This is a genomic window from Ruegeria sp. AF1, from assembly GCF_056542125.1.
Genome location: NZ_JBQFZG010000010.1, coordinates 56316 through 113986 on the forward strand (window position 1 = coordinate 56316; position 57671 = coordinate 113986).

Consider the following 57671-nt stretch of genomic DNA (forward strand, 5'->3'; position numbering starts at 1 on the left):
GAAGAGATGATCCGTGAGGGTGTGTGTCGCCGCTGGTGATTATTCAATTGACTATCCTTAGTGGAGCTGCGCGAACGTCCTTGCGCACAGCCCGCGCCAGACGAGCCGCCACGGATCCCGCCGCCCTTTGCACCGCGTCGTCCGCCAGATGCGCATAGCGGAGAGTCGTGGTCAGGTTCTTGTGTCCCATTATCTCCTTTAGGGTGAATGGGTCGATCCCGTCTTTCATGGCGACAGACGCATAAGTGTGCCGCAAGTCGTGTATACGGACATCTTCCAAGCCCGCAGTCTTACGTATACGCCGCCAAGGCTTTTGTAGGTTGTTGAGCGGCCCGATGTCTGACTCACCTAATATTACATAGGGATTTCCCGACTGCCGGGGTAGTTCCATTAGGATGTCATAAGCTTCCCTCGGCAGAGGAATGCGTCGCCGTCCGGTTTTACTGTCCGGCAATTCCAGATGGTGTGAAGTTACATAGTCCCAACGCAGCGTCAGAATCTCGCTGAGGCGGCATCCGGTGTAAATCAGCAGCAGAAGAGCCGAAACCACGTATACAGTCTCTGAGCCTTCTTCCAGTGCCTCTGCCAGCACTTCGCCAAGCCGTATCTGTTCCGCGTCCGACAAATAGCGTTTCTTTTCTTCCTCACGGAATTTCTTGATCCGGCGCGCGGGGTTCGATCCCGGTTGCCGCAATCCCCAATCCTCAGCCAGATTGAACAGTTTCGACAACATCGCTGCCGCCCGGTTGGCCTGATAGGGTGTTTCGCGCAGCCCGTGATGAAAGGCCACTACATCGGCACGGGTCACCTCGGCAATCGGGATAGGGCCTAGCTTGGGACGGATGAACCGACGGATCACGCTGTGATAGTCGCGGGCTGTGGTCGGCTTGCAGTGCTGATCGACATACTCCTCTAGGAACCGATCACAGAGCCCCGCCACAGTTGGTGCGCGCCGCTTGGCCTGTTTTTCGGCGGATGGGTCCGATCCTCGCGCAACGTCGCCCAGAAGCTGCTTGGCTTGTGTTCGTGCTTCCTCGGCTGTCAGAACGCCGTGCTGTCCGATGGTGATCCGCCGCGTCCGGCGTCCGGCCCGATACTGAACCAGATAGGTTTTCTTGCCGCTTGGATAAACCCGCAGTCCAAAGCCGCGCATGCCCCGGTCCCAGACAAGGTATTCCTTTGCCTCGACGGAAAGCCCCTCTACTGCACGCTTGGTCAACTTGAACATATCCAGAACACTCCTTGCTTCCGGCCTGCTTCCGGAAGCTATACGGAAGCAATTGGCGGCGAATTCTGGAGTAAGTCATGAATTCAGGGCGCAACGATGGTCAACTTAAAATACTGTTTTTGCTGCATTTTTGTCAGTGTGGCGAAATTTGGAGAAATACAGCGAAATGGCTCTGGCCGTTCTTTTAATCAGTGGGTCGCAGGTTCGAATCCTGCACGGCTCACCACTTTTTAACAAACAAATATATTGCGATGCGCATGCCATTGCTTTGCGGATAAGTACGTCCGGTTTTTCGAACTAATCACGGGCGACACCGATGCGACGGGCCAGTATCACTTTGCTTACCGCTTTCTCCGGTGTCGGTTGGGGCTGCGCAATCCTCCTTGGAATGCTCAGAGCGAACCAGATCCATCCAGTGTTGGGGGTGGGGGTACCTCGTTGGTAGGAGTTCCGTTTACGGATTCATCTCCTATGCCTTCAGACCGTGCGAAACCGTTTCTCAAAATTGCTGTCCTCGTGCTGAGTCACCCGCGCTTTGGTGATTTCACCGCGGGTTACAAACTTACGCGTAGTCTCGCCACCTTCAGCGGTTCCACACCTTGCGAATTCATCAACAAATCTGGGGCGCGCATGCGCCAAAGAAACGATGATCTGACAGGTCGGGCGCTTGTTACCCGTGATAGGCGGCCACTGTCTTGAGTTGTGAAAAGCCATAAAGCGCCTCAAAGCCTTTCTCGCGGCCGTGGCCGGATTTGCCCACGCCGCCAAAAGGCAGTTCAACGCCGCCACCTGCCCCATAGTTGTTGAGGAAGACTTGACCCGCGTGCAGCCCTTTCGCCAACCGCATCTGCCGCGCACCGTCGCGTGTCCAGACGCTGGCGACAAGGCCGTAGTCTGTGCTGTTGGCAATGATTAGAGCCTGTTCCTCGGTGTCAAAGGGGATCAGAACCTGGACCGGGCCGAAGATTTCATCGCGGGCGAGCGGGTGATCCGGTGGCACGTCCGCAAACAAGGTGGGCCGGACATAAGCCCCGGTTTCCGGCGCATCCATTATGATCGTCCCTTCTGCCGCAATGGTCAGATCGGCGCCTTTGTCCAGAAAACTGTTTACGATCTGCTTTTGCCGCTCGGAAATCAGCGGTCCAACGCGAAGATCCTGCATCGCGGGTCCAACGCTGAGCTGTTCATAGGCCTCGGCCATGCGGGATTTGACCTGATCATAGACACCGCGCTGTACCAGAATGCGGGAGGAGGCCGAGCAGGTCTGTCCTGCGTTCTGAACGCCCGCATTCACCAGAAACGGCAGGGCGGCATCCAGATCGGCATCGTCAAACACCAGCTGCGGGGATTTTCCGCCCAGTTCCAGTGTCACAGGCACAACGTTTCGCCCTGCGGCCTGCTGCACCAATGCACCCGTGGCCACTGAACCAGTAAACGAGATATGGTTGACCCCCGGATGCCCGGATAATGCGGCACCGGCCTCGGCCCCCAGACCGGGCACAACATTCAGCGCACCTGCTGGCAGACCCGCTTGCTGCGCGAGATGGGCAAAGGCCAGCGCGGTCAGACAGGCCTCTTCCGCAGGTTTCAGAACACAGGCGTTGCCCATGGCCAGCGCGGCCCCGACCGAACGCCCGATGATCTGCATCGGATAGTTCCACGGCACGATGTGGCCCGTCACCCCATGGGGTTCGCGCAGGGTATAGACGGTGTAGCCATCGAGATAGGGAATGGTCTCACCCATCACCTTATCCGCAGCACCGCCGTAGAATTCACAATAGCGCGCCAGCGCGATGGCATCGGCGCGGGCCTGCGTCAGGGGCTTGCCCACATCCATCGCCTCAAGCCGCGCCAGATCGTCCACCCGTTCCAGCACCAGCTGACCCAGCCGGGTCAGGATGCGGCCGCGCTCCAAGGCCGTCTTGCGCCCCCAGTCGCCCTTTAGCGCAGATCTGGCGGCGGCGACCGCCGCGTCAATATCCACACCCGAGCCGCGTGCAATCCTGCATATCTCGGTCCCGTCTGACGGGTTGGTCAAAGGCAATGAGTCGCCTGATGTCGCAGGTATCCAGTTTCCGCCAATCAGGCACAGGGTGGGATCAAACCAGAGTGGTTGGGTCATTTTGGCCTCCGTTCAGGCTCTAATAAGTGGTTTTTTGCCGATAGCTTCCCGATTTCAGGCAGTTGGGGCGCGGCGGCAATCAGGGTTTGCGTGTAGGAATGCTGCGGGTTCGAGAATACCTGTTCGGTCGTGCCTTGTTCGACAATTCGTCCAGACTGCATCACCAGAACATGATCGGTGATGGTGCGCACCACGCTCAGATCGTGGCTGATGAACAGGTAAGTCAGATCATAAGCCTCGCAGAGTTCGGCAAGCAGATCGAGGATTTGGGCGCGCACCGATACGTCGAGGGCTGAAACCGCCTCATCGAAGAGGATCAGTTCCGGCCGAATGATCAGGGCGCGGGCAATGGCGATCCGCTGGCGTTGCCCGCCCGAAAACTCGTGAATGTACTTGCCCGCATCATCAGGGCCGAGGCCCACTGCCGTCAGCATCTCTGTGATCCGGTCCTGGCGTTCGGAACCCTTTGGTGGCGTTTCCAACAGGTGAAAAGGTTCAGTGATCAGGCGCGCGACACGGTGGCGGGGATTGAAGCTGCCATAGGGGTCCTGAAACACGACCTGCATCTTGCGACGTACCGCAAGGTTGGGCCTGTGGCCGGTGAAAACCGGCTGACCATCCAGCATAATCTGACCGGATTGGATCTCTTCCAACCCTAATATAGCCCGTGTTAGGGTCGATTTTCCGCAACCTGACTCGCCCACCAGCCCTAAACGCTCCCCTCGGTTGAGGGTAAAGCTGACACCATCCACCGCGCGGTGGTGGCGCGGCGCATCCAGCAGACCTTTGCGGGGAAGGCGGTAATCCCGGACGACCTGCGAAACCTCCAGAAGCGGGCGTTGCTGTGTAGGTTCAGGCAGGGTGACCTGATGACCCGAAGCTTCGAACAACATACGGGTATAAGGGTGCTGCATATCTCGAAACAGGTTTCGCGTCGCGCCACTTTCGACGACCTCGCCGTGACGCATGACGACAATCTGATCGGCCATGTCCGAGACCACAGCCAGATCATGGGTGATCATCAGCAGGCCCATATCATATTCGCGAACCAGCCCTTTCAGCAGATCAAGGATCTGCGCCTGCGTGGTGACATCCAGCGCCGTGGTCGGCTCATCCGCGATCAAAAGCCTGGGACGCAATGCGATGGCCATTGCGATGACGACACGCTGACGCTGCCCGCCCGACAGCTCATGCGGATAGCGCGACAGAGGAAACCTGTCGGGCGGCAGTCCAACCCGCGTGAGCACCTCGGCAGCGCGGGTCCGGGCCTGAGCAGGAGGCATCGCCTTGTGGATCAGGATGGTCTCCATCACCTGGTCGCCGATGGTTTTCACCGGGTTGAGCGCCGTCATCGGTTCCTGAAACACCATTCCGATGGACGCGCCACGCAAGGCGCACATCTCGGCCTCGGATTCGGAAAGCAGGTCAGTGCCATCCAGTCGGATTACGCCGTCTGCCGTTGCCCCGTTTGGCAGAAGCTGCATCACAGCCAGTGCTGTCATGGATTTGCCCGAGCCGCTTTCACCTGTCACCGCCACGATCTGGCCCGGGTCGATGGACAAGTTGACCTGTTTCAGGATCGGCACCCCGTGGATCGACAGGGACAGGTTTTCGACTTGCAGCAACGTCATGCCCGCGCCACCCTGATCCTTGGGTCCAGCCAGTCGCGCAGACCATCACCCAGCAGGTTCAAACCCAATACCGTGACAATAATCGCCAAGCCCGGAATCAGAGCCAAATGCGGGGCAAAACTGACCATAGTCTGGGCGTCCGCCAGCATCCGGCCCCAACTGGGCGTCGGAGGTTGCGCGCCCAGACCGACATAGGACAGGCCCGCCTCGGCCAGTATGCCCAGCGAAAATTGGATGGTGCCCTGAACGATCAGCAAGTTGGCGACATTGGGCAGGATGTGTTCGGCTGATATCCGTGCGGCACCTTTGCCCGACACACGGGCGGCAAGGATGAACTCGCGCTCCCACAGCGACAATGCGGCCCCTCGGGTGATGCGGGCAAAGACGGGGATGTTGAAAATACCGATCGCAATGATCGCGTTGATGGCACCGGCACCGAACACAGCCGTGATCAGGATGGCGATGACCAGCGAGGGAAAGGCAAAGACCAGATCGTTGCCACGCATGATCACCTCATCCAACCACGACCCTTTGCGTGCGGCGGCTGTCAGGCCAAGGGGTACGCCCAGCGCCATGCCAATCCCCACGGCCACCAGAGCCACCGCAATCGAAGTGCGCGCTCCGACCATGATCATCGAGAACATGTCCCGACCGAAGTGATCCGTTCCGAACCAGTGCCGTGCATCGGGCGTCTGAAGCTTGTTGCGGATATCCAGCGCGGCATAGTCGTAGGGTGTCCAGACAAACGAGATCAGCGCCGCCAGCACCACCAGCGACGACAGCGCGGCGCCAAGGATCAGGTTGCGGCTCATGACCTGCTCCTCAACCGTGGGTCAACGGCTGCGTAGGCCAGATCCACCAGAAAATTCACGGTAATGACGGCAAAGACCAGCAGCATCACCACCGATTCAACCACGATCAGATCGCGGGCCGAAATGGCCTGAAACACCAACCGCCCGAGGCCGGGCAGGTAAAACACCTGTTCGATGATGATCGACCCGGCCAGCAGGAAGGAAAACTGCAAGCCGATGATCGTCAGCACCGGGATCAGCGCGTTCCGCACCCCGTGCCGCCACAGGGCCTGACGACGTGACAATCCCTTGGCCCGCGCGGTGCGCATGAAATCCTCACCCAGAATGTCCAGCAGCGCGGATCGCATGACGCGAGCCAGGATCGCGGCCTGAGGAAGGGCCAGCGCAACGGCGGGCAAGGTCAGCGAGCGCAGCCCTGCCCAAAGACCCTCACCCCAGCCAACAAACCCACCGGCATTGAACCAGCGCAGGTTAATGGCGAAGATCAGCACCAGCATCATCGCGAACCAGAAATTCGGCACCGCGATACCAAGCTGTGTCGCCCCCATCACCGCCAGATCCCCGGGCTTGCCCCGGCGCGCGGCGGCATAGATCCCGGCGGGAAAGGCGATCAGTGTGGACAGCGTGAGCGCATATAGCGCCAAAGGCAACGATACCCACAGCCGGTCCGCAATCATCTGCGACACCGGTGTGCGGTAGGTGTACGAGGTGCCGAAATCCCCGGCCACCATCCCCCCGACCCAGTTAAAATACCGCTGTACCCTTGATCCATCCAGACCCAGTTCAGCCCGCAGCGCGGCCAACGTATCCTCCTGCGCGTTGACACCCAGCATGAACGAGGCCGGGTCCCCCGGTGCGACCTCGATCACGGCGAAGATAACCACCGAGGCGACGGCAAGGCTGGCAAGCAATGAGATCAGTCGTTTAAGGGTATAGCGAAGCATTGAGGCCACGTTAGGGTCTCAGCCGTCACGGGTCCAGCATCTACGGCATCGCCAGACCTACAAATGGACCTGCGAAACCTTTGTCCCTTTCAGCCTGTCAATCCGAATGAGGCCCCTGACCCCGATTTTCGCCATGTTTGTTGCGTGTTTTTTCGATTTCGCACGTTCCGTGTTTTGCTACACTTGTTGGAACCGTTTCCGCAGGCCAGAGCGGCCAAGGAGCAATCCGGGCCGAACCAGGATTTACTGATAGTGTAGCGCTCATGCTGACAGAAAATAGAATTGAGATCGGGTTTCTGCTGTTCGATGGCTTTCCGATGGCTTGCCTGACCTCGGTCATCGAACCGCTGCGCGCCGCAAATGAGATCGCCGGGCAAGAGGCATTTCGCTGGTCTCTTATTGCGGAAAACGGGGGAAAGGTCAGCTCCAGCGCTCAAGTGCGTTTTGAGGCTGAACGCAACCTCTCAGACTGCCAGCCGATTGATATTCTGTTCCTGCTCAGCAGTCCGACCTCGGACTTCAGAAACCCGACCCAGGGGAATGGTGCGTTGCGGGCCTTGTCACGACACGGGACAATTCTGGGCGGTATCAGCGGCGGCGTTTTCCCGCTCGTGCGCTCGGGGGTCATGACCGGCCATCCGGTATCGGTGCACTGGTGTTACGAGGCTGCATTTCTGGCCGAGTTTCCCCAGATCGATGCGCGGCGCGAAGTGATCGTGTCGGATGCCACGCGGTATACTGCGGCCGGGGCGGCGGCCGCGTTTGATCTGGCCCTGCATCTGATTCAGGACCGGTTGGGCGGCGAAGTCGCACATGAGGTGGCCTGCTGGTTCCAACATCCGATGATGCGAGGGGAGGGTGTTCAGCAACAGGTGCCCAGTGCAAGCAAACCTGCCACGGGTGAAAAGCTGCCGCCGCTTGTGGCGCGATGTGTCGACCTGTTCGCAAGCCGTATCGGCAATCCGATCTCGATCGCGGACATAGCGGATCAAACGGGCGTCACCTCCCGCCAGGTCGAGCGCGCCTTCAAACAGGCCACGGGGCAAAGCCCCAGCCATTATTTCCGGTCCATGCGGATGAAGGCGGCCCGTCAGATGGTTGTCTATACCAAGGACCCTATTGCCGACATCGCTGCGGCCATCGGATACAGCTCGGTCACGCCTTTGGTGACACACTATCGGTCCGCCTTTGGTTTAAGCCCCAGCGAGGACCGGCGACGGATCAACCGGTTTCGGGTCGAAGACAACGCCCCGCTGCCCTCAAGCTGACCTTGCCTTCAAAGCGCCGATTTCATTGCGGCCACAATCGCATGATGCAGTGACCCGGCAGACGATCTTGGCCCGTAGACACTGAACGAACCAGAAGCACGGCACAGGACGAAACATCCCAGGTGATGGATTGACGTGCGGGATGCGGCACCGACCGCCATTTTTCGGCAATCCAGACTGCTTAGCAATTCCAGCACGGCCAACACGCCCTCTCCGTCCAGATCAAACCTGACCCATGCGTCTGTCTGTTCGGAAACCGATGCGTTATCCCCAGTGCTTTCTTTCACCAGATGCGCCAGATCTTCATGCGTCTCAAAGGGCGCTTCTATCATCCATTGATCAGGCCCGGTCCAGAAGGCTACGATCGGCCCGCCGGTAAACTTACCAACGCCAGGCGTTTCCACTCCGATCAATTGGGATACGACGTTTCGGGTCTTGTTTTCCCGACCCAGCCGAGCGGCGACCGAGGCCAGCGCCACATCCGGAGTTTCGGTACAGGTCACGCTTCCGACCCTGTCGATCTTGGGTTCGGTTTCACCCAGCGCGGTTATTGCTTCAAGATCATGCACGGAGCCGTTCTCCCTCGGGGTCGACGAAATGGGCCGAGACGATTTCAACCTCGACCGTCAGATCGGTCACTGGCGACACAAGGCGCATCTTTTCGCCCTGACGTGTGATGCCGTTTTTCAAAAAGCCAAGGCCGATATGGCTGTCCAGCGACGGCGAAAATGCTGCCGATGTGACATAGCCCTGATCATGGGCAGCATCCACGGGACCCGTGGCATTCATCAGATGCCCTCCGGCGGTTACCTTGTCGCCAGCGTTCACAGGCTTGATGCCAACCATCATCAAAGCATCTGGTTCGTTCAGCCCTTCACGCTCGGACAGGACTGAGCCGATGCTGTCTTTCTTCTTGGATACCATCCGACCCATTCCAAGGTTCAGGGCGGTGGTGGTTCCGTTCAACTCGTTGCCTGCGGCGTGACCCTTTTCGATCCGCATGACGCCCAGCGCTTCGGTGCCGTAGGGTACGACATCGAACTCTTCGCCTTCCTGCATCAAACGCCGCATCAGCGCGTCGCCGTATCGCGATGGCACCGCGATTTCAAAGGCCAATTCGCCCGAGAAGGAAATGCGGAACAACCGCGCGCGCAACCCGCCGCATACGGTGATGTTGCCGCAAGCCATGAACGGGAAGCCTTCATTCGAGATGTCGAACTCGGGATCCACGATCTTTTGTAGAAGTTTGCGCGAATTGGGTCCGGCTACCGCGTATTGTGCCCAGGCTTCGGTGGTCGAGATCAGCTGCACATCCATGTCCGGGAACAGGCATTGCCGGAGAAATTCCATATGCTGGTAGACCTTGACCGCATTGGCTGTTGTGGTGGTGACCACGAAATGATCCTCGGCCAGACGCGCGGCGGTGCCGTCATCCATCGCAATTCCGTCTTCGCGCAACATCAGCCCATAGCGGGTTTTGCCGACGGCCAGCTTGGCAAATCCGTTGCAATAGACCCTGTTCAGGAAATCCGCCGCATCCGCACCCTGAACATCAATCTTTCCCAGCGTCGTGCAGTCGCACACCCCGACCGAGGCGCGGGTCTGGCGCACTTCACGGTCCACGGACTCGCGCCAATGGATTTCACCGGGCAGCGGGAACCACTGTGCGCGCAGCCAATTGCCGACCTCGACAAACACCGCGCCGCGTTCCTTGGCCCAGTAATGTGACGGGGTCAGGCGGGTTGGATGAAACTCCTTGCCTTTCATCCGGCCAGCAAAGGTTGCAATCGGAACGGGCGTATAGGGCGGGCGGAAGATCGTGGTGCCGGTTTCCGGAATGGACTTACCCGCAAGCTCGGCCATGATCGCAAGCCCGCCCATGTTCGATGTCTTGCCCTGATCTGTAGCCATGCCCAACGTGGTATAGCGTTTCAAATGCTCGACCGAGCGGAACCCTTCCTGATGGCTGAGCTTCACGTCCTTGACGGTCACGTCATTCTGCTGATCCAGCCACGCGCGGCTGCAACCCTGAACATACCAGAACGGTGTCTGCGAGATCGGGGTATCCTCGGCCTTAGGCAGATCGGGCAGCGGCCCTTTCAGGCCCAGCGCCTGCGCCGCGCCTTCTGCCCCGGATTGCAGGGCGCCATGGGTGGACATCACACCATTTGCCGCCCCCGCGACGGACAGCCCAGGCGGCAAGTCCGCTCCGGGGACAAAGGCCGCCAGATCGTCGTTCCACGCGGGACGCCCCCGTTGGTGGCAGGTCAGATGCACGTTGGGGTTCCAGCCACCCGAAACGCCAAGCGCTCCGCAGTCCAGCGTGCGCGACGACCCGTCTGCCAGCTCAACCTCGACAAAGGTCAGCCCCAGTCGGCCTTTGGTGTCCCTGACCTGCGCGCCGCGCAGTACTTCATAGTCATGGCTGGTCGGGGCGTCGTCACGGACGTCGACGACGGCAGCAATCCTGATACCTTTTGCGTGCAGATCCGCAGCTGTGCGGTGGCCGTCATCGTTGTTCGTAAAGATGGCGACACGTTGCGCCGCCGTGGTTGCAAACCGATTGGCATAGGTGCGCAGAGCACTTGCCAGCATGATGCCGGGCCTGTCGTTGTTTTCAAACGCGATGGGCCGCTCGGTCGCGCCAGCGCATAACAAGGCGCGTTTGGCGTAGATGCGCCAGAGGATCTGCCGCGGTTTACCGGAAGGCAGAGAAGCAAGATGATCGCCCGTCCGCTCAACTGCGCCATAAATGCCGTGATCAAAGGCACCGATCACGGTCGTGCGCGACATCATGCGAACGTTTGGCATTGCAGAAAGTTCAGCGACACTCTGTTTAACCCAATCGGTCGCATCGCTGTCGTTCAGCGAAAAGGATTCGCTGTTGAGCCGCCCGCCAAGTGCGAAATCCTCATCCGCAAGAATGATCTCGGAACCGGCCCGGCCCGCCGTCAGTGCCGCCATCAGCCCGGCTGGACCCGCGCCGATAATCAGCAGATCGCAATGTCGAAACCCCTTGTCATACTCATCGGGGTCTTCCTGCATCGACAATGACCCAAGACCTGCGGCGCGACGGATCATCGGCTCGTACAGCTTTTCCCAGAACGCGGCAGGCCACATGAAGGTTTTGTAGTAGAACCCCGCCGTCAGAAAGGTCGAAAACCTGTCGTTGATTGCCAGAGCGTCAAATCTCAGGCTGGGCCATCGGTTTTGGGAATGGGCCTCAAGCCCCTCGAACATCTCAACGGTCGTGGCACGAGTGTTGGGTTCCTGACGGCTGCCCGTGCGCAGCTCGACAATGGAGTTGGGTTCTTCCGAACCGGCAGTCAGCACGCCACGCGGGCGGTGGTACTTGAACGACCGGCCCATCAGGCGCACGCCATTGGCCAGAAGGGCCGAGGCCAGCGTATCGCCCGGATGTGCATGGTAACTGCGATTATCGAATTTGAAATTCAGGGTTTTGGTGCGGTCGATCTGACCGCCACTCAGCCTATTGTCTTGAGTCATTTGGAACGCCCCTGTGCCCGGGCCACGTCACGGGCCAGTTCCACTTTGGAAATCTCATGTGTCGCGGTGTTGCGAGTAACAACCAGCCAAGATCGGTCGCCCCCCTCGTGGAACCACAACTCGCGGTGTTCGCCGGCTGGATTGTCGCGCAGATAGGCGTAGTCATAAAACGCTTCGGCCGCGTCTTCGGCCAGCCAATCGGGCCTGTTGATCAACGAAGCGTCTCCCAGATAGACGAATTCGGAACTGTCGCGCGGGCCCAGCAAGGGATGATGGATGATCATGGTGCTGCTCCCCTCAGTGCAGGTTGGGCTGGTTGCCCATACCTTTTTCGTCGATCATGCGGCCCGTGCGGAACCGGTCGAACCGATAGGCGGTGGCTGTCGGGTGCGGTTCATCCTTTGCCAGCAGATGCGCAAAGCAATACCCCGACGCCGGAGTTGCCTTGAACCCGCCGTAACACCAGCCGCCATTGAAATAGAGGCCATCGATGCCGGTCCGGTCGATGATGGGCGATCCATCCATGGACATATCCATGATCCCGCCCCACATCCGCAGAAGACGCGCGCGACCGATCATCGGCATCAGGGCCATGCCGCCCTCGCAGACATCTTCGACCACCGGCAGGTTGCCGCGTTGTGCGTACGAATTGTACCCGTCGATATCGCCGCCAAAGACCAGCCCGCCCTTATCGGACTGGCTGACATAGAAATGTCCCGCGCCAAAGGTGATCACGCCGGGCAGAACCGGCTTAAGACCTTCTGAAACGAAGGCTTGCAGGACATGGCTTTCGATTGGCAGCCGCATACCCGCCATGCCCATGACACGTCCCGAATTCCCGGCCACGGCACAGCCAACCTTGCCTGCGCCAATGAACCCTTTCGAAGTTTCAACGCCCAGACATTTTCCGTTTTCGATACGGAAACCGGTCACTTCGCAGTTTTGGATGATATCGACACCGTGGCTGTCTGCCGACCGGGCATATCCCCAGGCCACCGCGTCGTGCCGAACCGTGCCGCCGCGCCGCTGGGCAAGCCCGCCCTTGATCGGGAACCGGGCATCGTTGAAGTTCAGGAACGGGTATTCCTTGCGCACCTGTTCGGCATCCAGCAACTCGGCATCCGCGCCATTCAGGATCATGGCGTTGCCACGTCGCGTAAAGGCGTCGCGCTGGGCGTCTGTGTGGATCAGGTTGATGATCCCGCGCTGGCTGACCATCGCGTTGTAGTTTACGTCCTGCTCAAGACCTTCCCACAGTTTCAGCGAGAACTCGTAGAAAGGTTCGTTGCCGTCCAGCAGGTAATTGGAGCGGATGATGGTTGTATTGCGCCCGACATTGCCGCCACCAATCCAACCTTTTTCAATCACCGCCACATTGCGGAGGCCAAATACCTTGGACAGGTAATGCGCCGTAGATAGGCCATGACCGCCACCGCCGATGACGACGATGTCGTAATGTGGCTTGGGCTCTGGCTCGCGCCAGGCCGGTGTCCACCCTTTGTGCCCGGTAAGAGCCTCTTTGATGACCTTGAAACCAGAGTATCGCATGAATCGGACCTTTTTTTCAGAATCCGCGAAATAACCGAATTTGGATACTCTTGAATCCGACATCTGTTGCGTTGAATCAGACACCACGGCAATCAGCAGGGCATGGTTAATCTTGCGATTTTCGCTGTCGCTGGCAGCGCGGTGTCCGCCACCCTGCCCTGCAACGCCGACAAGGGTCAGAAAAGCCGGTAGCCAAGGATATATACGCGATTTCAGAACTACATAGAATGTAGGATTCAGCGCCTAAGACGTCATCAGAAAGGCAAAGACGGCATAGCCGATGATGGCTGCATACCCCAACGGGTAAATCCATTTGATCGCGTAATTGTCGAGCTTTTTGGCCGTCTCTTCCCGACCGGAGGTCTTCAATTTGCGCAGCATCACGCTGAAGACGATAATCGTTCCAGTCATCAGGAACATGCATTGCAGAATGAAATCCAGAAACGTCAGATAGCCAAGCTTGGGTAAGTCAGCGGAAATGGCCCAGTTGAAGGCCACAAAGACCAACAGGTTGCCGCCTGCGATCTCGATCCGTTTCCGGTATTCATCCAGAAAGAAAAGCGCCCATCCCACTGTGATCAGCACTAGCATCGGCAGGAATATGCGGATGGTGTAATAAGTCAGGTGCCGGGTGCCTTCGAAGACAAGTTCGACCCGGTCGCTTTCGTCGCCCGACAAACCGGTCGTCGTTGAAGTCAGAGCCCTGGCATTGCCGAGTATCCATTCCTCTTCGCCAAGCATGTCACCCAGACCGGAGTATTCATCAAGCGAGTGATAATGAACGAACTGCGAAGGAAACACCGATACGACTTCGAAGTGAAATTCCTGTGTATCGAAAGGGTATTTGCGAAAGTTGAAATGCGGAGCCTGCAAAGTCAGCGAGGATTTTTCGACAAAGGTCACATGACCGTCATGTCGCACGGCAACTGCAGATTCATGAATCCATCGGTTGGATTGTTGGTTGTGGATAACAAAAGCCGGGGTTACGACGTCCAGCTCAGCGGCGTATTTCACGAAAGCGGGCGGTTCAAAAACCCGAAAATCACGACCTAGGCTTGCCGCATCAAATGCCAGTTCCGGGTCTGTCCATTCGAACCGCAAAACAACCACGGCACCATAGTTTTCCGATTGTTGATCGACGCTGGTAATCTGGTCGATCTTGATACCAACCCCGACTTGCAGCGGGTTGTCGGGGGTTCCCACTAGGGTGTCCTGCTGTCCTTGGAACAAGCCCTGCGCAAAACCTGCGCCTGGAAGGACAGACGCGAAAAGAAAAAGAAGGATTCCGGCAACAAAGCTATTCATGATCGTTAAGAAACGCATTTCGCAATGGTGAGGCTGGGCCCGTCAAACAGGCCCAGCCAACTGGTGTCATTCCGACCAGGAAATGGAAGTCAGGTCGATTGCCGCAGTCGGTGCGTTCTCCCACAGGCCCTGAACACCGGCCTTGGCGACGCCTAGCTTGGCCAGCTGGAACAGGTACCCATTGACATAATCGTTCGAGATGAGGCGCTGTGCCTCACCCAGAAGACGGGTCCGTTCCTCGGGGTCGGTGGTGGTGTTCAGCGTCTCCATCAGCGTCTGAAAGTCGATGCTGTCATACTGGAAGTAATAGTCGGGCCGCGCATAGATGCCGATATCCATCGGTTCGGTATGGCTGACGATGGTCAGACCAAATTCCTTGCCCTTGAACACCGATTCCAGCCACTGGGCCCATTCGACGTTGATGATCTCGGCCGTGATGCTGACCTCGGCCAGCTGTGCGGCGATGATTTCACCGCCCCGGCGCGCATAAGATGGCGGTGGCAAGTGCAGAGTTGTCTCGAACCCGTTTTCAAATCCCGCCTCTGCCAGCAAAGCCCTGGCCTTTTCGGGATCATACGCGGACTGGCCCGTCAGATCGACATAAGCGGGGTTGTGTGGCGCGAAGTGTGTCCCGATCGGGGTGCCGTATCCGAACATGGCGCCGTCGATTATGGCCTGCCGGTCAATTGCATGGGCCAACGCCTGCCGGACACGAATATCATTGAATGGCGGCTGTTTGTTGTTGGTGGACAGGATCGTTTCACCCTCGGTCGATCCAACCAGAACCTGAAACCGCGGGTCAGCTTCAAACTGGGGCAGGTTTTCCGGTGCCGGGAAGTTGTCGAACACGTCCACATCTTCGGCCATCATGGCCGCAAAAGCGGCTGTCGGGTCTGAGATGAATTTGAACGTCGCAGTCTCTAAAGCGGGTTGATCGCCCCAATAATTGGGGTTGCGGTTCAGTGTTATGCTGTCGCCCTGAACCCAGTCGCCAAAGGTAAATGCACCTGTACCAACCGGGTTTGTCTTGATGTTCTCGATGCTTTCGGGCGCGACGATCACCGCGTCACCCCAGGCAAGGTTGAACAGGAAGTTGCCGTTCGGATCGGCCAGGGTGATCCTGACCGTCAGTGGATCCACGGCCTCGACGCTTTCGATCCCTGCAAACAGAGCTTTCTGCGCGTTGGCGCTGTCCTCGGCCGTGGCCCGGTCAAGGCTGAATTTGACATCCTCGGCATCCATAGTCGTGCCGTCATGGAAGGTCACGCCGTCGCGCAGTTTGAAGGTATAAGTTTTGCCGTCTTCGGAAATCTCCCAGCTTTCCGCAAGGCCGGGCACGACCGAGCCGTCGCCCATGAAACGGGTCAGACCTTCGAAGATGTTGGTGTAGACAACCGAATCGATGGCCTGAGCTGCGGCGCTGGTCGGATCCAGATGCGGGGGTTCCAACTGCATGGCGATGGTGATGTCGGATTTGGCCAAAACCTGCGTCGCCAACAGGCTGGCGCCAATCGCCACGGTCGACGCGAATGTTCGAAGCACGTGTTTTGTCATGTGAACTCTCCCAACTGAAAATCTGCGCCCATGTTTTCCGGGCCGTTTTATCGGCAGTGTTCCTTTAAACCTGAGGTCAATCAAGGGAATGTTCGCGCAACCGGGGTTTCTTTGGCCCCGGCCGATCTGCTATGCCGCACTGCAACATAAGCCCTGCAGGAGCCAACCATGAGCGCCACCGCCCGCAAAAAGGCCCCGAACGCCGAAGATATTCGCGCCCGAAAAGGCGGCGTGCCTCTGGTCTCGCTGACCGCATACACAACGCCTATGGCGCGCCTGATGGACACGCATTGTGACTTTGTTCTTGTGGGGGACAGCGTCGGGATGGTTTTGCACGGGCTGGAATCCACCCTTGGTGTCACGATGGAGATGATGATCCTGCACGGTCAGGCCGTCGCACGCGGGCTGAGCACGGCGATGATGGTTATCGACATGCCGTTTGGCAGCTATGAGGAAAGCCCGGCACAAGCGTTTCGCAACGCGGCGCGGCTGATGGCGGAAACAGGTGCGGGGGCAGTCAAGCTGGAAGGCGGTGTCGAGATGGCCGAAACCATCCGCTTTCTGGTCAGGCGCGGCATCCCGGTGATGGCCCATATCGGTCTGACGCCGCAATCGATCAACACACTGGGCGGCTACAAGGTGCAGGGGCGTGACGAGCAGGCCGAAACCGTCATGGCAGACGCCCGCGCCGTGACCGAGGCTGGCGCGTTTTCCGTGGTGCTTGAGAAAGTGCCGCAAGGTCTGGCCGACAGGATCACCGAACAGGTTGCCATCCCCACCATCGGAATCGGAGCCTCCGCCGGTTGTGACGGTCAGATTCTGGTCGTCGATGACATGGTCGGCTTTTTCACCGCCTTCAAACCCAAATTCGTCAAACGCTATGCCGAGCTTGGCCCGTTGGCCGAAGCCGCCATCGCAGATTATGCGGCCGAAGTGCGTGCGCGAACATTTCCGGCGGACGAACATGTCTTTGCTGATCAGGCTCCGGCGAAAGGACCAAAGACGTGACCGCGCCGACCCTGCGCTCGCTGGCGGAACTGCGAACCAAGACGACAGAATGGCACCGCGCAGGTGACGTTATCGGCGTTGTACCGACAATGGGCGCACTGCACGAAGGGCATTTGTCGCTGGCGCAGGCCGCAAAGGAAAACTGTGACCGGGTGATCGTGACGATCTTTGTGAACCCCAAGCAGTTCAACAACCCCGAAGATCTGGCGAACTATCCCCGCACGGAACATGAAGACGCGCAAAAGCTGGCCCCTTATGGCGTGGATGCGATCTATGTGCCGGACCCTCAGGAAATCTATCCCGACGGCTTTTCCACCACGGTATCCGTGGCCGGTTTGACCGACATGATGGAAGGCCCTTTCCGCCCCGGCCATTTCGAAGGCGTGGCAACTGTAGTGGCCAAGCTGTTCCTGCAAACGCAGGCGGATCGAGCCTATTTCGGGGAAAAAGACTACCAGCAGCTGCTGGTGGTGCGCCGCATGGCCCGCGATCTGGACATTCCCATCGAGGTTGTTGGCTGCCCAACCGTGCGCGAGCCTTCGGGGTTGGCGATGTCGTCGCGCAATCTGCTGTTGTCGCCCGAGGGCGTAAAGGTCGCGTCCCGCATGAACGAGGTCATGCGGCGGGTGGCGGATAAGCTTGCCGCTGGCAAGGAATTCACGGTGCTGGCGCAAGACGCAAAAGCCGCATTATTGGACGCTGGTTTTACCGAGGTGGAATATATCGATCTGCGCTGCGCCGAGACGCTGGAAAGCCTGCCCAATGCCTGCAAACCCGCGCGCTTGTTCGTCACGGCCTGGGCCGATGGCGTCCGCCTGATCGACAATATTCCCGTCGATCCGGTCTGATTTCTGCTCTGGCCCCGGCGCCGTTGTTTGCGCTAAAGTCGCGCAAAATGACACCGGGGAGAGCGGACATGACCTTTATTCTGGCAATTGATCAGGGCACCACGTCCTCGCGCGCGATCCTGTTCGACGGGCAGATGAACCGTGTTGGCACCGCTCAGCAGGAGTTCCCCCAGCATTTCCCGCAAGAAGGTTGGGTTGAACACGACCCCGAGGATATCTGGTCCAGCGTCATGCATGTGTGTCGCGAGGTGATGGAAAGCGCCGGTGTTTCGGCTGACCAGATCACGGGTATTGGTATCACCAACCAGCGTGAAACCACCGTGGTCTGGGACAAGCAGACCGGCAAGGCCATCCATAACGCGATTGTCTGGCAGGACCGCCGCACCGCCGAAATCTGCGCCCGATACAAGCAGGCCGGGTGTGAGGATGACGTCACCGCCCAGACCGGCCTGCTGCTGGACCCTTATTTCTCGGGAACCAAGGTCAAATGGCTGCTGGACACCGTTTCAGGCGCACGCGCGCGGGCTGAGGCCGGAGAGTTGCTGTTCGGCACCATCGACAGTTTCCTGATCTGGCGTCTGACCGAAGGTCGTGTCCATGCCACTGACGCCACCAACGCCGCCCGCACCCTGCTGTTCGACATTCACAAAGGCGCCTGGAGTGCTGAGATTTGCGAGTTGCTGGATGTACCCGTTCATATGTTGCCTAACGTGCAGGATTGCGCCTCGGATTTCGGCGCAACCACCTTGCTTGGCGGGAACATCCCCATTCTGGGTGTGGCAGGCGATCAGCAGGCGGCCACCATCGGTCAGGCCTGTTTCCAGCCCGGTATGATGAAATCAACCTATGGCACGGGCTGTTTCGCACTGCTGAACACGGGCGCGCAGCCGGTTGAATCGAAAAACCGTCTTCTGACGACAATCGCTTACCAATTGGACGGTCAGCGCACCTATGCGCTGGAAGGGTCGATCTTTATCGCCGGGGCCGCCGTGCAATGGCTGCGCGATGCGTTGCAGATCATCGATTCGGCCCCGCAAAGCGGCGATCTGGCAGCGCAGGCCGACCCGAACCAGCATGTGATCCTGGTGCCCGCATTCACGGGCCTTGGGGCTCCTTACTGGAAGCCGGATTGCCGCGGTGCGATGTTCGGTCTGACGCGCAATTCCGGCCGGGCCGAGATTGCCCGTGCCACGCTGGAAAGCATCGCCTTTCAGACCCGCGACCTGTGGCACGCCATGCAGGGCGACTGGGGGGCCGAGGCGGATGTCATCCTGCGCGTCGATGGCGGGATGAGTGCATCTGACTGGACAATGCAAGGTCTTTCAGATTGTCTGGGTGCCCCGGTGGATCGCCCGGTTATGCAGGAAACGACCGCCCTTGGCGCCGCATGGCTGGCAGGTATGAAAGCTGGGATATACCCGGATCAGGCCGGTTTTGCCCAAACATGGGCGCTGGACCGCCGGTTCGAGCCCACGCAAGAACAAGCCGAACGCGACGCGGCCTATGATCGCTGGCAACGGGCGGTTCAGGCGGCGATGGCGTTCTAGCTGTGATCTTTCAACAAGCGCTGCTTCTGCCTTGACCAGTCACGCTTGGCCTGAGTTTCGCGCTTGTCGTGGGTTTTCTTACCCTTGGCGATGCCGATTTTAACCTTGGCCAGTCCTCTGTGGTTGAAATACAGAACCAGCGGCACCAGAGTCATGCCCTTGCGCTGCGTCGCGTTCCACAGGTTCGACATCTGCTTGCGGGACACCAGCAGTTTGCGGCGGCGACGTTCTTCGTGCTTGAACATCTTGGCCTGCTCATACGGCGCGATATAGCTGTTGACCAGCCAGAGCTCTCCGTCATCGACCGTGGCATAGCTTTCGGCGATGTTCGAGCCGCCCGCGCGCAGGGATTTGACCTCGGACCCTTGCAGGATGATGCCACATTCAATGTCCTCTTCGATTGCGTAATCGAAGCGGGCGCGCCGGTTTTCGGCGATTACCTTGTAATTCGGGTCTGTCTTCTGCTTGGCCATGACGCGTTGATTTAGGCGGCTTGGGCCGCCCTTGCAAGGCAGGGATTTTCGGAGTGCGTCAGGATTTGGCAGAAATGATCAGGTCCGGGCCGAAAATCGTGTCCGCATGGTTGTGCAGGTAGATTTTGAGCCACGGTGTAAACCGGTCCGGGTGGCGGGCCACTTCGGCCAACAGGTCATGGTAGTCGATCCAGCGGATATCCATGACTTCGTCCGGATTAGGTGCGATTTTCAGCGGTCCGCGCACATGGGCCAGAAAAACGTCGACAACTTCGTTTTCCACCATGCCGTTCCCAACATCGGCGTGGTATTCCAAACGGTGACGGTATTCAGGGTAAAGACCTTTGATCCCCAGCTCTTCGTTCAAGCGGCGCACGGCGCAGGTTGAGGAGCTTTCGTCCCAGTCGGGATGCGTGCAGCAAGTGTTCGCCCACAGGCCGGGCGTGTGGTATTTGCCCAGCGCCCGGCGCTGCAACAAAATCTCGGTGCCCCTTACGACAAACACCGACACGGCCTTGTGCTTGAGGCCCTTTTCGTGAGCTTCAAGTTTGTCTACCGGGGTCAATTCACCATCAACCCAAGCCGGGATCATAATGCCCATCTGTCCTCTCCTGCTGCCAATCCGCCTGACGGGCGCTGATGTTGGGTTTAGCTATTGCCGGGTCGGCTTGGCGTTGCGGCACACTCTGCGGTTTGCCGTCAGATACCAAAGTGGCGCTGTTCTACACTGGTATCAATCGCACCAAAGGCCGCAGGGGCTGCGGCCTTTGGTCCTTGTGCGTGGGTGCACAATGCTAGCGTTTATTCGCCTGATACACTGACTATATAGGCAAAGACGTCTTCACTGCCACTTTTCAGCTTGAAGGTCATTTTCGACTTGGCAGCGGTGTCGTCCAAATAAGATTGCAGGAAGCCCTTAGGGTCCTGCGTGTATTCCACAAAGGACGTCTCATCCCAGACCAAACCCTTCTCACCGGCTGCGACGATGCTGTCGCCATATTTGAAGTCTTCGTAGGTTCCGGCAGTGCGGCCAGCGACGCCATAGAGGTTGGGGCCGGTTTTTCCGCCTTTGACGATGACTTCTCCGGCCGGATCAGCGATCATGTGGCAGGACTTGCATTTGTTGAAAGCTTTCTCACCGGCTTCGGCATCGCCTTCGGCATGAGCGGGCAGCGCCAGCAGGCCAGCGATTGCGATAGTGAGGATACGATTCATAGCTTGTGCTCCGATACAAATTGGCTGCACCGAATGGACCCCCGGCGCATAAAAGTGTCAACGCGCGGATTGCCGCGCGCATCTACAGTGCCACTGCGACACATGGTGTGTCCTTAACTTAAGTCATGTACAGTGGTCCAGCAGGGCAACAGGTCTCCTTCCGCCGGGGTCGCCAGATAGACCGCCCGCGCAATGGCCCGGGACAGGCACAGCGAAGCCGCGTGCCCGATCAGAGCGAGATCGGCTTCGGATGCGATGGGGCGGGCGCCGGTACTGACGCCAAAAACCAGATCACCGTCGCCGGGTGTGTGTGCGGGAAGGATCGCCCGGGCAATTCCGTCGTGGGCGGCAACGGCCAACCTTTGGCATTGTGGTTTGGTCAATGCGGCATCCGTGGCAACGATGGCGATGGTCGTGTTTGTCCGCTCGGATTGCGCTGGCCTCATGGCCATCGCTTTTCGGCTGGGGCGGATCCGGCTTTGATCCGGCGACATATCGGGGCCCAGCCCGCCAAATTCATCGCCAACTTCGAAGGGGGCTGCCCAGAAATGCCGGTCACCCGGTGTTGTAACACTGCCCAGCGGGTTCGCCGCAACGAGGGCCCCGACCGTGACTCCATCAGGCAGAATGGACGAGGCAGAGCCAAGCCCGCCCTTCTGCATTGCGGCCAACGCCCCGGTGCCCGCCCCGACGGACCCCAAATCAAAATCTTTTGAAGCGCCCAGATAAGCAGCCCGCCCCAGCGCACGATAGGGGTTTTCCGCCCAATCCTTTGCACCGCCATTGAGCAGGTCAAACAGGATCGCGCCGGGAATGATCGGAACCTTCGCTGAACTGACGGGAAACCCGCGCCCTTCAGCCCACATCGCATCTGAAACACCCGAGCAGGCGTCCAGTCCAAAGGCCGATCCGCCGGACAGAACCAGCGCGTCCACCCCTGTGACGGTTTTATCAGGCGCAAGCAGATCGGTTTCGCGCGTACCAGGTGCCCCGCCCATCACATGGACCGACGCAACGAACGGTTTATCTGCCGTGAGGACCGTGGTCCCGGACTTCAGCGCATCGTCCTGAGCGTTTCCAACTGCCAGGCCGGGGACATCGGTAATCAGGTTTCTTGGTCCAGGGATCATCTTGAACTCGGGATTGGTGCGGGGAAGCGCGCGGGCGCGCGCTGCCTCCGGCGGGGATATTTTTGGCCAGATGAAGATCGGATCAGATACATCGGCCGCCATCGACCTCGAGCGCGGTGCCGGTGATCATGCTGGCCTCGTCCGAACACAGGAAACAGGCGGCGTTGGCCATATCTTCGGGTGTTGAAAACCGTCCCAGTGGGATGGTCGCCAGGAACTTGGCGCGGATCTCGGGCGTGTCTTCGCCCATGAAAGATTTCAACAGCGGTGTTTCGCCCGCCACTGGGCAGATCGCGTTCACGCGTATGCCGGTTGGGGCCAGTTCGACCGCCATGGTCTTGGTTGCCGTGATCATCCACCCTTTGGACGCGTTGTACCAGTTCAGATTCGGGCGCGGAGACAGGCCCGCCGTCGAGGCTACGTTCAGAATTGCACCCGCGCCGCGCGCCTTCATATGGGGAACAAATGCCCGGGCGGTCAGATAGACGGACTTCATGTTCACCTTGAAGACCCGGTCGAAATCATCCTCGGTGACATTTTCCAGAGGGGTTGGCAAGTGGGTGACACCTGCGTTGTTTACCAGAATATCGAGCGCCCCAAAGGCGGCGAGTGCCGTGTCCGCCATCTTTTGAACTGAAGCCCTGTCGCCGACGTCGACCTGGTGCGCCAATACCCCGGCCCCAAGTTGCCCCGCCATATCAGCGGCTGCGTCACCATTGATGTCCGCGATCATGACGCGTGCGCCTTCGGCCAGGAATTTCTGCACGATCCCCGCGCCAAAACCCGATGCACCACCGGTGACGATTGCGGTTTTTCCCTCCAGCCTCATGACGTTGCCCTTTTGCAGCCTTTGCGGGCCAGACTATCAACGCCCCGGCAAGATGCCAGATCAATCTTCAGACACCTTGCCCCGCAGCGCCTTGACGTCGCCACGCGCCTTTTTCGCGGCAAGTCGACGCTTGACCGAACCATAGGTCGGTTTCGTTGCGATCCGCCGTTTGGGTTTGACCAGCGCGCGGGCGATCAGTTCTGCCAGCCTCGCGCGCGCGATTTCACGGTTGCGGGCCTGCGAGCGTGTTTCCTCACATTGAATGATGATCGCGCCGTCTTTGGTCCAGCGTCGCCCGGCCAGTCGCTTTAGCCGGACCTTGACCGGATCGGGCAAGGACGGTGAGCGTACCGCTTCGAAGCGCAGCTCGACTGCGGTCGACACCTTGTTGACATTCTGCCCTCCGGGACCGGACGACCGCACAAAGCTCTCGGTCATTTCCCAGTCTTGCAGAGCAATATCTTCGGTGATGCGCAGCATGTCAGTGTCAGCTTGGTGACTTGGGCGAATGAAAAGGAAGAGTCGCGATCCTGACCCGAGCCGTCGGAAACCCGCAACAAGCGGGCGGGCGTAAGCCATAGCGGCACAGCATTTCAGCAAGTCTCCTCATCCTCGGTGCCTAGCGCAGTGCATATGTGCGATCAAGCCTGCTTTGGCAGTTCGCACAATGCAGAATCCTGGCGGTGGCTGGGACGTCCGTTCGCATCAGTTGCGTTCGCCGTCAGGTATTCCAAGCCCAGCTCATTTAACGTCAGGTGCCGCCAACGCTGTGGCCATATTGCGTTACTTATGCAGAATCGAATGCGCGAAGGGCTGCAACGATCTTTCGTGAATGTTGGTTGTGAAAGGGATCGTCATGGATATGAGGCGCGTGCTCGAAGACTTTGATGAAGCGTACAATCAGGCATTTAACCGAGGCGATGCTGCTGGCTGCGCTGCGTTCTTTACCGAAGACGTCATGTTGTTGGCGCCCGGAGAACCCCTGCTGCGCGGGCGCGAGGCGTTCATCGCAGCCTATCGGGAAAGAATGAAAGAAAACACCGGTGGAACGCATACAAATGAGTTGATCGATTTCAGTGTGGATGGAGGTACCGCCTATCAGGTCGGGTCTTTTGCTATCGCTGATTCTGACCCGCCGGAGAAAGGGAAGTTTGTGAACGTCCTGAAACGCCAGACGGATGGCACCTGGACAGTCAGCATTTCCATCTTTAACAGTGACTTTCCATAGCGGCCTTGAATGTAGAGTGAGCAGACATGGAACCGGGGTGTCAGGCTATTGATTGGCCCTGAGCACCGCGGGCGATGTCACGCAACACATTCAGCTCCAACTCGTCTTCCTCATGCACCCGTGCCAGGATTTCTTTACTGCTGACGATGGCAATTGCTTTTCCATTCTGAGTTACGACAAGATTTCGGATTTTGTGTTTGGCCATCAGATTAAGACCACTGGACAACTTCGAGCCCAGCGCGCAGGTGACAGGTTTTTCCGTCATCCAGTCACCCACTGTCTGCTTGTAGAAAGCTGAGCCGGAATCCGCCAGGCACAGCAGCACGTCATGATCCGTGATTATCCCGACCAGCTTCCCTTCGCTGAGAACCGCCAGCGCGTTCACATCCAGCAACGCAATGGTGACGGCCGCATCGAACACCGTTGTGTCAGTGTCGCAAAATGGCGGCTTTTTAAGGTTCTGCGTTTTGACAATGCTTGAGATCGTCATGTCTTCCTCGTGGTTGAGCGCCCGACCCCTGTGTTGATCGGGGCGCATGAAAAACACTAATTCAGGAGCGGCATCATCGCTGTTGCAAGGCTCAGGACCAGGAAAAACCCTGCCATGTCTGTGATCGTTGTCAGCAAAGGGCCACTGGCGACCGCCGGGTCCTGACCGATGCGCTTTAACAGCAAAGGCAGAACGCCACCGATCGATACCGCGATGATCGTGTTCAAACCCAGCGCGCCGCCAATCACCAAACCCAGAAACGGGTTTCCTTTCCACATCCAGGCAACGAGTCCGATCAGCAGGCCAAGGACACAGCCGTTGATGATGCCGACCGAAACCTCTTTTAGCCAGACCCGCATAGCATCAATGGGCCGGACCAGACCAAGCGACAGCTCGCGCATGCTGACCGCAACGGCCTGATTGCCGGAACAACCGCTCATATCCGAGACCATCGGCAGGAACACAGCCAGAGCGATCACGGCAGAAAGGGTCTGTTCGTAGGCGGCAATCACGCTGGCCGCGATTACGTTGAGCACGATGTTGGCCGACAGCCATTGAAGCCGCCGCCGCGCCCTGAGCGGCAAAGGCATCGATCGCAGTTCGTCTCCAAAGACACCATGGCGTTTCAGGCTTGCCGATTCCGCGCGCTTCAGCAGGGCCTCATTCACGGCAGAGCGGGAAACGACACCCACAAGATTCCCGTCCGTTTCGACAACCGGCAACCCAAGAAAAGGGTGCTCATCGAAAAGGTCCTCCAGTTCTTCCAGCGGCATGCTGGCCGGAACCGTGATAGGGGGCACCATGATATCGGTGAGTTTGATGCTTCGCCGTGTGGACAGCAGGCTACGTAATGAAAGCACCCCGACAGGCACGCCATCGGAATTCAAAACGTAAGGGTGCTGGCCACGGTAACGTTCAAGGTCGTACTCTTCATGAGCGAAACGCCGCAGAACCTTTCCGACTGTATCACCATCGGAAAAGGTAAAGGCTTCGGCCACCATCAGACCACCGGCGACATCGTCGTCATACTCGACCAGTCGCCGGACATCCGCCGCATCTTCCGGATTCATCCGGGCAAGGATCGCTTCTGCATCGGCGTCTTCAAGTTCCCCGATGACATCCGCCTGAATGTCGGAATCCAGCTCAAGGATAATTTCGGCGGCCTGATCGGAAAACATGCGTTCAACAAGATCGACCGCCAGCGCGTTTGGCGCTTCTTCGACCAGTTCGGCCGCACGTTCCGGCGGCAGCAACGAGAGCGCGGCGCTTCGCTGGTCAACGGGCAGGTTGAGCAATTCCCGCAAGGCATCGCTAAGCGAAAGCGGATCAAGCAGGTCTGCCAGCGCCGCCCCGTCGCGATTTTCCAACGCCAGCTGAAGCTGCGTCCCTGTTTCCCTTGGTAAGGAGTCCGTATCGCTCATCCGCCGACCTGTGGGGGTAAAAGTTTCTTACTTTCACCCATATAACAGAAAATATTTGCCTATAGACAAAAAAAATTCTGATTTGTAAGAAAGTGCATGCAGGAAAATGACTGGATATCAGCCGCAGCCGAACGTCTGGCCGCCTTGTACGATCAGGAGTTTGGCGGCAAGGTCAGCGGACGGTATCGCATTCCGGACAAGCTGGTGCGTCGGATCGCCAGGCGCAGGCGTTTGTATGAAACAGATATCCGCGCCCTGTCGATCGCGCTTTTTGAACTTGGGTACGTGTTAATCGATATGGATAGTTTTTACGTTGTAATGAGCGCGAATTCGTTTGTGAATTACCGGCGCGCCAATGATGACAGCGTGGCTTAGTCGCCATGGTCAAACAAACAGGATACCCCGAAGTCATAGGATGGCGCGAGCGGATCAGCCTGCCTGATTTCGGGATCGAGCATATTCCGGCAAAGATAGACACAGGTGCCAGAACCGCAGCCCTGCATGCCGTGGACCAGACCGTGTTCGAGGTTGATGGCGAACGATGGGTCGAGTTCATGATCCCGGTCCATAACCGCCGGTCATCGGGCCGGGTGCGTACGCGGGTTGTAGACGAGCGGGAAATCAAGAACACTGGTGGCATTCCGGAACGCCGGTTGATCGTCAGAACACAGCTTCTGCTTGGACGGCATCGGTGGCTAATCGACGTTTCGCTGGCCAATCGCGCGAGGATGGAGTTTGATCTGATCCTTGGCCGTACCGCCATTCGCAGGCGTGGGATCCTTGTCGATCCCGGCCACTCATATCTTCTGGATGCACGAAAAGATCCGAAAAAGATGAAAAGCAAGACAAGATCCAAGGACGCAGAAGGACGACATCAATGAAGCTTGTCATGCTTGCCCGAAATCCAAACCTGTATTCCCACCAGCGTCTGAAAGAGGCTGCTGAACAACGCGGGCACCAGTTGGATATCGTGAACACGCTACGCTGTTACATGAATATCGCGTCGCGCCGACCCGAGGTTTATTACGACGGTAAGAAGCTTGGGCGCTATGACGCGGTGATCCCACGGATCGGCGCTTCGGTCACATTCTATGGGCTGGCCGTGTTGCGGCAGTTCGAAATCATGGGTGTCTTTCCGCTCAACGAGTCGGTTGCAATTGGCAGATCCCGTGACAAGTTGCGGTCCATGCAGCTGATGGCACGTGACGGGATCGGATTGCCGGTCACCACCTTCGCGCATGACCCGAAACAGACCGACGAAGTTCTCAAACTGGCAGGGGACGCTCCGCTGGTGGTCAAGCTGCTGGAGGGCACGCAGGGCATCGGCGTGGTGCTTGCGGATTCAAACCGGTCGGCAAAATCCGTGGTCGAGGCGTTTCGCGGTGCCAAGGTCAACATCATGGTACAGGAGTTCATCAAGGAAGCAGGCGGCACGGATATTCGTGCGCTTGTGGTCGGTGGAAAGGTGATCGCGGCGATGCAACGAAAAGGGGCCGAGGGCGAGTTCAGATCAAACCTGCATCGGGGTGGCAGCGCCAAGCCCATCAGAATCTCGCCCGAGGAACGCTCGACAGCCGTGCGTGCGGCCAAAGCGATGGGCCTGAATGTCTGTGGTGTCGATATGCTGCGGGCCAATCACGGTGCCGTGGTTATGGAAGTGAACTCCTCACCCGGGCTTGAAGGCGTTGAAAAGGCCACCGGCATCGATGTCGCGGGCAAAATCATCGAATTTCTCGAAAAGAATGCGGCCAAAGGCAACACGAAGACACGAGGCCGTGGGTAGAGGCGATGCGCGGTCCCTTTGAAATCGGGGGTTTTCGCGTACCGCCCGGTACACGAACCACTCTGGATTTGCCGGTCAGCGTGCTGTCGGATCATACCCCAGTGAGCATGTCAGTACACGTGGTTCACGGCCGCCGCCCCGGACCGGTCCTGTTTGTCAGTGCCGCCGTTCACGGCGATGAGGTGATCGGCGTGGAGATCGCACGGCGGCTGCTTCGGGCGCCACAGCTTGACAAGCTTGCGGGTACCTTGCTGGTTATCCCGATCGTGAATGCCTTTGGTTTCATGACACATTCCCGATACCTTCCTGACAGGCGCGACCTGAACCGATCCTTCCCCGGCAGCGAAGGAGGGTCGCTGGCCGGTCGGCTGGCGCATCTTTTCATGACCGAGATCGTCGAGCGGTCGGACCTGGGGATTGATCTTCATTCTGCCGCGATACACCGCACCAATCTGCCGCAGATCCGCGTCTCTCCGGCTTCGGATGTCACCCTCAAATACGCTGATGCGTTCGGTGCGCCTGTTGTGCTGATTTCAAAGCTGCGCGACGGGTCACTGCGCAAGGCCGCGCAAGAGCGTGGTGTGGATATCCTGCTGTTCGAAGGTGGTGAGGGTCTGCGTTTCGACGAACTGTCTGCGCGGGCGGGGGTTGCAGGCATCCTTCGGGTGATGAACGCAAAGGGAATGGTTGCCAAGCGTGGCATCGCCGCTGTGCGCGAAAAGCCTGTCCATGTCAGGTCAAGTTCGTGGATGCGCGCGCCCGCCGGTGGCCTGTTGCGGACTTTCAAAGCCGCCGGAGAATACGTCGCCGCTGGTGACCTGCTTGGACGCATTTCCGACCCGTTCGGAGAACTCAGGACCGATATCATCTGCGAAACCACGGGTATCATCGTTGGGCGTACAAATCTGCCTGTCGTTCATGAAGGCGACGCGTTGTTTCATATTGCTGAAACGACCGGCTCGGATGTCGAAATGCGGGTCGATACGATTGCCAGCCAGCTTGACGGCGATCCGATGTTCGATGAGGACGAGATCATTTAGATTTTGGAGCCAAAAGAAAACGCGGGGCAGTTGCCCGCCCCGCGCCAGCCTACAGGATTGCACGCAATCTGTTGCTCGCCAGCGCCTCCCAAGCGGCGAGCGCGATCAGCGCAGATCCCGTGAGCCAAGCATTTGCCACTGCCACACCATGACCGGTAAAATGCAGCACCTCCGGCGCGGCGATCAGTATTGCCCCAACCGCCAATACCGGAGCCACCCGTGCGAGAAGGTGGCCCCGGCCGCTAGCGCCTGACATGACCAACACACCAATACCGATCGTCATGAAGGCGAGCGACTCACGGTCAGACGAACCGTGAGCTAGGGTTTTCTGGCTGAACAGTACAAATGGGGACAGCACTAACCAGATACCCATCCCGGCAAGCATCCACCTGTAGGGTGGAGAGGGGTTTCTCATGTTCTTGGCAACCCCGGCTTATTCGTCACCTTTGGGATCAGGAAGCAACTCGGCCTCGACCGCGGCGACCATTTCTTCGTCATTGACGAAACCATCGGCATCCGTGTCAATTTCGGCAAAGCTCTCACTGGTAATATCGGGGTACTTTGTCTGTAGCTCGGTCAGCGAAGCCAGACCATCACCGTCCGTGTCCAGTCCTACCGGCAAGGCAGCGGCCGGAAGGGCAAGGAATGACGCGAGCAGAGCAACAACAGAAACTCGACTCATTTTGTTCTCCATCAGGGAATGGGCGGTTTACCCATTGAGGGGTTGGTGCAGCGCTAGGGTGTCGGAGGCTTATCTAAGGCAGACAGATTGCACCTGTTCCGCAGATCGGGTTGTCCACTTTGCGATGAAAACTGTTGATTGGCGGTCCGATCCGGTGGGGGCACTTTCGCGCTACAAGGCGTATATCGCACATTCGCATAGCGTTGAATAACGAATTTATATCGCCAATAATATCGAATATTCAAATAGGTGAACGATGGATATTGAACTCGCCCGAACCTTCCTTGCGGTCGTTGAAACCGGCACTTTTCTTGATGCAGCGGACAAGGTCCATGTTACGCAATCGACCGTCAGCATGCGAATCCGAACGCTCGAACAACAGCTTGGACAGCCCGTGTTTGAACGCAGCAAGTCTGGTGCGACCTTGACCATTGCCGGTCGACATTTCCTCAAACATGCACAGGTTCTGGTGCGAACGTGGACCCAGGCCAAGCTGGATGCCGGTCTGCCTGCCTCGATGGCAGCTGCTTTGGAAATCGGCGCAACACCAAGCCTTTGGGACGGCTATCTGATCAACGCCCTTCCCGAGTTGATGGCGGCACTACCTGACGTCGCTATCCGGGCGACAGCGGCCCCGTCGGAAACACTCACGCGCGAGATCGAGGAAGGCAACCTGGATCTTGCCATCATGTACCGGCCGCGAAACGCACCTGGCTTGACCGCGCTCCAGCTTTTCGAGGACGAGTTTGTTCTTGTCAGCAGCGGCCCGGAAGCCCTCCCCGCTGATCTGGGCAACGCTTATATCCTGATAGACTGGGGCCCGGAGTTTCGCGCCGATCATATGCTGAACTTTCCAGGGCTTGATGCGCCGCGCCTTCAGCTGGGTATAGGCACCCTCGGCCTGCAATATCTTCGGTCGGTTCCCTCGGCCGGATATTTCCCTAGGCGCGTTGTCGAACCGGAACTTTGCAACGGGTGGCTCAAGCTGGTCGAAACGGCACCCAGATTCGCTTATGCCGCCTATGTCGTGTTCGATGAAAGCGAGGAAGAAGGATATCCGGGTCAGGCCGCTCGGCAGCTTTGCCAGACATCAAGTGCACGCGGCCAGGCACCGAAGCTTTGACAACACGTATTCACGCCTTTGCCGCGATCGGGTTCTAACATTGGATCGAACTCAGCCAGCCCCAGCGCATAGTGAATTTTGACCGCCCCCAGAAGGTGACGGGAACAAAAAGGGCCGCCCCAGCACGACGGCCCTTCGAAAGTTCAGGAGGTCGGGTCGGTTAGATCAATCGACCAGCCGGAGCGAGCGCTCCGCCAAGGGCTGCCCTAACGGGCGATCCCCCCGGTTGTTCCGACACCTCTCTCCAATCTCTTTCTTGACACTGGATCACCTCCTTTTCTATCTGTTGCGGTTGAAAAGAAGCGTGCCACAAGTTGTGCCATTCTCAAAGCGTTTTTTTACACAGGCTGCGCAGTCAGCCGCGCAACGATCACCTTGAACGGGATCAGGGCGATCAGCGCCAGTGAAAGCTTCACCATCCAGTCCGCAAAAGCCAGCGTCACCCAAAGCGGTGCCATCGAGCCGGACAGCATGAAAGGAACAGGTTCCCACGCCCAGTTGATTGCAGCGTCGGCATTGGCGCCGAAGAAGGTGACCGAAGCCGAAAAGGCAAGCGTGAAGAAGATCGCGGTATCCAGTGCCGACCCTACCAGCGTCGACACCAGCGGCGCACGCCACCAGCGACCACCGCGTAGGGAATTGAACACGGTAACATCCGTCAGTTGCGCGATCAGGAAAGCGGTTCCCGATGCAACGGCGATGCGCAGCGGTACGGCAGCATAGGTGAACCCGTCACCCTGCAACATGATCTGGCTGCCGATCAGCGAACAGATGACACCGGTGACAAATCCGGCAAACACGACCTTGCGGGCCGGACCAACGCCATAGACGCGGTTCATGATGTCAGTGACCAGAAAGGCCAGCGGATAGGTGAAAGCACCCCAAGTCAGCAGCCCGTCAAGGATCAGGAACTGGACCAGAATGTTCGAGGCCACAACAATGGCGGCCATGGCAATAATGCCGGGAATAAAGTTACGTTGCATGTTTTGATGCCCGTTTTGACAAGGTAGCGGCGACTTGGCCAAGGGACCGTCCCAAGGCAAGCCGTGCCTTTAGACCTTTGCCTGCGCCCTGTCAATCGGGCAGCAGGTATTCCACAAGTTCGGTCCGCTGCACCGCCAGAAAGTTGTCATCAGAGATCATCGTGGCGCGCAACAGGCCCTGCCCGTCGCGCCAGACCGACAATCCTTCGAGGTTGTCATGCGCGCCCGTTCCGGTTTCGAACAGGGTTTCCTCGGCGCCTGGGTTCTCGTTTACCACGACCCATCGCCGCAGTCGTGATCGGAAACCGACCAAGGATACCTTGCGTTCCAAAACGTAAAACCGCCCATCGGGACCGAAATCCGCGGCAACGGGTTTAAAGCCGCCACGCTGTGGCAGAACAAACGGGGTCGACCATGTGTCGCCATTCCAACGGTAAACCGGAATGTCCCCCTTAGCGGTGCGGTTCTTTTCCGGCAAAGTGTAAAGCCAGCCGCGTCCATCAATGGCCAGAGCTTCGAAAGAACCATTTTCGGCAAGGTTCCGGAACGCATTCGGGCGTGGCAATACGCGCGCGCTGGAGCCCTGCGCAGGGTAATAGGCGACACGGTGCACCCCTTCGAACGAGATGAATATCCCGCTATCCGGCGTCACTGCGATCCCTTCGGAGTCACCTACGCCGCCTTTCATGATGTGTCCTTGGCTGGACAGCACCGGCCATTGACCAAGAACGTGAATATCCGCGATCTGGCCTTCGCTCCGCTCAATCAGCGCAGTCACGATCCGCGCCCGGTCGCTAAGCGCAATCATATGGCGTCCGTCGTCCGAGATGTGAAGCGCTGAAAACCCGCCAAACCAGCTTGCTGGATGCCGCCAAACGAAACTATTCAGGTGGGCTGCGGATTTCACATCCAGCGCGGCGGCCACCGGGGCAAGAAACAGCGCTACACTCAGTTGGATTGCAAAACGGCGGAGCATTGTTGCGGCAAGTCGGACAGAACGTATTCCCGGCGTTTCTTCGGCGGCGGCGCATTCGGATCGGGTGGCGGCGGGTTCAGGATGTTGTGCACCCATTGACGGGCCTCAGCGCAGCCATCGCCCTTGGGGGGTGGGTCTTGATTCACACAGCCCTTTGACCCTCTGGGACAGTTCAGTCGCACGTGGAAATGATAGTGATGTCCCCACCAGGGCCTAATCTTGCGCAGATAGTCGCGGTTCCCCTTTTCATCGTCGCACATCTGAACCTTGGCCCCAGGAAACACGAAGATCCGGGCGACGCGCTTGTCTTTTGCCGCTTCGCGCAATAGCGCATGATGCTGCTTGGTCCAGTTTCCGTTGACGTAAGCGCCATTGGAACGACGAAGAGAGATGGACGAGATGTTTTCGCGCGACTTGCGGCTCAGGCGCATGTTATCGCCGGGCAACATCCAGACATCGATGTCCAGCCCCAACTGATGACTGCGATGGCCCGAGGTCATCGGCCCGCCGCGTGGCTGGCTGATATCCCCTATATAGAGACCGTTCCATCCCGGCTGGCTGGCTGCAAACCTGCTGAGGTCCTGCACGTAATCGATCGTCTGCGGATGCCCCCAGTTGCGATTACGCGACAGGCGCATCGCCTGCCAAGTAGGCCCCGTTTCAGGCAGTTGAACTGCCCCCGCAGCACATCCGCGCGAATAACTGCCGAAAGCGGCCGGTTTTTGCTGTGAACCTTGTTTCTGCGCCCCGAACAACTGCTTTGCCAGCGGTTCTGCCGTCGCAGTGCCTGCAAAAGCAAGCGCCGCCAAAATTACCAAAAAACGTTTTAAAATCATCTGCTCTGATCCCCTTCCGGTCTCACCCAGCGCATCAGGAATAGACCCAGAATAAACAACAGAACGATGGGTGACACCCCCAGACGAGCACTTCCTGTCACCGTGGTGGCGATCCCGATCAGAAGTGGCGCAGCAAAGGCGGTGGCACGACCCGACAGACCATAAAGGCCAAAGCTTTCGACGGGGGTCGCCGGGTCCGTATGCCGGACCATCATCGACCGGCTACAGGATTGCAGAATGCCGCCCATGCCTCCGATCAGGATACCGCAACCAAAGAAAACCATATCCGGCAAGCCCGACCCTTCGGACATGGCGATACCGAATATCTGGGACCGGTCCATTGAAACGATGGTGATGCAGACAAGGATCAACACCCAGATCGCAACGATAATCACGGGCTTGGGACCATATTTCTTGTCCAGCTTGCCGCCCACCCAGGAAAATGCCGCTGCGGCCAGAACACTGACAATGCCGAAAACACCGATCTTGATCAGGTCCCATTCCAACACCAGCCGGGCATAGACCCCGCCAAAACTGTAAAGCCCGTTCAGCGCATCCCGATAGAACATGGATGAGCCCAGGTAACTGGCCAAACTGGTGCGATAGCGCAGGTTAGACACTGATTTTGCCAACAGTCGCAGCGCCTCGGCAACGCTGCCCTTTTTGTTTGTCGTTTCGTCGTCATGGACCCAAAGGAAGTAGGGCACCATGAACAAGATGAACCACCCCGCAGTAAACGGCCCAACAAAGCGCGTGCCCTGCTGTTGCGACGCATCCAGCCCAAACAAGGGGTCCATTCCGATCAGCGTTTTACCGTTGGCCTGCTCCACAAACAGCGCAAGCATGATCGCCAGCGAGATCAGGCCGCCGAAATAGCCAAAAGCAAAGCCCGAGCCGGAGATTTCGCCCACTTCGCTGTCGTCGCCCAGATCGGGCAGTTGGGAATTGATGAAAATCAGGGCGTATTCCGCACCGATGAAACCCAGACCGAAGGCAGACAGCATCAACCACATGTTCGAGCCATCGGGCATCGTGTACCAAAGCGCGCCGGAACCTACGGCGTACATCACGGAAAAGGCGAATATCCAGGGGATGCGCCGACCCGACACATCAGCCATCGCCCCCATCAGCGGTGCACCGAAGGCAATAATCAAACCGACTATGGTCATGCAGTTAGCCCAGACCACCTGTGCCTGTGCGTCTGCAGACCCTGCGTCCAGGCCGGATGCCAGATAGTACTCCGCAGCGACGCCCGCGAAATACGGGCCGAACACGAACGTGACCAAAAGAGTGTGATAGGGCTGACTGGCCCAATCGAAGAACCACCAGCCCCAGATACGCCTGCGCTTGGATATTTCTGCCATTTCTGCCCCTGTTTTCTTGTTGCGGTCATAAGAGGGGGCTTTGGGGCAATTCGCAAGCGCAGAGTTCAGCCTACTTGCTCTTTGCTGAAAGGGTGCTTAGGTCTCGACCAACAAGAAAACGGAGATCCCATGCTGTCGCTGATCCAAATCCTGCTGCTGATCCTGGACATTGTCTGGTTCATCATTCTGGCCCATGTGATCATGAGCTGGCTGATCAACTTTCAGGTGCTCAACCTGCACCAACAACTGGTTGCACAAATCTGGTACGGATTAAATCGGATATTAGAGCCTATTTACGGGCCGATCCGCCGCGTTCTACCCAATATGGGTGGGTTGGATTTGACCCCGCTGGTGGTGCTGATCGGCGTCTATGCCTTGCGGATCATCCTTATCAACAACGCGCCCTATTTCTACTGACCACTTGTTCACTGAATCTTAGTATGTGATTGTCCTGTCTTAAGAGCAGATAAACCTTAAAACAAGGCACCCCCGCATATGTTCGACGCCGCACCCTTGCTGCGAGATGTCTTTGGATTCGACGCCTTCCGCCCTGGGCAGGAAGAGATTGTCGACGCCGTGAAGGCAGGTGAAAACGTGATGGCGATCATGCCCACGGGTGGCGGTAAATCCTTATGTTTTCAATTGCCTGCCCTGCTCCGCGACGGGGTGACGGTGGTTATATCTCCACTCATAGCCCTGATGCGCGATCAGGTACGCGGCTTGCAAGAGGCCGGGGTCGAGGCCGGTGCGCTGACATCCGGCAACACGCCCGAGGAAACCGAGGCCGTCTGGGATGCACTGGAGGACGGGCGGCTGAAGCTGCTTTACATGGCGCCCGAACGTCTGGCTGCCGGGTCTGCGCTTGGGATGCTCCGTCGGATCAACGTCAGCCTGATCGCTGTGGACGAAGCCCATTGCGTCAGTCAATGGGGGCATGACTTTCGCCCTGATTACCTGCGGATCGGAGAGTTGCGGCGCGCCCTGAAAGTGCCGCTGGCCGCGTTTACCGCCACGGCGGACGCCGAAACGCAGGATGAGATTGTCGAAAAACTGTTCGATGGCATTGAGCCGCGCAAATTTCTGCGCGGATTTGACCGGCCAAACATTCATCTGGCCTTTGCCGCAAAGGACGGGCCGCGCAAGCAGATCCTTGATTTCGCAGATGCGCGCAAAGGCCAGTCCGGCATCGTTTATTGCGGCACCAGAAACAAAACCGAGGTGATTGCTCAGGCCCTGCGCGCCGAGGGACACTCGGCCTGCTACTATCACGGTGGAATGGACCCCGAAGATCGCCGCATTGTCGAAACCCGTTTCGCGCGTGAGGACGGGTTGATCGTCGTCGCCACAGTGGCTTTTGGCATGGGCATCGACAAACCCGATATCCGTTGGGTCGCCCATGCGGACCTGCCCAAATCGATCGAAGCCTATTATCAGGAAATCGGACGCGCCGGACGCGATGGCGGCCCGGCCGAAACGCTGACCCTGTTCGGCCCCGATGACATTCGCCTGCGGCGTTCACAAATTGACGAGGGTCTAGCGCCGCCCGAGCGCCGCATGGCCGATCATGCGCGCCTGAACGCCTTGCTGGGTCTGGCCGAAGCGTTGGAATGCCGCCGTCAGACATTGTTAGGTTACTTTGGCGAGACCATAGCACGCTGCGGCAAATGCGATCTGTGCGACAGCCCACCCGAAGTTTTCGACGGCACAACTCCGGTACGTATGGCCCTGTCCGCGATCCTGCGGACCGAGGAGCGGTTCGGTACAGGCCATTTGATCGATATCCTGTTGGGAAACGAGACCGACAAAATCCGCGCCCGCCGCCATGAGGATTTGTCCACTTATGGCATCGGAAAGGATTGGACGCGCCCGCAATGGCAGGCCATTTTCCGGCAGATGATGGGCCACGATCTGGTCCGCCCCGACCCCGACCGTCACGGCGCATTGCGCATGACCGAGGCGGCAAAACCAATCCTGAAAGGCGAGGCGCAAATCAACTTACGCAAGGATACGTTGCGCAATGCGGTACGTCGGCCTGCGGTCAAGGCAATGGTTTCCGAAGAGGACGCCCCGCTGCTGTCAGCGCTCAAGGCCAAACGCCGTGCCCTGTCTGAAGCTGCACGTGTTCCGGCCTATGTGATCTTTCCCGACCGCACGCTTATCGAGATGGCTGAAAAGCGCCCTGTAACGCTGGACGATATGGCCCGGATCGGCGGTGTTGGCGCCAAAAAGCTGGAGCGCTATGGCGATACGTTCCTTGAAGTAATCGCGGGCGAAGCAAGAAGCGTTCATCCGGCGCGCCGAAAACTGGCTGGACGCGATCAGGGTGAGATTTACGACCGTTTGATGAAAGTTCAGTCTTTGCTGTCGCGCGGTCCGGACGGGATCGACAAGCCCCTGACCTGCTCGGCCTCACAATTGGCAAAAGTTGCGCAACTGCGCCCCGATGATCCCCGTGGAATTGCACAGGTGCTGGGTGATCGACGTCACGAAAGGTTTGGCGCCGCTTTTCTGGACGTGCTGCGTGAGGCGGGCTAGATACCCCCGAACAGGCAAGAAAGAGGGCGGATATGCTGATCGTGATTTCCCCGGCCAAACGGCTGGACTGGGCAGAGCGGAATGTCGGGGTAACGCAGCCCGATTTTCAGGAGGATGCGATCCGGCTGTCCAAAACCGCTCGCAACCTGACGCTGGGTGATCTGAAGAAACTGATGGACCTGAGCGACGATCTGGCACGCCTGAACCGCGACCGGTATCGCGCTTTTTCGGATGCACCCGACGCCAAGGTCACACGCCCGGCTGCGCTTGCTTTTGCTGGCGACACATATCAAGGGCTTGAAGCTGCTTCGCTGGACGAGGACGAGCTGTCATGGGCGCAAGACCACTTGCGCATCCTTTCCGGCCTTTATGGTGTGTTGCGGCCACTCGACGCGATACAGCCCTACCGGCTTGAGATGGGCAGCAAGCTTAAAACCCGAAGAGGGAAGAACCTTTACGAATACTGGCGCGATCAGCTCAGCAAGGCACTGAACGCGCAAGGAGCCGAAATTAACAGCGACATTCTGGTGAATTGTGCCAGTCAGGAGTATTTTGGTGCGGTGGATTTGAATGCCCTGAACCTGCGCGTCATCACACCGGTCTTCATGGAAGATAGGGGCGGCACCCCAAAGATTGTGAGCTTTTTTGCCAAAAAGGCACGCGGTGCCATGGCGCGGTATGTCATCCAACACCGCCTGACCGATCCTAAGGCGCTGCTGGATTTCGACAGTGGTGGCTATGAATACCGCCCTGATCTGTCGGAAGCGGATAAGCCCGTTTTCGTCAGACCTTATGCGGCCTGAAACCCAGATCACTTGAACTTGCAACCCGGTGGTAGTCGCCTGAAGAGTCCGCCAGGCGAGGTCGGGTCCGGGATTTCGTCCCGCTCACGCCGGGCTTTGACGCCGGGTATGGTGTCTGCGACCGCGCAGACGCAATCGGGTTGGTGTTGCAGGATCATCTGGTGAATGCGGTTCTTGTGTAACGGTTTGGTCAGGTAATGATCCAAGCCAGCTGACAGAATTCCCTGATCATCCCCGGCCATGGCATGGGCCGTCAGGGCAACGATGGGAACGTGGCGACCAGTTGCAACCTCGAGCCTGCGAATTTCCGCTGTTGCCTGTTTGCCGTCCATCTTTGGCATGGAAATATCCATGAAGATCAGATCTGGCTCGAACTCCTGATAGATCTCAACCGCTTCAATCCCATTCGAGGCAAAGCGAAGATCGATATTCAGATCCTTGACCATCTTCTTCAGGATCAATTGGTTGGTGCGGTTGTCCTCTGCGGCAAGAACCCTCATGTGTCGGGGGTGCGCAGATTCAGAATCTCGCTTTTTAGAGACTGTTTTGCCCACGTCCAAAGGGCACCTTTCCAACGATGGGCTGTCAAGCGCCATCAGCCTGCCATACAACTCGGATCGAGGGATGGGTTTCTGCAAGACACCGTCGATCAGGTCACGGGCAGGATGCGCGTGAATCAAACCGGGGCTTGCAGACATCACGACCACCGGAATGTCACCCCACCCGCGGTCCCTGAGCGAGATCGCAAGGTCCAGCCCATCCATATCCGGCAGGTCGTGGTCACAAAGAAACAGATCAATCTGATCATTCATCTGTGACAGTGCCTCAGTCCCCGACGTGCAAACCGTCACCTCAGCCCCCAGTCGCCCAAGCTGTTTGGCAAGAATGGCCCGGTTCACGGCAAGATCTTCGACCAGCAGGACATGTTTCAAACCATCCGCCAAGTTCGGAGGTTCGGGTTGCGGGCCTTCTACCGTGGGCAGTGTCACGCGAAAACCGAAACAGGATCCCTGGTCCGGCTCACTTTCGACCCAGACCGTGCCGCCCATCAAGGTGATCAGCCGCTTGGTGATGGCAAGACCAAGCCCGGTGCCTTCAAATTGGCGGTTACGCTCGTCTTCGACTTGATTGAACTCGCCAAAAATATGGCCGGTTTTTTCTGCGTCGATGCCAATACCGGTATCTTCGATCGCAACATGGATATCACAGATCTGCGCATCCGGATTGGGCACCCCTGTCACCCGGACCAGCACATAGCCTTCGGAGGTGAACTTGACGGCGTTGCCAACCAGATTGGTCAGAACCTGCCGTATCCGACCAGGATCGCCCACAAAAAGGGTTGGCAAGAACAAGTCGTAATCTACCAGCAATGTCAGGCCTTTATCGCGCGCACTGGGCTGTAGCAGCATCGCAACCTCAAGAATGCAGCGTTCAAGATCGAACTGCTCCGGGTGCAGAGCCAGCTTGTCCGCCTCAATCTTGGAATAATCCAGCACGTCGTTGATGATGACCAGCAACGCCTCGCCCGAATTTCGGATCGTGTTGACGTATAGCCGCTGCTCTTCGTCCAGCGTTGTCTCGTCCAGCAATTCGGACATGCCAACGATGCCGTTCATCGGAGTACGGATTTCATGGCTCATATTGGCCAGAAAGGCCGACTTGGCCCGGTTTGCTGCTTCGGCTCGCTCGCGCGCCGCCTTAAGCTCGATTTCATGCCGGACCGACGCTGTGATGTTGAGAGCAAGGCTCACCATATCATTGCCGCTGCCGCGCTGGTCGATCAGGCGGATATAGTGACCGTTCCAAAGCTGCATAACGATTGGAGGCGGGTTGGCGCGGCTCCAGCGGGCCAGCATTCTGTCCTGCCAGTCTTCCGCGGATTCATCCCGGATATCGACAATACCTTCTGACGTCAGCAAATGCAGAATACGCGGGTATGATATTCCCGGCGCGACCTCGTCCAGGCCTTCAAAAACGCTCAGATACGCGGTGTTTGCGCCGATCAGCCGGTTGTCACCGTCAAAAAAGGCAAATCCGTCCTGAATTGTCTGAATCGAGTGCCACAAACGTCGTTCGGCAATCTCGATCTTGGCGTTGGCCACGCAGAGGTCGGATTTGACCTTTTCGTTTTCATCCCGAACGGTTTCAACCTCAGCCTGCGTTTCGCCAATTCGTTTGGTCAACGCCATGGCATGTTGGCCGAGTTTGCGATTGGCTGCCGAAAGCTCGGCCTGTTTCAGGGCCAGCATCCGTTCAGCTGCCAAACGCGCGCGCCGTTCCTGTGCCAATTTATGTGCAAGAGTCATTTGATTGATTCCAGAACGCTCTGCGCCCAGCATCCCGGCAGAGGATGAAAAACTGTTTAAGCCGTTGCACAACAGGCGCACGCCATGCAACGCTGTGCCCAAAGAGGAGGGCACCATGCGCCGCTTTGTTTTTATTTCAATAACTTACATCATTTCACTTTTAGTCTTGCCCAGCGCCACCCAGGCGCAGGATGCAGTGCCTGATTTCCGCTATGTCACGACGCGGGACGCAGATTTTTACGGCTCGGATCTGGATGCCCTTTTCGATACCGATCTGAAGTCCTGCATTCAGGCCTGTTCCGCCAATACGCTTTGCACTGCGTTCACCTACAACACCCGATCCAATGCCTGTTTTCCAAAAAGCGGTGTAAACCGGCAAGAGGCCTATCAGGGGGCAGTATCTGCGCAGAAAGTAACTACCCCAGATCAGACCCAAGCATTGGCTGATGCGCGTGCGAACGCGTTAAGCGCACTTGGTGCCGCCGACCTGAAGCAAGCCGTTGATCAGGCGCGCGATCTGGGCTTTGTTCATATGGCGCAAGGTAACGACCTGCAGGTTGTTCTGGACGCGGCACGCAGCGCCGGCAGCCCGCGACTGGCAATGATTTGGACTGGTGTGGCCGTATCGCTCAGTGACGCGCCCGATCTATGGGTGGAATACGCGCGCTTGTTATTGGCGATAAACCCTACGGACCGGAGTGAAGGGCGCGATCTGCACAACCGTGCGCTGAATGCCGCAACCAATGGCTATTTGCGCGCGGACGCTCCCGGCACGCAGATTGCCGCCCTGATGACATTGGCCCGCGCCCTGGAAGAGGTCGAGCGCGGGCGCGATATGATCCCCGTGCTGCGGCTGGCCCAGGAAATCCAACCGCGCGAGGATGTACTGGCCGCGCTGAATGATGCCATCGGGAAATACGGGTTTCGCGTGGTCGACAGTTCTGTTGAAAGCGACGCCGCCGCGCCGCGGATCTGTGTTGAGTTTTCGGAACCGCTGGTCAAGGCAGGGGTCGACTATGACCCGTTTGTCCAGCGCAATGATGACGGGTTGGTGGCACAGGCTGAGGGCAGGCAGCTTTGCGTTGACGGTGTCGCCCATGGTCAGCGTTATCACCTGACGCTACGCGAAGGCTTGCCCTCCGCCTCGGGCGAGGCGCTGAACCGCAATGTTGAGCTTGCCCATTACGTGCGAGACCGGGCGCCTTCGGTCCGGTTTCCCGGGCGCAGCTACGTTCTGCCGAAATCCGCTGACGCCGCTTTGCCCGTTGAAACGGTCAACGTCACCGAGCTGGACTTGATCCTGCGGAGGGTCAGCGACCGGAACCTGTTGCGCGCGGTTCAGCAGGATTTCTTCGGCCGCCCGCTTAGTGAATGGCAGGAAGCAGAATTTTCCGATGAAATTGCCGAGGATATCTGGACCAGTACCGCCGAAGTGGCCAACGAACTAAACCAGGCCATGACGGCGCGCCTGCCCATGGCAGAGGCGATCGCGGATCAGCCCGCTGGCATCTATGCGCTGACCGCCCGTGTTCCGGGGGCTGATCCCTATGACGACCCGGGCGCGACGCAATGGTTTGTTCTGTCCGATCTTGGGATCAGCAGCGTGCTTGGCACCGATGGATTGCACGTCACGGTGCGCGGGCTGAGCGACGCGGCACCCCGTGAAGGTGTCGAGGTTTCACTGGTCACAAGCGCAAATGCGGTCATCTCCCAAGCGCGGACAGATGAATCGGGTTATGTCAGGTTCGATCCCGGTCTGACGCGCGGCAAGGGGGCCAGCGCGCCCGCACTGGTGATGGCGTCGACCGGAGACAGCGATTTCAGCTTTCTATCCCTGACCGATCCTGCCTTTGACCTGTCAGATCGTGGTGTTGAAGGGCGTGCACCTGCAGGGCCGGTTGATGTTTTTCTAGCCACGGATCGCGGCGCATATCGGGCCGGAGAGGTGATCCACCTCACCGCCCTGTCGCGCGATGGTGAGGCGCAGGCTATCGAGGGTCTGCCCCTAACCGCAATTCTGTATCGCCCTGACGGCGTGGAATACCGCCGAACCGTCTCGGATGGCGGCGTCGCCGGGGGGCATATCTTTCGTCTGCCTGTTGCGGCAGATGCACCACGCGGCGCTTGGCGGATCGAGATCAGATCAGATCCCAAAGGCGATGCGCTGGCGCGACAAACAGTGCTGGTAGAAGACTTCCTGCCGGAACGTATAGATTTTGAGCTGAACCTGCCGGACGCGCCCCTGCGTACCGGCGACAGCCCACCGCTTTCGATCGACGCGCGCTATCTGTTTGGTGCGCCGGGGTCCGACCTGAGCATCGACGGTCAGGTTATCGGACGCCCGGCGGACACAGTGCCAGGCTACGAGGGGTATCGCTTTGGCCGCTATGACGCCGAGACATCGATCAAAAGCACCTATTTCGGTGACACGCGCACAGACGCAAACGGCAAAGCATCCATAGCTGTTGAAATCCCTGCATTAGAGACGGAAGGGCAGCCAATTGAAGCCGAGGTTATTGCGCGACTGGCCGATGGCTCGGGCCGCCCTGTTGAACGTCGCCTGAGCGTTCCTGTCCTGCCGTCGCAACCTGTGATCGGTGTCAAACCCATGTTCGAGGACGTAATCCCCGAAGGTACCGAGGCCGCATTTCAGATCATTGGCCTTGCACCCGACCTGACCCCCAGCCCGATGCGCATGCGTTGGACGCTGAACAAGATCGAAACGCGGTATCAATGGTATCAGCTTTACGGAAACTGGAATTGGGAACCGACAACCCGACGCACTCGCGTTGCCACCGGAGACGTTGACGTCGCCACTAACCCTTTGACGTTGTCCCAGCCCGTGGACTGGGGCCGTTACGAGTTGGTGGTTCAACGCGTAGACGGCACCTTTACGGAAACCGCTGTCGATTTCCATGCAGGCTGGTATCAGGCCGCAGATGCTTCGACCACGCCTGACCGGCTTGAGATGTCGCTGGATCGCGACAGCTATCGGGCCGGGGAAACCGCACAACTGCGCATCGTTCCGCGCATGGCAGGTATCGCCCAGGTCGAGGTGCTGTCGAACCGCCTGATCCATCGCCAAATGGTTGCCGTGCCGGAAGGCGAGACAGTTATCCCGATAGAGGTGACAGAAGATTGGGGTGCAGGTGCCTATGTCACGGCCACAGTGATCCGACCAATGGATGTTGCGGCCGGTCAGAACCCGGCACGCGCCATGGGCGTCGCCTATGCCGCCATTGATCCTGCGGATCGTACGCTGTCGGTTGCCATTGAGGTGCCCGAGGTTACCTCACCCCGTCATACACAGAAGGCCCTTGTTAGGGTCGAAAATGTTACAAGCGATGATCCAGTCTGGCTAACCCTTGCCGCTGTGGATGTGGGCATCCTTAACCTGACGGAGTTCGAAAGCCCAAACCCGCAAGAGTACTATTTCGGGCAACGCCGGCTGGGTGTGGACCTGCGTGATGTTTACGGGCGGTTGATCGACGGCATGAACGGAACGATGGGTACAGTTCGCTCTGGCGGCGACAATGACAACGGGATGCGCCGCCAGTCCCCGCCACCGACGCAAGATCTGATGGCAGTGTTCAGCGGCCCGGTTCAGGTCGGTGTGGGTGGCGAGGTTGAGGTCGACATCCCTCTGCCCGCCTTCAATGGTACGGTCCGCCTGATGGCCGTCGCGTGGTCACAAAAAGCCGTCGGGCAGGCCGAGGCTGACATGATCGTCCGCGACCCGGTGGTGGTTACGGCCAGCTTGCCGCGGTTTCTGGCCCCCGGCGATCAAAGCCGGATGCGGCTTGAGATTGTCCATGCGGATGGTGCATCCGGAGACATGGCGCTTGGCCTGACCACCACCGGTGGGCTGGAACTGGGCCCGGTACCGGCACGCTTTCTGCTGGAGGATGGTGGCAAAGCGGTGTTCGACATCCCTGTAACGGCCCATGTCATCGGCAATCCAGAGATCAGCGTTTCCATCACCACGCCAGATGGGCGCGATCTGTCGCAAACCCTGCGGATGCCGGTGCGGGCCAACGATCCCGTAATTGCCCGGACACGGCGCTTTTCGCTGGGTGCGGGTGACAGCTTTCTGTTTTCGCAGGATGTTTTTGACGGGTTTCAACCCGGCTCAGCCAAGGCCATCCTGTCAGCCGGAGCGCTGGCAAAGTTCGATATGCCCGGCCTGCTGGATCAGTTGAACCGTTACCCTTATGGATGCACCGAGCAGATCACCAGCAAGGCACTGCCGCTGCTTTACCTGTCATCTGTCGCGCAGGCCTCGGGGCTGGGCAATAGCCCGGAGGTGGATCAGCGCATCACGGACTCGATCCGAAGTATCCTGACTCGTCAGGCTGCAAACGGTGCCTTTGGCCTGTGGCGCGCAGGCAGCGGTGATTTCTGGCTGGACGCCTATGTGACCGATTTCCTGTCACGCGCCCGCGTGCAGGGACACCCGGTGCCGGATCAGGCTTTTGCGCAGGCCATGGATAACCTGCGCAATCGGGTCAATTATGCGCCGGATTTTGACGAAGGTGGTCAGGATATCGCTTATGCCCTGATGGTTCTGGCGCGGGAAGGCACGGCGGCGATGGGCGATCTGCGCTATTATGCGGATGTCAAAGGGGATGCTTTCGACACGCCGTTGGCTGCAGCGCAACTGGGCGCTGCGCTGGCCTCGTACGGGGACCAGACCCGCGCAGACGCGATGTTCGTCCGTGCGGCGCGGATGCTGCAACAGGTGCCGAACGATCAGGAAAACCACTGGCGCGCGGATTACGGCACCCGCCTGCGGGATGCGGCGGGCCTGCTGACTCTGGCGGTAGATGCGGGCAGCGAGGCGATTGACCGCAACGCATTGATCCAACGGGTAAGCACGGGCCGCACTCCCCTGTCCACGCAAGAGGCCACATGGTCCCTGCTGGCGGCGCACGCGCTGGTGTCTGATCCGTCCGGCTCCGGTTTGACGGTCAATGGCGTGTCAGTATCCGGCCCCTTTGTTCAGGTTCTGCAATCCGGGCAGGCGGAAGAGGTCAACATCACTGCGACCGACGGTCAGGCAACCGATATCACCCTGACGGTGACCGGAATTCCCGAAGATCCGCCTGGGGCCGGTGGCACCGGCTATGCAATCGAACGGCAGTATTATTCGATGGACGGCGATCTGATTGACGCGGGCCGATTTGCCGTGGGGGACCGGTTCGTCACGGTTCTGACGGTCACGCCGTTTGAAAGCGGTGGGGCGCGTTTGATGGTAGACGATCCTCTTGCCGCCGGGATCGAGATTGACAACCCGAACCTGCTGCGATCGGGCGATGTACGGTCGCTGGACTGGTTGAATCTGTCTGATGCCACGCATACCGAGTTCCGATCGGACAGGTTCCTGGCTGCGGTTGACCTGTCGGGGCGCCAGACCGTGACGCTGGCTTACGTCGCCCGTGCCGTCACACCGGGCGTGTTCCACCATCCGGCGGCCTCGGTCGAAGATATGTATCGCCCCCAGAACCGCGCACGAACGGCGACGGGACGGGTCGAGGTGCAGTGACCGGCCATCGTTCATATCCTTGTTTGGGCGGCGCTCATGCCTAGGGTGCCGCGCCTGTTATTTGCGTTGGCCGGCGCTCTCTATCTGGCGGCATTGGCGCGGGATGGCGTTGACCGCTGGGTCGACGCCACAGTGCTGCCGCCTGTTCTGACTGAAACTTCGGTCGAGATACGGGATCGTAACGGTGACCTCCTGCGCGTGTTTCCGGTTGCAGATGGCATCTGGAGGCTGCAACCCGGTGCGGTCGATCCCAATTTCACCGCCATGCTGGTCCGGTACGAAGACAAGCGTTTCTGGACCCACGCGGGCGTGGACCCTGTCGCATTGCTGCGCGCAACCGGGCAAAGCCTTTGGAATGGGCGCGCGGTTTCAGGCGGTTCAACCCTGACCATGCAGGTCGCGCGGCTGATCGAAGATGGATCGACCGGACGCTGGAGTGGCAAATTTCGCCAGATTAGGGTCGCATTGGCATTGGAGCGGCAGCTGAGCAAGACACAGATCCTGAACCTCTACCTGACCCATGCTCCCTATGGCGGCAATCTGGAAGGTATCCGTGCCAGTGCCCGTGCCTGGTTCGGCAAAGAAGCAACCCGGTTGACCGCCGCACAGGCGGCCCTGCTGGTCGCTTTGCCGCAATCCCCGGAGGCGCGGCGCCCGGATCGCAGACCCAAGGCAGCCCAAATTGCCCGAGATCGGATTTTGCACAGGTTGGAGCGCCACGGCGTATTGACCAAGGCTGAGATGCACGCAGCCCTGACGGAAACCATTCCTGATCGAATGATCCCGTTTCCGCGCCTTGCACCCCATCTGACCGACCGCGTGAAAGGCCAAACCCTTGCAAACGGTGTATTTGATCTGACCCTGGATGCAGGGGTGCAAGCCCGGTTGGAAACTTTGGTCGCTCGGGCCGCGGCACGCATAGGGCCGCGCGTGTCCGGAGCCCTGATCGTAGCAGATCATCGCGACGGCAAGATTTTGGCCTCGGTCGGGTCTGCCGGGTATCGGGATGCGCGACAAGGTTTCGTGGATATGACGCAAGCCGTGCGGTCGCCCGGATCGACGCTGAAACCTCTGGTTTACGGGCTGGCATTCGATCAGGGGCTGGCCCATCCGGAAACCCTGATCAGCGACAGCCCGGTGATGTTCGGGCGCTACGCCCCGCGAAACTTCGATGGCGTTTTCCGGGGCGATGTAAGGGTTCGGGACGCGCTGCAATTGTCACTGAATATCCCTGTCGTACGCCTGACGCACGAGCTGGGCCCCGCGCGCGTAATGGCGGCACTGCGGACAGCAGGATCAGAACCGCGCCTGAGCAGTGGTACACCCGGATTGGCAATATCCTTGGGTGGCGTCGGGCTGAGCCTGCATGATCTTGTGCAGATCTACGTGACGCTGGCCGCTGGTGGGCAAGGCCCGATCCTGCGCCATGACACCCTGGCTGATGCACGGCTCACCTCTCGTGTTTTGTCCGAAAACTCAGCATGGCAGATTGCGGATATCTTGTCCGGGATCACAGCACCCACGGGCAGCACTTCAGGGGCGCTGGCCTTCAAAACGGGAACCTCTTATGGGCACCGCGATGCCTGGGCCATTGGCTTTGACGGGCAGCATGTCATCGGGGTCTGGTTGGGACGCGCGGATGGCACGCCTGTTCCCGGCGCATTCGGAGGGGACGTTGCCGCGCCGCTTCTGACCGAGGCTTTTGGCCTGCTAAAGCCTGAACTCACACCCCTGCGCCCACCACCGCCATCAACACTGTTGGTTGGCGCAGCACAATTGCCGCAACCGTTGCAACGTTTCCGGCCCCGCGCGGCGGCTTTCGAAACGGACCAAACCGCACCTGATCTGTTGTTTCCACCGGAAAACGCTCTGTTAGAGACTTTCGGTAGCCCTCTGACAGTGAAACTACGCGGTGGTGTCGGGCCGTTTTCCGTTCTGACTAACGGCGTGCCTGTATTGACCGGGCAACGGCAGCGAGAATTCGAAATTCCCAATCCCGGACCCGGGTTTACCTCACTTGTTGTGGTGGATGCACAGGGCCAATCCGACCGGGCCTCGTTCCGGATCGACCAGAGCGCGCCCGGTTCCCGTTAAAAAACAGCAACGGGCCAGCGTTAACGCCGCCCTTCCCGCAGCCAACCGCCTAGCAGGAACCCCCCAGCCAGCAGCAAGACAAGCCAGGGTGGCAGCAACCCGGCCTGCGTGACATCCCGCGTTTCATACGCGTTGCGTGGGGTCAGACCGATCCAGCCCCGACCGGCGGCGGGGCGTCCGGCGCGCACGTTGCGGATCGATGGCAGCCCATCTTCCAATCGGATCACACCGCCCCGCAACCCGGCCAGCACCGGTTCGAGGACATCACCTGTCGCGATGGTACGCTCGAACTCTTTCGGTGCAGCAGGGCCAAGGCCGATCACAGCCATGTGGTCACCTTCCTGCAAGCGATAAAGGCCGATCTCAGGGCCGTAATACTGCGCTTCAAACCGACCCGGAGAAACCTCTTTCAAAGTAATCTCCAACGTCTCGCCATTCGGCAAGGTGACTGTTACAGGGCCGACCTCTGTCCCAAGCGTCTGACGAATGATGCGCATGGACTGACCGTTGGCCTCGGCCCACAACGCTTCTTCTTCCAGTTCCGGTTCTTTCATCATCCAATGGGCCAGCCTGCGCAACAGCTCCAGCTGCGGGCCACCTCCTTCGAAACCGCGACTCCAAAGCCAGGCGTGGTCGGACGCAAGCATCGCAACGCGCCCTTCGCCAACACGGTTCAGGACAAGCAGCGGACGATCCTCGACCCCGGTCATCAGCACGTCGCCCGAGCGGTGTTTCACGTCGATCTGACGCAACCACGCCCCCCAATCCTCGGACTCTCCAAGATTGGTCGTGACCGGGTGACGATGCCCCAGATCACTGACCATCGGCACATATCGTTCCTCGATCACCCGCGCGGTTGGCTGAGCCGGCAGAACTGGCGCCAAGGGAGAGCGGAAGATGCTGTCGGCACCGGCGAAATCGGGACCGGCGGCAACCAGGACCGCGCCGCCTTCGTTGATGTAGCTTGTGACATTGTCCAGATAGATCGCAGGCAGAATCCCGCGCCTCTTGTAGCGGTCAAAGATGATCAGGTCGAAATCGTTGATCTTTTCCAGAAACAACTCGCGAGTCGGAAAGGCGATCAGCGACAGCTCGTCCACCGGCACACCGTCCTGCTTTTCAGGCGGGCGCAGGATAGTGAAATGCACCAGATCAACAGAACTGTCAGATTTCAACAAGTTACGCCACGTGCGACCACCCGGATGCGGCTCGCCCGAGACCAACAGCACACGCAGGCGGTCCCTTACGCCGTTCATCTGGATCAGGGCCGTGTTGTTGCGATCAGTCAACTCGCCTTCAGCCTGAGGGACAGAAAACTGGATCACGTTGCGCCCACCATGGGGCAAAGTGACGGGCAGTTCGACATCGCGACCGATTGGAATGCTGAACTGCTCGGGCTCGCCCCCATCCACCGAAATTTCCAACGGCGCAGACGTTGCACCCGCAGGGGCTGCTCCGCTGTCTTCCACGCGTAGGGTCAACGTCACCGATTCACCAATGATGGCGAAAGCAGGGGCGTTTCGGACAATAAGCCTGCGATCCCAGTCGCTTTCCCGCCCGGTTTGCAGCAGGTGCATCGGTGCGGGCAAATCGGGAGCCTGATCGACATCATGCACAATCCCGTCGGACACCACGAGGATACCGGCGATGCGCGCGCGCGGCTCTTCCGCCAGGGCTTCGTTCAGGGCTGCCATGATCTGCGTGCCCTCATCGCCTTCACCATCGCCGACCCGGATGCGTCGCAGTTCTGTATTGTCGCGTGCCTCGATCTCGGCGGCCAGATCTTCTGCGGCCATTGCCGTTTGTACCACCCGGTCTGAAAGCGTCTGGCTGGCGCTTTCATCCTCGAACATCAGAACGATATCTGTCAGCGGTGCACGATCCTCAATCTGGTAGACCGGGCCGGACAGCGCAGCGATGATCACCAGCACCGCCAACCCACGCAAGGCCCATCCCGACAATCCGCGCCACAAGGCCAGCGCGACCCCGGCCACGGCAATCATACCCACGACAAGCAGTATCGCCCACGGGATCAGCGGATCAAAGATGACGGTTCCTGTCATTGTCCCAACCTGTCCAGAAGGGCGGGCACGTGAACCTGATCGGATTTGTAGTTCCCCGTCAGCACATGCATCACCAGATTGACACCAAAACGATTGGCCAACTCGCGTTGCCTTTCCCCGGCATAACCGCGCCCGACGGGCAACAGGGCCTGCCCGTTGCGATCCACCGCCCAGGCACCGGCCCAGTCATTGCCGCCAATGACCACCGGCGTCACATTGTCGTTCAGATTGCGGAAGGGCATCCCGTCGATCTGTTCTGCATCCAGCGGCGCGGCTTCGACCCAAACCTCGGTGCCTGAATATCGGCCCGGAAAATCCTGTAGCAGGTAGAACGTGCGTGTCAGAACATGATCGCGCGGAATCGGCTCTAATGAGGGTATATTCAGCGGTCCGGCCAGTTGTTGCAGTTTGCGGCCATTTGGGCTGGAGGCACCGAAACCCGCGATATCCGCGTCACGCGTGTCAAACAGGATCATCCCTCCGGACCGCAGATAGGCGTTCAGCTTGACATAGGCCTCGGCCGAAGGTTGCGACTGGTTCGCTGAGATCGGCCAATAAAGCAACGGAAAGAACGCCAGTTCATCCCGTTCCAGATCAACGCCGATGGGGTCTGCCGGTTCAACCGATGTGCGATAGAGGAGGGTTTGACCAAGCCCCCGCAACCCGGCTTGCGCAATATCATCTACTTGCGCATCGCCAGTCAGGACATGCGCCAATACCAGTTCGTGGGTCGCAGCCAATGCAAACTCGGTGTCCTCAGGCGTTTGTGCGTGACCTTCGGGTACCAGAAGGAAACCGGCCAGCGCCAAGGCCGTCGTCCGGGCCAGACCCAACCTGCCCGACAAAGCAAGCGATGCAATAACATCGATCGTCAGCAAAATCAGCGCAAGGCTGAGCAACAGACCGCCGAGCGGCATTTCCGTGCTGACCTCCTGCCCTTTGATCGGCACATTTGCGGGCCAGACAACAGGACGCAGCTGAGTTTCTTCCGAGACGACGTTCAACGCCAGCTTCTGCTTGCCACTTTCATAAAGACCCGGGCGCAGTTCCGGCCCGATCTGGCCCGATATCAGCTCAACCCCGTCGACACCGGCCAGGGTTCCGGCATCTGACAATGTGCCAAACCCGTCCATGATCTGTACCGGCTCCCATGTTGTTCCCAGTAACTGAGCCTCTTGCCGTGACTTTGCGGCCGAGGCCACGGCCAGCCGATCCAGCATTTCAACGAACAGGCCCGACAGTGGCAGGCTGGACCATTCTGCATCGGCGGTCACATGGAACAACACCACCTGCCCCAATCCCAGCGCCTTACGTGTCACCAAAGGCGTGCCGTCAGACAGCGAGGCAATCACACGATCCGCCAAGTTAGGGTCTGGTTGCGCCATGACCTGAGTGGAAACGACCACGTCATCAGGGATGTCCAATCCATAGAAAGGCGAGGTTTCGGGGAATGGTGCCAGGGTCTTGGCCTCACCCCAGCTCATCGCGCCGCCGACAGATCGCCCACCGCTGCGCAGCCGCGCAGGCAGCAGGGTGTCTTCGGTGTCACGCCCAAGATCGCTGGCCGCCATACGCGGGCCGGCAAAGCGCAGCAGCAAACCGCCCTGTTCGACCCATTCAATCAGGTCCGCCTTTTCAGGTTCCGACATCTGGGCCACATCTGACAGAACAATGACATCCGGATTGGCGGGCAGAACCTCAGTCAGACCGCCATCGACGAAATCCGCCGTGGGGCTCAGGACCTGAGTCAGATAATGCAGGGGTGACAGCAGCTCCAGACCTTCGCGGTTCAAACTCCCGGCAATCAGCGCGACCTCACGGCGACGCAGGCTGTCATCGGTCAAGGTCACGGTCCCGGCGGACCTTTGGCCCTGGATTTCGAACCGCGTGATCCGGGCGCGGAGTTCGGATGGCAGCGCCAGATCGACCTGCGCCGATGAATCCCCGGCTTCAAGGGTCAGTTCCACAGAATGCAGCACTCGGGCGGTTCCCGCCGGGTCGCGCCCTTGTGCCAATACTGTCACACGTTCCTCGGGGCCGGGGCCTGCGCGCTGCACTGTCACTTTGATCAGCCCATCCTGATAAGCCGCTGGCAGGATCGCCATGGGCCGGGACGCCGCCTGATACACCACGACATCGCCACGAGCCTGCAAGCTGGAGACCAGCGCCGCATGATCCACATAATCCAGCCGGTCACTGAACCAATGGGTGTCAAACCCCCCATCAATCGAATTTAACGCCGCAATGGCCTGTGCGATCTGAGGTTCGGTCGGCTGCCATGGGTTGGGCATCAGTCCCGGCAAATGTCCCCGCCAAGCCTCGGCCCCCTGAAAAACGGGTGTTTCCGGTTCGGTCAGGCGCAGGATAGCCACCGTGCGCCCTGCGCGACCGGCCTCGGTCAGTTGCGCATCGATCTGATCCAGCGTGGCCGACCATCGGGTCGCGCCTGCCCAACTGGCGTCCAGCACCATCAGCAGCGGCCCGGACCCGATCTCATCCCGCGACGGGTTCAGAACCGGACCGGCCAGACCTATGATCACCGCCGCAGCTGCCAGCATCCGCAGCAGCAAGAGCCACCACGGCGTGCGGTCCGAAACGCTTTCGTCATCCTTCAGGCCCAGCAGCAGCGTCACCGCCGGGAACATCCGGCGGATCGGCGCGGGCGGCACCGCGCGCAGGATCAGCCACAGGATCGGCAGGGTCAGAAGACCCAGCAGCACCCATGGAGCGGTAAAGCCGATGCCTGCCAGAACCGTCATCGCGTTCCCCCGTCCAGCGCACGGTATATCCACAACAGTGCCGCTTGTGCGCTATCGCCCGTGTGATGCAGGCCCATTTGCCAGCCAGTCGCCCGGCAAAGTTGCGTCAGCGCATCCTTACGGTGGGCGAGGCGTTGCAGATAGCGGTCCCGCAGCTCTGCCGCCTTGAGCGTTTCGTGTCGGACGGACCCACCGACGCTTTCGAAAATCGTACGTCCACGATAGGGAAATGTCTCTTCTCCCGGATCAAGCACCTGAAGGATCACGCCGCGAACACCACGGTCGGCAGCTTTGGTCAGGGCCAGTTCAGCTTCATCCATTGGACCAAGAAAATCTGAAATGAACACGGCACGGGCATGCGGGATCATGGCGCGATGTTCGGGTGGCGCGTAATCCGATTGATCATCCTCGGACCAGGCTTGCGCCAGCCGGATGATCTGTGCATTGCCACGCCGGGGTGGCAAGGTCGTCCCTGTCAGGCCCACACGTTCACCGCCGCGGACCAGCAAGATGGACGTTGCAAGTCCCAATAGCCGGGCGCGATCCGCCTTGGTCGGCAACGATATGTCGGACGCAAACCGCATCGACGCCCCCTGATCGACCCAAAGCATTACCGATTGCGCGATCTGCCATTCGCGTTCCCGCACATATTGCTGATCTCCACGCGCCGAACGACGGTGGTCGATCATCCGGCGGCTGTCCCCGATCTGCGCAGGGCGGTATTGCCAAAAATCATCCCCCATGCCAGAGCGCCGCCGACCATGGTCTCCCAGCAGAACGGTGCCAGCCAGATGTTCGGCCCGCGCCAAAAGGGGCGGCAGCCGCGATGCCTCGGCCTCGGATCTTTCGCGAAGGGTCAGCGCGGCATTCACGCCGCCGCCTCGGTCCGGATCAACCCGACAGCGGTCGAGTCGATCAGGTCAGCCAGACTGTCACCGCGTGCCCGTGCCGCAAAGTTGAGAGCCATCCGGTGGCTAAGCACCGGGCGCGCCATATCCAGCACATCCTCGGCATTGGGTGCCAGACGCCCCTGCAACATCGCACGTGCCCGAACCGTCATCATCAGCGCCTGCGCAGCGCGTGGACCAGGACCCCACGCGACGGTTTCGGCAACCCGTTCGGATACGCCAGCTTCTTCCGGGCGGAAGGCCCGCACCAGATCAAGGATCAGCTCCACAACCGAGTCCCCGACCGGCATCCGACGCAACAGGACCTGCGCAGCCAGCAGTTCTTCCTTGCTGAAAATCTGGTACGCTTTGTCTTCTTCAACACCGGTCGTGGCCAGCAGAATATCCCGTTCGGTCTGGCGGTCGGGGTATTCTACATCGATCTGCACCAGAAACCGGTCCAGCTGCGCTTCGGGCAGGGGATAGGTGCCTTCCTGTTCGATCGGGTTTTGCGTGGCCAGAACATGGAATGGCACACCAAGGGAACGGTCCTCACCGGCTACTGTCACCGTACGCTCCTGCATCGCTTGCAGCAGCGCGGATTGCGTTCGCGGGCTTGCCCGGTTGATCTCGTCCGCCATCAGCAGCTGACAGAAGATCGGGCCGGGAATGAAACGGAAATGGCGGCTTCCATCGTCGGCCGTATCCAACACCTCGGACCCGAGAATGTCAGCGGGCATCAGGTCGGGCGTAAACTGAATGCGATTGCCATGCAGGCCCATCACGGTCGACAGTGTCTCGACCAACCGTGTCTTACCCAAGCCCGGCAGACCGATCAGAAGCGCGTGACCACCGCACAAAAGCGCAGCCAGAGTCAGGTCCACGACCCTTTCCTGCCCGATGAAGCGGCGGGTGATCGAGGCCTTGGCCTCTTGCAGCTTGTTTTCCAGCGCTTCGATCTCGGCTACGAGGTCGGCAGGTTCGTTCATGACTTTCCCTTCCGTGGACGAATATGATTGAAGTGTATCGCGCTGAGAGGAAATGGCAAAAGCAATGAGCGGACAAAAACCTGTGAAACCCTCGCCCGACGGATTAGCCGCATCGGTAAAAGCCGCCAAAACCCGGGGTTTACCGCCCGTTCACCTGTGGAATCCCCCGGATTGTGGCGATCTGGACATCCGTGTCGCAAAAGATGGTACATGGAGTTATTTAGGCTCGCCCATCAATCGGTTCGAGCTTGTGAAGCTTTTTTCCTCAATTCTTAAGAAAGAAGACGGGAAATACTATCTGGTCACGCCGGTTGAAAAGGTGGGAATCACTGTCGAAGACGCGCCGTTTATCGCCGTGGATTTCGAGCAAACCGGCGAAGGTCTGACGCAGAACCTGACCTTTCGCACTCAATTGGACGACGTCGCTGTTGCAGGGCCCGCGCATCCGATCCGGATTGTTATCGATCCTGAGACAGAAGAACCGTCACCCTACATACTGATCCGCACGAACCTCGAAGCGCGCATAGATCGCAAAAGCTTCTATCGCCTTGCCGAGATTGGTAGCCACCTTGAGGGCTGGTTTGGTGTCTGGTCAGGCGGGCAGTTCTTCCCGCTGATCCCTTCAGCCGATTTTGGTTGACCGCGGTGCGCGGTCCTGTGCCAGCACGACGGCCAAAGCGACCACGCCCGCGCCCAGCGCACGGGTCCAGTTCCAGTCCTCCCCCAGCATCAGCATGATCAGCATCACGTAAAACGGGGCAATATTGATGTGAAACGAAGCCAGCGCCACGCCCAGCTTTCCCACAGCCGAGATGAACAACACCTGGCTGAGCCCCAGTGATATCAAGGCATAGATCCCAAGCATCCCCCATTGCTGTCCATCAATGGCGGCGGTTGGCAGCACATCCATGCCCAGCTGGGCCGCCCCAAAACTCAGCACCGCGGCCATGAGCAACCCACCGACGAAGGTAATCGTGCAGCGCCCGATCTGACTAAGCTCCGGGAAGTCGCGCGCGGTGGCCATGCTACCCCAACAAAACAGGCCCGTTGCAAGGATCGCCAGAACCGCACCCAGCCCCAGCTGTTCGGGCGCGGCGGTGCTGGTTGCAATCAATCCACCCAGAACCGACACCAGAACACCCAACGCAAAGGTCCACTTCAGCCGTCGGGTTCCTGCCATCAGTTCCAGTACTGTTGCAAGCAAGGGCGCACAGGATGCAATGATCGCGACCGTCACCGGATCCGTCATTTTCTGCGCGACGATCAGCAAAAACATGGCAAAGCCAAAACCAAAGCCGCCGACAACCATCGCCCGACCCCATCTGGCGCGTAACACTCTGCTTGGACCGTCCAGCAGAATCCAGACCGGAATCAGAACGGCAACCGCCAGTACCAGACGCGCGGTCAGCAATGCAACAGGGGGCCAGGTTTGCAGCAGAACTTCGGCCGCCGGGAAACCCGCTGCCCAGGTAATCATGGAGGCAACCGCCAACCCATTCCCTGACAACGCAGAGTTTTGACCGCCGGGCAGAGCGGTAGTTGCCCCGCGTACGGGTTCCGGGCTCATCGCCATTGGATTCGAACCTTTTGTTAAGGCGGCGCCCGTAATGACGCGCCGCGCTGAGCGGACCCTTGCTGATTCGGTGCAGGCGATCTGGTCGATTTTCGACAATCTGTCGTTTTCGATCCCTTCCCCGAAAATCATCTCTTGGTTATGGTCGGATAACCACAACCGCTGACCGCCTATGCCCAGATTTGCCGCCAACCTTTCGCTTCTGTTTACCGAAATGCCTTACCTGGAGCGGTTTCAGGCGGCGGCAGATGCCGGGTTCACCGCGGTCGAGGTTTTGTTTCCCTACGACATCGCCGCGACGGAAACCCGCCGCGCCTTGCTTGCCAGCGGGTTGGAGCTTGTGCTGATCAACGCGCCACCGCCCAACTACACCGGCGGTGCGCCGGGTTACGCCGCGATCCCCGACGGTCAATCGCGGTTCCAGTCGGATATCCGCCGTGTCCTGCGATATGCCGGGGTGCTGCGCCCCGGCCTGATCCACGTCATGTCCGGATACGCCACCGGAACGGATGCATTGAATTGTTTTGTGCAAAACCTGCAATGGGCCGCCGATTTCGCCCCCCAGCAAAAATTCACCATCGAACCGCTCAACCCGGTTTCACAGCCCGGTTATTTTTTGAACGATTACGATCTGGCAGCAGATGTGCTCAACCAGGTGGATCGCCCGAATGTCGGCCTGCAATTTGACAGCTTTCACGCTCATATGATTCATGGCGACGCGCTGGCTGTCTGGGACCGCTTTCATCCGCAGGTGGTCCATGCCCAAGTTGGCGCAACCCCGGATCGCACGGAACCGGGTCGTGGACCAACGGATTTCAAGGCCTTGTTCTCGACCATGGACGCGGTAGGTTATAGCGGCTGGGTCAGCGCGGAATACACACCCACAACACAACGCACCTGCGACACACTTGACTGGATGCGGGACTGACACTGGTAATTTTCATTCAAATACCGCACATCAGCGGCATTGTGACCATTAGGATGCCTGCCATGATACCAGCCCGCTATGCCCGTGCCGTTTTCAGCCTGATCATGTCCGGCCTCATGTCCTTGATTGTAACAGGGATCGCGACGGTCAAAGCGATTGGGTTTAACCCTGGAACAGTTGGCGACTGGATGGCGTCCTGGGCTTTTTGCTGGCCCATCGCCTTCACCGTAATCCTGCTGTTTGGCCCTTCTGTGCAACGAATGGTGAACCGCATGGTAAGGCCGCAGGGCTGACCCG

50 protein-coding genes (1 of these 50 only partly in view) are annotated in these 57671 nt (G+C 59.0%); 19 read left to right on the forward strand and 31 right to left on the reverse strand.

Translation table 11 applies throughout. The features are described from left to right. Window positions 1-39: the 3' portion of a thermonuclease family protein gene (locus ACR0BK_RS14055; protein ID WP_480555098.1), read on the forward strand. It extends 639 nt beyond the left edge of the window; 39 of the gene's 678 nt are visible here — the last part of the coding sequence; the start codon falls outside the window, past its left edge; it ends in the stop codon at window positions 37-39. A gap of 4 nt (window positions 40-43) precedes the next feature. On the opposite strand, the gene ACR0BK_RS14060 is transcribed toward ACR0BK_RS14055, so the two are convergent. From ACR0BK_RS14060 to ACR0BK_RS14080, 5 genes are all read right to left on the reverse strand, one after another. Then, a complete protein-coding gene (locus ACR0BK_RS14060; protein WP_480555099.1) occupies window positions 44-1228 on the reverse strand; it encodes a tyrosine-type recombinase/integrase in 1185 nt (394 codons plus the stop codon). Window positions 1229-1898: 670 nt separating this feature from the next. Continuing rightward, a complete protein-coding gene (locus tag ACR0BK_RS14065) occupies window positions 1899-3350 on the reverse strand; it encodes an aldehyde dehydrogenase family protein (RefSeq protein ID WP_480555100.1) in 1452 nt (483 codons plus the stop codon). Continuing rightward, window positions 3347-4981, reverse strand: coding sequence for an ABC transporter ATP-binding protein (locus tag ACR0BK_RS14070; RefSeq protein WP_480555101.1), 1635 nt, complete (start codon window positions 4979-4981; stop codon window positions 3347-3349). The genes ACR0BK_RS14065 and ACR0BK_RS14070 overlap by 4 nt, the downstream gene beginning before the upstream one ends. Continuing rightward, window positions 4978-5793: an ABC transporter permease gene (locus ACR0BK_RS14075; RefSeq protein WP_480555102.1), complete on the reverse strand. Its 816-nt coding sequence runs from the start codon at window positions 5791-5793 to the stop codon at window positions 4978-4980. Before ACR0BK_RS14075 ends, ACR0BK_RS14070 begins: the two co-directional genes overlap by 4 nt. Continuing rightward, window positions 5790-6737, reverse strand: coding sequence for an ABC transporter permease (locus tag ACR0BK_RS14080; protein WP_480555103.1), 948 nt, complete (start codon window positions 6735-6737; stop codon window positions 5790-5792). The genes ACR0BK_RS14075 and ACR0BK_RS14080 overlap by 4 nt, the downstream gene beginning before the upstream one ends. Before the next feature lie 263 nt (window positions 6738-7000). On the opposite strand from ACR0BK_RS14080, the gene ACR0BK_RS14085 reads away from it, so the two are divergent. Continuing rightward, complete coding sequence (locus tag ACR0BK_RS14085) at window positions 7001-8005, forward strand: GlxA family transcriptional regulator (protein WP_480555104.1); 1005 nt, start codon at window positions 7001-7003, stop codon at window positions 8003-8005. A gap of 8 nt (window positions 8006-8013) precedes the next feature. On the opposite strand, the gene ACR0BK_RS14090 is transcribed toward ACR0BK_RS14085, so the two are convergent. From ACR0BK_RS14090 to ACR0BK_RS14115, 6 genes are all read right to left on the reverse strand, one after another. Continuing rightward, window positions 8014-8574, reverse strand: coding sequence for a sarcosine oxidase subunit gamma (locus ACR0BK_RS14090; RefSeq protein WP_480555106.1), 561 nt, complete (start codon window positions 8572-8574; stop codon window positions 8014-8016). Beyond that, window positions 8567-11512: a sarcosine oxidase subunit alpha family protein gene (locus ACR0BK_RS14095; RefSeq protein ID WP_480555107.1), complete on the reverse strand. Its 2946-nt coding sequence runs from the start codon at window positions 11510-11512 to the stop codon at window positions 8567-8569. The genes ACR0BK_RS14090 and ACR0BK_RS14095 overlap by 8 nt, the downstream gene beginning before the upstream one ends. Continuing rightward, entirely contained in the window at window positions 11509-11796 is a 288-nt protein-coding gene (locus ACR0BK_RS14100) for a sarcosine oxidase subunit delta (protein WP_480474536.1), read from the reverse strand. The genes ACR0BK_RS14095 and ACR0BK_RS14100 overlap by 4 nt, the downstream gene beginning before the upstream one ends. Window positions 11797-11809: 13 nt before the next feature. Continuing rightward, entirely contained in the window at window positions 11810-13060 is a 1251-nt protein-coding gene (locus ACR0BK_RS14105; RefSeq protein ID WP_480519599.1) for a sarcosine oxidase subunit beta family protein, read from the reverse strand. A 243-nt stretch (window positions 13061-13303) separates the two neighbouring features. Further along, entirely contained in the window at window positions 13304-14263 is a 960-nt protein-coding gene (locus ACR0BK_RS14110; protein WP_480555109.1) for a ligand-gated ion channel, read from the reverse strand. A 168-nt stretch (window positions 14264-14431) separates the two neighbouring features. After that, window positions 14432-15919: an ABC transporter substrate-binding protein gene (locus tag ACR0BK_RS14115; protein WP_480555110.1), complete on the reverse strand. Its 1488-nt coding sequence runs from the start codon at window positions 15917-15919 to the stop codon at window positions 14432-14434. Window positions 15920-16087: 168 nt separating this feature from the next. Here ACR0BK_RS14115 and panB point away from each other — a divergent pair, with 168 nt between their 5' ends. From panB to glpK, 3 genes are all read left to right on the forward strand, one after another. Then, a complete protein-coding gene (gene panB, locus ACR0BK_RS14120; protein WP_480555112.1) occupies window positions 16088-16927 on the forward strand; it encodes a 3-methyl-2-oxobutanoate hydroxymethyltransferase in 840 nt (279 codons plus the stop codon). Next, window positions 16924-17775 carry a pantoate--beta-alanine ligase gene (gene panC, locus ACR0BK_RS14125; RefSeq protein WP_480555113.1) on the forward strand — a complete coding sequence of 284 codons (852 nt, stop codon included), beginning with the start codon at window positions 16924-16926 and terminating at the stop codon, window positions 17773-17775. Before panB ends, panC begins: the two co-directional genes overlap by 4 nt. 68 nt (window positions 17776-17843) lie before the next feature. Next, entirely contained in the window at window positions 17844-19322 is a 1479-nt protein-coding gene (gene glpK, locus ACR0BK_RS14130) for a glycerol kinase GlpK (protein WP_480555114.1), read from the forward strand. On the opposite strand, the gene smpB is transcribed toward glpK, so the two are convergent. From smpB to arfB, 6 genes are all read right to left on the reverse strand, one after another. After that, entirely contained in the window at window positions 19319-19795 is a 477-nt protein-coding gene (smpB, locus tag ACR0BK_RS14135) for an SsrA-binding protein SmpB (protein ID WP_267365868.1), read from the reverse strand. The genes glpK and smpB overlap by 4 nt on opposite strands. 58 nt (window positions 19796-19853) lie before the next feature. Next, on the reverse strand, window positions 19854-20396 hold the full coding sequence (idi, locus tag ACR0BK_RS14140) for an isopentenyl-diphosphate Delta-isomerase (RefSeq protein ID WP_480555115.1): 543 nt from the start codon (window positions 20394-20396) through the stop codon (window positions 19854-19856). 200 nt (window positions 20397-20596) lie between these two features. Further along, the gene (locus ACR0BK_RS14145; protein WP_480474528.1) at window positions 20597-21010 is read right to left on the reverse strand and encodes a c-type cytochrome; all 414 of its coding nucleotides are present in this window, start codon (window positions 21008-21010) and stop codon (window positions 20597-20599) included. Between the two features lie 113 nt (window positions 21011-21123). Beyond that, window positions 21124-22140 (reverse strand): P1 family peptidase, encoded by a 1017-nt coding sequence (locus ACR0BK_RS14150; protein ID WP_480555159.1) that lies wholly within the window; start codon window positions 22138-22140, stop codon window positions 21124-21126. An 82-nt stretch (window positions 22141-22222) separates the two neighbouring features. After that, a complete protein-coding gene (locus ACR0BK_RS14155; RefSeq protein WP_480474526.1) occupies window positions 22223-22969 on the reverse strand; it encodes an SDR family oxidoreductase in 747 nt (248 codons plus the stop codon). A gap of 60 nt (window positions 22970-23029) precedes the next feature. Beyond that, window positions 23030-23449 (reverse strand): alternative ribosome rescue aminoacyl-tRNA hydrolase ArfB, encoded by a 420-nt coding sequence (gene arfB, locus ACR0BK_RS14160; RefSeq protein WP_480555116.1) that lies wholly within the window; start codon window positions 23447-23449, stop codon window positions 23030-23032. Window positions 23450-23825: 376 nt separating this feature from the next. Between arfB and ACR0BK_RS14165 the strand changes: the two genes are divergently transcribed. Further along, the gene (locus tag ACR0BK_RS14165; protein ID WP_480555118.1) at window positions 23826-24197 is read left to right on the forward strand and encodes a YybH family protein; all 372 of its coding nucleotides are present in this window, start codon (window positions 23826-23828) and stop codon (window positions 24195-24197) included. Window positions 24198-24237: 40 nt separating this feature from the next. Here the strand turns inward: ACR0BK_RS14165 and ACR0BK_RS14170 are convergent, their stop codons facing one another. After that, window positions 24238-24687, reverse strand: a complete 450-nt coding sequence (locus tag ACR0BK_RS14170; protein ID WP_480474520.1) for a CBS domain-containing protein — start codon at window positions 24685-24687, stop codon at window positions 24238-24240. Between the two features lie 56 nt (window positions 24688-24743). Continuing rightward, entirely contained in the window at window positions 24744-26108 is a 1365-nt protein-coding gene (gene mgtE / locus ACR0BK_RS14175) for a magnesium transporter (protein WP_480555120.1), read from the reverse strand. Window positions 26109-26204: 96 nt separating this feature from the next. Here mgtE and ACR0BK_RS14180 point away from each other — a divergent pair, with 96 nt between their 5' ends. The 4 genes from ACR0BK_RS14180 to ACR0BK_RS14195 are packed head-to-tail and all read left to right on the forward strand — an operon-like array spanning window position 26205 to window position 28931. Further along, the gene (locus ACR0BK_RS14180; RefSeq protein WP_480474516.1) at window positions 26205-26483 is read left to right on the forward strand and encodes a hypothetical protein; all 279 of its coding nucleotides are present in this window, start codon (window positions 26205-26207) and stop codon (window positions 26481-26483) included. Window positions 26484-26488: 5 nt separating this feature from the next. Beyond that, on the forward strand, window positions 26489-26989 hold the full coding sequence (locus ACR0BK_RS14185; RefSeq protein ID WP_480474514.1) for an ATP-dependent zinc protease family protein: 501 nt from the start codon (window positions 26489-26491) through the stop codon (window positions 26987-26989). Next, window positions 26986-27891 (forward strand): 30S ribosomal protein S6--L-glutamate ligase, encoded by a 906-nt coding sequence (gene rimK / locus ACR0BK_RS14190; RefSeq protein ID WP_480474512.1) that lies wholly within the window; start codon window positions 26986-26988, stop codon window positions 27889-27891. The genes ACR0BK_RS14185 and rimK overlap by 4 nt, the downstream gene beginning before the upstream one ends. Before the next feature lie 5 nt (window positions 27892-27896). After that, window positions 27897-28931: a succinylglutamate desuccinylase/aspartoacylase family protein gene (locus ACR0BK_RS14195; protein WP_480474510.1), complete on the forward strand. Its 1035-nt coding sequence runs from the start codon at window positions 27897-27899 to the stop codon at window positions 28929-28931. Window positions 28932-28980: 49 nt separating this feature from the next. Here the strand turns inward: ACR0BK_RS14195 and ACR0BK_RS14200 are convergent, their stop codons facing one another. Continuing rightward, window positions 28981-29346 carry an SPW repeat protein gene (locus ACR0BK_RS14200; protein WP_480555122.1) on the reverse strand — a complete coding sequence of 122 codons (366 nt, stop codon included), beginning with the start codon at window positions 29344-29346 and terminating at the stop codon, window positions 28981-28983. Window positions 29347-29364: 18 nt separating this feature from the next. Then, on the reverse strand, window positions 29365-29613 hold the full coding sequence (locus ACR0BK_RS14205) for an EF-hand domain-containing protein (RefSeq protein WP_480474506.1): 249 nt from the start codon (window positions 29611-29613) through the stop codon (window positions 29365-29367). A 256-nt stretch (window positions 29614-29869) separates the two neighbouring features. On the opposite strand from ACR0BK_RS14205, the gene ACR0BK_RS14210 reads away from it, so the two are divergent. Beyond that, window positions 29870-30736, forward strand: coding sequence for a LysR family transcriptional regulator (locus tag ACR0BK_RS14210; protein WP_480494973.1), 867 nt, complete (start codon window positions 29870-29872; stop codon window positions 30734-30736). 338 nt (window positions 30737-31074) lie between these two features. Here ACR0BK_RS14210 and ACR0BK_RS14215 read toward each other — a convergent pair whose 3' ends face one another. The 4 genes from ACR0BK_RS14215 to ACR0BK_RS14230 all read right to left on the reverse strand — a co-directional run bounded on the left by ACR0BK_RS14215 (window position 31075) and on the right by ACR0BK_RS14230 (window position 34895). Continuing rightward, entirely contained in the window at window positions 31075-31719 is a 645-nt protein-coding gene (locus ACR0BK_RS14215) for a queuosine precursor transporter (RefSeq protein ID WP_480555124.1), read from the reverse strand. A gap of 91 nt (window positions 31720-31810) precedes the next feature. Further along, complete coding sequence (locus tag ACR0BK_RS14220; protein ID WP_480555126.1) at window positions 31811-32695, reverse strand: esterase-like activity of phytase family protein; 885 nt, start codon at window positions 32693-32695, stop codon at window positions 31811-31813. Beyond that, window positions 32668-33531 (reverse strand): penicillin-insensitive murein endopeptidase, encoded by an 864-nt coding sequence (gene mepA, locus ACR0BK_RS14225; protein ID WP_480555128.1) that lies wholly within the window; start codon window positions 33529-33531, stop codon window positions 32668-32670. The genes ACR0BK_RS14220 and mepA overlap by 28 nt, the downstream gene beginning before the upstream one ends. Further along, window positions 33528-34895 (reverse strand): MFS transporter, encoded by a 1368-nt coding sequence (locus ACR0BK_RS14230; protein ID WP_480555130.1) that lies wholly within the window; start codon window positions 34893-34895, stop codon window positions 33528-33530. Before ACR0BK_RS14230 ends, mepA begins: the two co-directional genes overlap by 4 nt. Before the next feature lie 129 nt (window positions 34896-35024). Here ACR0BK_RS14230 and ACR0BK_RS14235 point away from each other — a divergent pair, with 129 nt between their 5' ends. From ACR0BK_RS14235 to yaaA, 3 genes are all read left to right on the forward strand, one after another. Beyond that, complete coding sequence (locus ACR0BK_RS14235; protein WP_170382138.1) at window positions 35025-35312, forward strand: YggT family protein; 288 nt, start codon at window positions 35025-35027, stop codon at window positions 35310-35312. Between the two features lie 78 nt (window positions 35313-35390). Then, window positions 35391-37430, forward strand: coding sequence for a DNA helicase RecQ (gene recQ, locus ACR0BK_RS14240; RefSeq protein WP_480555132.1), 2040 nt, complete (start codon window positions 35391-35393; stop codon window positions 37428-37430). Window positions 37431-37462: 32 nt separating this feature from the next. Continuing rightward, the gene (yaaA, locus tag ACR0BK_RS14245) at window positions 37463-38233 is read left to right on the forward strand and encodes a peroxide stress protein YaaA (RefSeq protein WP_480494981.1); all 771 of its coding nucleotides are present in this window, start codon (window positions 37463-37465) and stop codon (window positions 38231-38233) included. Between the two features lie 8 nt (window positions 38234-38241). On the opposite strand, the gene ACR0BK_RS14250 is transcribed toward yaaA, so the two are convergent. Next, window positions 38242-40539, reverse strand: coding sequence for a response regulator (locus ACR0BK_RS14250; protein ID WP_480555134.1), 2298 nt, complete (start codon window positions 40537-40539; stop codon window positions 38242-38244). 115 nt (window positions 40540-40654) lie between these two features. Between ACR0BK_RS14250 and ACR0BK_RS14255 the strand changes: the two genes are divergently transcribed. Together ACR0BK_RS14255 and pbpC are read left to right on the forward strand one after the other, a co-directional pair. Further along, window positions 40655-46081 carry an alpha-2-macroglobulin family protein gene (locus ACR0BK_RS14255; protein ID WP_480555136.1) on the forward strand — a complete coding sequence of 1809 codons (5427 nt, stop codon included), beginning with the start codon at window positions 40655-40657 and terminating at the stop codon, window positions 46079-46081. A gap of 36 nt (window positions 46082-46117) precedes the next feature. Further along, a complete protein-coding gene (gene pbpC / locus ACR0BK_RS14260; protein WP_480555138.1) occupies window positions 46118-48175 on the forward strand; it encodes a penicillin-binding protein 1C in 2058 nt (685 codons plus the stop codon). A 20-nt stretch (window positions 48176-48195) separates the two neighbouring features. Here pbpC and ACR0BK_RS14265 read toward each other — a convergent pair whose 3' ends face one another. Genes ACR0BK_RS14265 through ACR0BK_RS14280 form a run of 4 tightly spaced genes read right to left on the reverse strand, consistent with a single transcriptional unit; the run spans window position 48196 to window position 54873 of the window. Continuing rightward, on the reverse strand, window positions 48196-50238 hold the full coding sequence (locus ACR0BK_RS14265; RefSeq protein WP_480555140.1) for a hypothetical protein: 2043 nt from the start codon (window positions 50236-50238) through the stop codon (window positions 48196-48198). Next, a complete protein-coding gene (locus tag ACR0BK_RS14270) occupies window positions 50235-52997 on the reverse strand; it encodes a DUF4159 domain-containing protein (protein ID WP_480519562.1) in 2763 nt (920 codons plus the stop codon). Before ACR0BK_RS14270 ends, ACR0BK_RS14265 begins: the two co-directional genes overlap by 4 nt. After that, on the reverse strand, window positions 52994-53869 hold the full coding sequence (locus tag ACR0BK_RS14275) for a DUF58 domain-containing protein (protein WP_480519560.1): 876 nt from the start codon (window positions 53867-53869) through the stop codon (window positions 52994-52996). Before ACR0BK_RS14275 ends, ACR0BK_RS14270 begins: the two co-directional genes overlap by 4 nt. Next, the gene (locus ACR0BK_RS14280) at window positions 53866-54873 is read right to left on the reverse strand and encodes an AAA family ATPase (protein ID WP_480519558.1); all 1008 of its coding nucleotides are present in this window, start codon (window positions 54871-54873) and stop codon (window positions 53866-53868) included. Before ACR0BK_RS14280 ends, ACR0BK_RS14275 begins: the two co-directional genes overlap by 4 nt. 64 nt (window positions 54874-54937) lie before the next feature. Between ACR0BK_RS14280 and ACR0BK_RS14285 the strand changes: the two genes are divergently transcribed. Next, entirely contained in the window at window positions 54938-55513 is a 576-nt protein-coding gene (locus ACR0BK_RS14285) for a DUF1285 domain-containing protein (protein ID WP_480555142.1), read from the forward strand. On the opposite strand, the gene ACR0BK_RS14290 is transcribed toward ACR0BK_RS14285, so the two are convergent. Beyond that, window positions 55496-56350, reverse strand: coding sequence for a DMT family transporter (locus ACR0BK_RS14290; RefSeq protein WP_480519554.1), 855 nt, complete (start codon window positions 56348-56350; stop codon window positions 55496-55498). The genes ACR0BK_RS14285 and ACR0BK_RS14290 overlap by 18 nt on opposite strands. Window positions 56351-56618: 268 nt before the next feature. Between ACR0BK_RS14290 and ACR0BK_RS14295 the strand changes: the two genes are divergently transcribed. Together ACR0BK_RS14295 and ACR0BK_RS14300 are read left to right on the forward strand one after the other, a co-directional pair. Continuing rightward, the gene (locus tag ACR0BK_RS14295; protein ID WP_480555144.1) at window positions 56619-57374 is read left to right on the forward strand and encodes a hydroxypyruvate isomerase family protein; all 756 of its coding nucleotides are present in this window, start codon (window positions 56619-56621) and stop codon (window positions 57372-57374) included. Between the two features lie 62 nt (window positions 57375-57436). After that, window positions 57437-57667: a DUF2798 domain-containing protein gene (locus tag ACR0BK_RS14300; RefSeq protein WP_480474477.1), complete on the forward strand. Its 231-nt coding sequence runs from the start codon at window positions 57437-57439 to the stop codon at window positions 57665-57667. Window positions 57668-57671 lie beyond the last annotated feature (4 nt).

Excerpts from the sequence above, each read along its gene's own strand:
- ACR0BK_RS14060 (WP_480555099.1), bottom strand. The coding sequence starts at position 1,228 with ATGTTCAAGTTGACCAAGCGTGCAGTAGAGGGGCTTTCCGTCGAGGCA.
- ACR0BK_RS14065 (WP_480555100.1), bottom strand. The coding sequence starts at position 3,350 with ATGACCCAACCACTCTGGTTTGATCCCACCCTGTGCCTGATTGGCGGA.
- ACR0BK_RS14070 (WP_480555101.1), bottom strand. The coding sequence starts at position 4,981 with ATGACGTTGCTGCAAGTCGAAAACCTGTCCCTGTCGATCCACGGGGTG.
- ACR0BK_RS14075 (WP_480555102.1), bottom strand. The coding sequence starts at position 5,793 with ATGAGCCGCAACCTGATCCTTGGCGCCGCGCTGTCGTCGCTGGTGGTG.
- ACR0BK_RS14080 (WP_480555103.1), bottom strand. The coding sequence starts at position 6,737 with ATGCTTCGCTATACCCTTAAACGACTGATCTCATTGCTTGCCAGCCTT.
- ACR0BK_RS14085 (WP_480555104.1), top strand. The coding sequence starts at position 7,001 with ATGCTGACAGAAAATAGAATTGAGATCGGGTTTCTGCTGTTCGATGGC.
- ACR0BK_RS14095 (WP_480555107.1), bottom strand. The coding sequence starts at position 11,512 with ATGACTCAAGACAATAGGCTGAGTGGCGGTCAGATCGACCGCACCAAA.
- ACR0BK_RS14100 (WP_480474536.1), bottom strand. The coding sequence starts at position 11,796 with ATGATCATCCATCATCCCTTGCTGGGCCCGCGCGACAGTTCCGAATTC.
- ACR0BK_RS14105 (WP_480519599.1), bottom strand. The coding sequence starts at position 13,060 with ATGCGATACTCTGGTTTCAAGGTCATCAAAGAGGCTCTTACCGGGCAC.
- ACR0BK_RS14115 (WP_480555110.1), bottom strand. The coding sequence starts at position 15,919 with ATGACAAAACACGTGCTTCGAACATTCGCGTCGACCGTGGCGATTGGC.
- panB (WP_480555112.1), top strand. The coding sequence starts at position 16,088 with ATGAGCGCCACCGCCCGCAAAAAGGCCCCGAACGCCGAAGATATTCGC.
- glpK (WP_480555114.1), top strand. The coding sequence starts at position 17,844 with ATGACCTTTATTCTGGCAATTGATCAGGGCACCACGTCCTCGCGCGCG.
- smpB (WP_267365868.1), bottom strand. The coding sequence starts at position 19,795 with ATGGCCAAGCAGAAGACAGACCCGAATTACAAGGTAATCGCCGAAAAC.
- idi (WP_480555115.1), bottom strand. The coding sequence starts at position 20,396 with ATGGGCATTATGATCCCGGCTTGGGTTGATGGTGAATTGACCCCGGTA.
- ACR0BK_RS14145 (WP_480474528.1), bottom strand. The coding sequence starts at position 21,010 with ATGAATCGTATCCTCACTATCGCAATCGCTGGCCTGCTGGCGCTGCCC.
- ACR0BK_RS14150 (WP_480555159.1), bottom strand. The coding sequence starts at position 22,140 with ATGATCCCTGGACCAAGAAACCTGATTACCGATGTCCCCGGCCTGGCA.
- ACR0BK_RS14155 (WP_480474526.1), bottom strand. The coding sequence starts at position 22,969 with ATGAGGCTGGAGGGAAAAACCGCAATCGTCACCGGTGGTGCATCGGGT.
- arfB (WP_480555116.1), bottom strand. The coding sequence starts at position 23,449 with ATGCTGCGCATCACCGAAGATATTGCTCTGCAAGACTGGGAAATGACC.
- ACR0BK_RS14165 (WP_480555118.1), top strand. The coding sequence starts at position 23,826 with ATGGATATGAGGCGCGTGCTCGAAGACTTTGATGAAGCGTACAATCAG.
- ACR0BK_RS14170 (WP_480474520.1), bottom strand. The coding sequence starts at position 24,687 with ATGACGATCTCAAGCATTGTCAAAACGCAGAACCTTAAAAAGCCGCCA.
- mgtE (WP_480555120.1), bottom strand. The coding sequence starts at position 26,108 with ATGAGCGATACGGACTCCTTACCAAGGGAAACAGGGACGCAGCTTCAG.
- ACR0BK_RS14180 (WP_480474516.1), top strand. The coding sequence starts at position 26,205 with ATGCAGGAAAATGACTGGATATCAGCCGCAGCCGAACGTCTGGCCGCC.
- ACR0BK_RS14185 (WP_480474514.1), top strand. The coding sequence starts at position 26,489 with ATGGTCAAACAAACAGGATACCCCGAAGTCATAGGATGGCGCGAGCGG.
- rimK (WP_480474512.1), top strand. The coding sequence starts at position 26,986 with ATGAAGCTTGTCATGCTTGCCCGAAATCCAAACCTGTATTCCCACCAG.
- ACR0BK_RS14195 (WP_480474510.1), top strand. The coding sequence starts at position 27,897 with ATGCGCGGTCCCTTTGAAATCGGGGGTTTTCGCGTACCGCCCGGTACA.
- ACR0BK_RS14200 (WP_480555122.1), bottom strand. The coding sequence starts at position 29,346 with ATGAGAAACCCCTCTCCACCCTACAGGTGGATGCTTGCCGGGATGGGT.
- ACR0BK_RS14205 (WP_480474506.1), bottom strand. The coding sequence starts at position 29,613 with ATGAGTCGAGTTTCTGTTGTTGCTCTGCTCGCGTCATTCCTTGCCCTT.
- ACR0BK_RS14210 (WP_480494973.1), top strand. The coding sequence starts at position 29,870 with ATGGATATTGAACTCGCCCGAACCTTCCTTGCGGTCGTTGAAACCGGC.
- ACR0BK_RS14215 (WP_480555124.1), bottom strand. The coding sequence starts at position 31,719 with ATGCAACGTAACTTTATTCCCGGCATTATTGCCATGGCCGCCATTGTT.
- ACR0BK_RS14220 (WP_480555126.1), bottom strand. The coding sequence starts at position 32,695 with ATGCTCCGCCGTTTTGCAATCCAACTGAGTGTAGCGCTGTTTCTTGCC.
- mepA (WP_480555128.1), bottom strand. The coding sequence starts at position 33,531 with ATGATTTTAAAACGTTTTTTGGTAATTTTGGCGGCGCTTGCTTTTGCA.
- ACR0BK_RS14230 (WP_480555130.1), bottom strand. The coding sequence starts at position 34,895 with ATGGCAGAAATATCCAAGCGCAGGCGTATCTGGGGCTGGTGGTTCTTC.
- ACR0BK_RS14235 (WP_170382138.1), top strand. The coding sequence starts at position 35,025 with ATGCTGTCGCTGATCCAAATCCTGCTGCTGATCCTGGACATTGTCTGG.
- recQ (WP_480555132.1), top strand. The coding sequence starts at position 35,391 with ATGTTCGACGCCGCACCCTTGCTGCGAGATGTCTTTGGATTCGACGCC.
- yaaA (WP_480494981.1), top strand. The coding sequence starts at position 37,463 with ATGCTGATCGTGATTTCCCCGGCCAAACGGCTGGACTGGGCAGAGCGG.
- ACR0BK_RS14250 (WP_480555134.1), bottom strand. The coding sequence starts at position 40,539 with ATGACTCTTGCACATAAATTGGCACAGGAACGGCGCGCGCGTTTGGCA.
- ACR0BK_RS14255 (WP_480555136.1), top strand. The coding sequence starts at position 40,655 with ATGCGCCGCTTTGTTTTTATTTCAATAACTTACATCATTTCACTTTTA.
- pbpC (WP_480555138.1), top strand. The coding sequence starts at position 46,118 with ATGCCTAGGGTGCCGCGCCTGTTATTTGCGTTGGCCGGCGCTCTCTAT.
- ACR0BK_RS14265 (WP_480555140.1), bottom strand. The coding sequence starts at position 50,238 with ATGACAGGAACCGTCATCTTTGATCCGCTGATCCCGTGGGCGATACTG.
- ACR0BK_RS14270 (WP_480519562.1), bottom strand. The coding sequence starts at position 52,997 with ATGACGGTTCTGGCAGGCATCGGCTTTACCGCTCCATGGGTGCTGCTG.
- ACR0BK_RS14280 (WP_480519558.1), bottom strand. The coding sequence starts at position 54,873 with ATGAACGAACCTGCCGACCTCGTAGCCGAGATCGAAGCGCTGGAAAAC.
- ACR0BK_RS14285 (WP_480555142.1), top strand. The coding sequence starts at position 54,938 with ATGAGCGGACAAAAACCTGTGAAACCCTCGCCCGACGGATTAGCCGCA.
- ACR0BK_RS14290 (WP_480519554.1), bottom strand. The coding sequence starts at position 56,350 with ATGATTACCTGGGCAGCGGGTTTCCCGGCGGCCGAAGTTCTGCTGCAA.
- ACR0BK_RS14295 (WP_480555144.1), top strand. The coding sequence starts at position 56,619 with ATGCCCAGATTTGCCGCCAACCTTTCGCTTCTGTTTACCGAAATGCCT.
- ACR0BK_RS14300 (WP_480474477.1), top strand. The coding sequence starts at position 57,437 with ATGATACCAGCCCGCTATGCCCGTGCCGTTTTCAGCCTGATCATGTCC.